The organism is Naasia sp. SYSU D00948, assembly GCF_017916515.1.
GTDB lineage: Bacteria > Actinomycetota > Actinomycetes > Actinomycetales > Microbacteriaceae > Naasia.
In genome coordinates, this window is record NZ_JAFMTA010000001.1 from 2,430,558 (window position 1) to 2,488,228 (window position 57,671).

Genomic DNA, 57,671 nt, shown 5'->3' on the forward strand with positions numbered 1-57,671 from the left:
CGAAGCGTGTCGCCCTCGGAGGTCGCCTCGTCCAGCGGGACGAAGGTCTCCTTGGCGCCGAAAAGCCCCGTGCGCACGGTCACCCAGCTGGGGTGCCCGTCGTTCGCGTCCACGAAGACCTGTCCGACCGTGCCGATCTTGTCGCCATCGGCGTCCACCACGGTGGCGCCGTTCAGTCGGTCGATCTGGTCCGTGCCAATCATGTGGTTCTCCCTCATCGATCGTTCGGTGGGCGGCACGGGTTAGCCACCCGCAGTCGACGCTAGCCACCGACGACGGGGGCGGATTTGGGGCTCGACGTTCCTCGCCCGAGCCCTTACAAAGCCCCCCGTTCCGCCCCGCTCACAGGTTGAGGCTGTTCCGGATGCATGTCGTCCGGCATGTCGCCGGGCGCACTCCGTCAGCGCCCCCTACGGTGCCGGGAACCGATCGGGGGAGGACCGGCATGGCCGACGACAGGATGCGGCGGAGCACTCGTGACTGAGGCGCTGCTGTACGAGCGCAGGGCGGGTACCCGCGCGCCGACCACGCTCGGGCCCACGCTCGAGCTCCTCGTGGGCCTCGCCCAGGACGCGCGGATGCGACCGCACGACCCGGCGGCCGCGGACCGGTTCGCGATGGAGTTCCGAGACCTCATCACGATCCTGCGGCGCGCCGGGGACGAGGACCAGGACCTCATGCCGGACCTCGTGCACGCACTCGTGATCGAGATCGCCCGGCACCGCTCCGGCTGAGCCGCGCCGGCGGCGCCATTCGGAAGGACGACTCGGTCCCGAAGGGCGAGTCAGAGGGGCTCGATGAGCCGCGGTCCGTCGTTCCGCACGGAGTTGACCTCGCGGCTGACCTCGTAGTGCTCGAGCTGGTGGGCGACTCGCACGGACGATTCGTCGAGCAGGTGGACCAGCTCGACGGGGGACAGGCCATCGCCGAGCCAGGCGTCGAAGACGTCGGGCGTGAGGCAGGCGGGCATCCGATCGTGCACCTCGCCCGGAGCGACGTGCGCGTCGCGGGTGATCACCGCCATCGACAGCTTCCAGCGGTGCGGATCGTCCTCGGGCTTCGTGGGATCGGGCCACAGGCCGACCACTCCCGCCATGGCCAGGGCGTGACCCGGGTCGTGGATGAAGTGCGGCTGCTTCCCTGTCGGAGTCACGGTCCACTCGTAGTAGCCGAGGGCGGGCACGATGCAGCGGGACTGGGCGAAGGCCTTGCGCCACATGCCGGAGGACGTCACGGTCTCGATGCGCGCGTTGATCGGCCGCTTCTGCTTGTCGCTCATCCACGGGGTGCGGAATCCCCACGTGACCGGAACGAGCTCGCGCTCCCCATGGCGGTCCCGCACGACCGGCACGTCGTCGGTCGGTGCGACGTTGTAGTCGTCGGGCAGGGGCCCGAAGTCGCCGAGCAGGTCGGGGAGCAGATTCGTGACGGTCTTCGTCACGACGTAGCGGCCGCACATGCGCTCATCCTCCCAGGAGGAGCGGACATCGCCCTCGGCCGGCGCGACGCCCCATCTTGCGCGTGGCGGACAGTCTGCGCCCCCGTGCGTGGGGCGCCGTCTAGTAGTCTTGGGAAGTTGGACTTCTGCAGTTAGGCGGGAATGGGAAAGCTCTACTACGGGGACGATGACCTCGGCATCGACATGGAGGACCGTCTCCTGGCCCATGTGAAGATGGCGATCATCGCCAAGCTCCGCCGCGATGAGAAGTTCACCTTCTCCTGGCAGCACGGGGTCGAGGGCGGCGGGGGTCGGAGCACCATCTGGATCCACCCGTCCATTCCGCTGCGCTTCAAGTTCGACGGCAGCCGTACCCCGGTGCTCAACCGTGCCTGGATCGAGGCCCTGCTCCTCTCCGCGAACAGCACGGGCGGACTCCAGCTGATCCCGGAGCCGGCGCCGGACCAGGTGCCCGCTATCCCCGGCCAGCAGGGATAGCCCCCTCCGCATCCCGTTCCCAGCCTTCGTCGGCGCTACTCGGCTCAGCTTCACGCCGTCCCGAGTCCGCGTTCTCCGAGGTTTCCCGAAGAGCCCCGCCGGCCGGCGGGGCTCTTCGGCGTGTTCTCGGTCGGTTCCCAGGGACGCCTGCCCCGCCCCAGCGCCTTGCGGCGCGCAATGCGGCTTCGGGCACGTGAAAGGACGCCCTCGCGGGGGCGGGAACTATAACCCTCACGTTTCGACTGCGCGACGGGTTGATCCCCTTTGGGGCGTGGTGGGAGCGTCGGTATGCACAAGCGGCGCGCCCTGGGACCGTCCCGGGACGCGTCGGCACTGGAAGGGATGACAATGTCGAACAGTTACCCAGTGAACCCTCCGTCGTCGGGCAACCCCGACGAGACCGTCGTCGTCACCGACACGGTGATCGGAGTGGAGACCGTGGGCACGGCGGGTGAGACGAGTGGGTCGTCCACCAGCAAGACGGACGTGGCCAAGGAACAGGCCGGGCAGGTCGCGAGCGGAGCCGCGGACGCCGGCAAGCACGTGGCCGGGGTGGCCAAGGACGAGGCCAGGAACGTGGCCGCCGAGGCCAAGACGCAGGCACGCCAGGTGGCCTCGGAGACGAAGTACCAGGCCCGCGACCTGCTCAACCAGGCGACGAGCCAGGTGAAGCAGCAGGCGTCGACCCAGCAGCAGAAGGCCGCCACGGGGATCCGCACCCTGGGCGAGCAGCTCAACGGCCTCGCCTCCGGCAACGTGCCGGAGAGCGGTCCCGTCCTCGACCTGGTGAACCAGGCGTCCTCGCGGCTGCAGGGCGTCGCCGACTGGATCGAGGCGCGCGAGCCGGGTGACCTCCTCCAGGAGGTCAAGTACTTCGCCGCACGCCGCCCGGGCACCTTCATCGCCATCGCGGCGGTGGCGGGTGTCGTCGCCGGCCGGCTCACCCGGTCGGTCGTTGGCGCCGTCCAGGACGAGAAGCAGGAGGAGCAGGCGACCTCCTCGGTCGCCGGCGAGACCACCTACACCCCGGTCGACTCGTTCACCACGACGACCCCGGTGAGCGACTACGGCACCGGCTACGCGGGCGAGAACGAGTACGGCACCGGCGCGGGCGGGACGACCGGCGGCTACGGCACCGGGCTCGGCGGCTCGGCCACAGGGGATGTGCGCCCGTGACCGACACCGGATACCCCTCGGAGAGGGCCGGCGCCACCCCGGTGCCGGAGGTCGACACGTCGACCCCCTCGGAGAGAAGGGCCGCCTCCACCTCCTTCGGTGAGCTGTTCGGTCAGGTCACGAAGGACCTGTCCACGCTCATCCGGCAGGAGATCGACCTCGCGAAGGCCGAGCTCAAGCAGTCCGCGACGCGGGCCGGAGCCGGAGCGGGGCTGCTGGCCGCCGCCGGCTACTCCGCTCTCATGGCGGTCTTCTTCCTGTCCTGCGCCCTCTGGTGGGGGCTCGCCGACCTGTTCGGGGACATCGAGGGGAGCATCGCCCTGGCGGCGCTCATCGTCGCCATCATCTGGGGCATCATCGCCGGGATCCTGTACGCCATCGGCCGCAAGCGGCTGAAGGAAGTGCAGGGCATGCCGCGCACCGCAGACACCGTGAAGAAGATTCCCGACGCACTGAAGAGGAATGAGGAGAACCGATGAGTGACGACCTCTACAGGACCGGCGATGCCGGCTCGTACCAGGCCGGCGGCACCAGCGGCACCGGATACACGTCGAGCGACGACCCCGAGGTCATCCGCGCCAACATCGAGGCCACGCGCCAGGAGCTGAGCTCCGACGTCGACGCCCTGGCCGACAAGGTGACGCCGTCGAAGATCGTCGAGCGGCAGACCGACAAGGTCAAGAGCAAGTTCGGCAGCCTCAAGGACCGCGTCATGGGCAGCGCCTCCGGCGCCAAGGACCGGGTCATGGGCAGCGCCTCCGACGCGAAGCACCGCGTCTCCGGCACCGCCTCCGACGTGACGTCCGGAGCGAAGGACGCGCTCGGCAACGCCGCGTCCGCGGTCGGCGACGCGCCTCGCGTCGTCGCCGAGAAGGCGCAGGGCAACCCGCTCGCGGTCGGCCTGATCGCCTTCGGCGTCGGCTGGCTCGTCGCCGGGCTCATCCCCGCGAGCGAGAAGGAGAAGGAGCTCGCCTCGCAGGCGAAGGACGCCGCCCAGCCGCTCGTCGGCAAGGTGACGGACGCCGCCAAGGAGGTCGGGCAGAACCTGAAGGAGCCCGCTCAGCAGGCGGTCCAGTCGGTCAAGGAGACGGCGACGCAGGGTGCGCAGTCCGTCAAGGAGACCGCTCAGGACGCCACGCAGACCGTCAAGGGCGAGGCGCAGTCCTCCGCTCAGGACGTGAAGCAGAACGCCACCAGCGCGACGGACACCGTCCGCAACGCGTAGGCGCGACACCTCGGACTGAGGGGCCGCCGGCATTCGCCAGCGGCCCCTCTTTCCTTTCCCGCAGCACAGCAGAGCACGGCACAAGCAAGAGAGGTCCCCTGCAATGTCCGATGACGTCGGCGCCTCCAAGCGCCTGAAGAACGCGCCCAGCCCGGAGGACCCGCGCAAGCCGGACACCCCGAAGGAGCTCGACAAGGGGACGTGGAAGTACACGCTCCGCCGCACCCTCAACGAATTCACCACCGATCAGTGCACCGACATCGCGGCTGCCCTCGTCTACTACTCGGTCCTCGCGCTCTTCCCCGCGCTCATCGCGCTCATCTCCCTGCTCGCTCTGATCGGTCAGGGACCCGGTGCGGTCGACGCGATGCTCCAGGTCCTCGGCAGCGTCGCTCCGCCGGACGCGCTCGAGGTCATCCGGGGACCGATCGAGAACTTCGTGAACTCCCCGGCGAAGGGCTTCGCCCTGGTCTCCGGCCTCGTCCTCGCGATCTGGTCCGCCTCCGGCTACGTCGGCGCGTTCACTCGTGCGATGAACCGCATCTACGAGATCGACGAGGGCCGGGGGCTGGTCAAGGCCCGGGGCACGCAGCTCCTCGTGACCGTGATCGGGATCGTGCTCGTCGCGATCATCGCCCTGATGCTCGTCATCTCGGGTCCGGTGACCGAGGCGATCGGGAACCTGATCGGGCTCGGCCCGGTCGTGCAGACCGTGTGGGACATCGCGAAGTGGCCCGTGATCGCGTTCATCCTCGTGCTGATGATCGCGATCCTCTACTACGCGACGCCCAACGTGAAGCAGCCGAAGTTCCGCTGGATGAGCATGGGCGCGCTGATCGCGCTGGTCGTGCTGGTCGTCGCGTCGATCCTCTTCGGGCTCTACGTGACCAACTTCTCGAACTACGCGAAGAACTACGGCGCTCTGGCCGGGGTGATCATCTTCCTGCTCTGGCTCTGGATCGCGAACCTGGCGCTCCTGTTCGGCGCGGAGTTCGACGCGGAGGTGGAGCGCAGCCGCCAGCTCGAGGCCGGCATCGAGGCCGAGGGCGACATCCAGCTCCCGCCGCGCGGCGTGAAGAAGAGCGAGAAGAACGCCCGCAAGGAGGAGAAGCTCCTCGCCGAGGCCCGCCGCATCCGCGAGACGAGCAAGCCCGACGACGACGGCGACGGCGGCTCGGGTCCCGGCTCGGGCTCCGGCTCGAGCGGCGAGCAGGGGCGGCACGCCCGCGCCGCCGCCAACGCGAAGCGGCGCTGACGCCGGCGACACCCGTGCGGCTCGGACGGCAGGCGGGACCTGCCGTCCGAGCCGCACGTCGCCGTCCACGCCATGCCGTCGGAACGGCCCGCTTTCGCCCCGGATAGGGCGGCCCGGGCCCCTGCGACCGCGGCTGTCCGAGCGCCGGGGGAGACTGGAGCCGTGTTCCTCGTCGTCTCGCCCGTGCACGGCGGCGTGGTCGCCACACGGGCGGATGAGCGCGGCGAGCCCATCGAGGCGCCTCGCTCGCTGACGGACGAGGGCTACGCCGACCTCGCCGGACGCGAGGCCGCCGGAGTCCGGTGGGTGTGGGAGGACACCGCCGTCTCCTATCCGCCGCTGCTGCGCGCCGGCGTCCGCGTGGAGCGCTGTCAGGATCTGCGGCTGTGCCGCGCCATCCTGCGCCACTCCACCCTCTCCGACGGAACCGCTGTCGCCGCGGCCCCTCGCGACGCGCTCGACGAGGACTCCCCCCTGTCCGGTCCGGACTCGCAGCAGACCCTCTTCGATGTCGGCTCCGTCGCCGAGCACGTCGATCCCGTCGCGGAGCTCCGGGCGCAGCTCGGAGCGGTGGCCGGGAGCGGGCAACCCGGACGGCTCCGGCTCCTCCTCGCCGCGGAGTCCGCCGGGGCCCTCGCGGCCGCCGAGATGCGGCACGCGGGCCTGCCCTGGAGTGCGGAGCGACACGAGGCGCTGCTCGCCGACCTCCTCGGGCCGCGCGTGGCGCCCGGTGTCCGGCCCGCGCGGCTCGAGGAGCTCGCGGGGCGGATCCGGAGCGCGCTGGACGCCCCGACCCTGAACCCGGATTCGCCGCAGGAGCTGCTCGCCGCGCTGCGCTCCGCGGGGCTGATGGTGGAGAGCACCCGGTCGGCCGAGCTGCGCCGGCTCGAGCATCCCGCCATCGAGCCGCTCCTGGAGTACAAGAAGCGGGCTCGCATCCTCAGCGCGAACGGCTGGGTTTGGCTCGACACCTGGGTCACGGGCGGGCGGTTCCGCGCGGACTTCCTGCCGGGCGGTGTCCCGAGCGGCCGGTGGGCCGCTCGCGGAGGCGGCGCGCTCCAGCTCCCCAAGCAGCTCCGGTCCGCCGTCGTCGCCGACCCGGGCTGGAAGCTCGTCGTCGCGGATGCCGCGCAGCTCGAACCGCGGGTGCTGGCCGCGATGGCCGGGGACACCGCGATGGCGGCGGCGGGTCGCGCACGCGACCTCTACGAGGGAATCGTCGAGACGGGCGCCGTTCCCGATCGCAACTCCGCGAAGTACGCCATGCTCGGTGCCATCTACGGTGCGACGGCGGGCCAGGGCGGGCGGCTGATGCCGCGGCTCGCCAAGGCCTTCCCGCTGGCGATCGGCCTCGTCGAGTCAGCTGCCCGCGCGGGCGAGCGCGGCGAGGCGGTGACGACGAGGCTCGGCCGCAGCTCGCCGGCCGCCGGACCGGCATGGCGGGCCGCGCAGTCCCGAGCCTCGGTGCCGGACGCCTCGCCGGCCGAGGAGCGGAGGGCCCGATCGCAGGCGCGCGAGCGGGGACGGTTCTCCCGCAACTTCGTGGTCCAGGGTACGGCCGCCGAATGGGCGCTGTGCTGGCTGGCTGAGCTGCGCCGCCGGCTCCTCGCGCTCGGCGAGGGACGGAACGGGCGCCCGGAGCTCGTGTACTTCCTGCACGACGAGGTGCTCGTGCACTCACCGGGGGACCTCGCCGCAGACGTGGAGGAGGCCATCCGGGGGGCGGCAGCCGCCGCCGGACGACTGCTGTTCGGTGACTTCCCCATCGATTTCCCGCTCGAGGTCGCCATCGTGGACGACTACGGCCAGGCGTGACCCGCCCATACGCTGGGACGGTGACCGCCCCGACCGTCGCCCCGTTCGGAACCTGGACCTCGCCCATCACCGCTCGGGACGTCGCCGCCGGCTCCCACCCCGTCTCAGGCGCCCGCTACGTCGGCGACGAGGTCTGGTGGCTCGAGCTGCGGGGCTCCGAGGGCGGTCGCTACGGCGTGTTCCGGAGCGGCGCGGACGGCGAGCCGGAGGCCGTCCTTCCGGCGCCCTGGAACGCGCGCAGCCGCGTGCACGAGTACGGGGGAGGGGCGTGGACGCCCGCTCCTGGCGGCGCCCTCGCCTTCGTCGAGTTCAGCGACCAGCGCATCCACCTCCTCCGTCCCGGTGCGGCTGACCCTCAGCCCCTGACCCCGTCCGGAACGGGCGACCGGTACGCCGACCTGGGGATCCACGGGGACCATCTCGTCGCCGTGCGGGAGCGCCACGACGGCGGCCGGGTGTCGCGCGACATCGTGCTCGTGCCCCTCGACGGCAGCGGCGCCGGCGACGGGGACGCCGTCGTGTCGGTCGTCGCCGGCAGCGACTTCCTCGCCTATCCCCGCTTCTCGCCGGACGGCACGCGCCTCGCCTGGATCGCGTGGGACCATCCGCGGATGCCGTGGGACGGCACCGAGCTGCGCGTGGGCGAGGTCCGCGACGGCCGGGTGTCCGACTGGCGCTCGCTGGTGGGCGGTCCGGAGGAGTCCGTGCTCCAGCCGGAGTGGGACGGCGAGGACGACCTCCTCGTCATCACGGATCGCACGGGCTGGTGGAACCTGCACCGGGCGAGCCTCGACGGCCGGCTCACCCCGGTGCTGGCGCAGGAGCGCGAGACCGGCGGGCCGCTCTGGAACCTCGGCAAGCCGTGGTACCTGCGGCCCGACGACGACGACCTCGCGCTCGTCACCACTCACGGCTCCGACCGGCTCGAGCTCGTGCCGGCCGGTGGGGGAGCCGCCCGCGTGCTGGACCTTCCGCTCACCACGATCGACCTGCTCGACGCCCGGCCCGGCCGCCTGCTCCTCGACGGCGGCAGCGCGGCCCTCCTGAGCGGCATCCGCGAGCTCGACCTCGCCACCGGGGCACTCACCGACATCCGGCTCGACTACGACGACCTGCCCGCGGCGGACCTCCTGCCCCTCGCCGAGGAGCGGACCTTCCCGGGGCCCCGCGAGGTGCACGCCGTCGTCTACCCGCCGCGCAACCCGGCGTTCGAGGCGCCCGACGGGGAGCTGCCGCCGTACGTCGCCTTCGTCCACGGCGGCCCCACCACGCGCACGACGGCGTCGGTCAATCTCGTCTTCGCGTACTACACGAGCCGGGGCATCGGGGTGATCGACGTGAACTACGGCGGGTCCACCGGGTACGGCCGCGCGTACCGCGAGCGGCTGCGCGGCCAGTGGGGCGTCGTCGACGTCGAGGACGTGGTCACGGCCGTGACCGGGCTGGCCGGCGCGGGCCTCGCCGATCCCCGGCGGCTCGCCATCGAAGGCGGATCCGCGGGAGGGTGGACGGTCCTGTCCGCCCTGACGCGGACGGACGTGTTCGCGTGCGGGGTGTCCCTCTACGGCGTCGCGGACCTGACCGCGCTGGCCGAAGACACGCACGACTTCGAGTCCCGCTACACCGACGGGCTCGTGGGTCCGCTGCCCGAGGCGCAGGCGCTGTACGACGAGCGATCCCCGCTCTCGCACATCGACGGGCTCGACTGCCCGGTCCTGCTGCTGCAGGGTCTCGACGACCCGGTCGTGCCGCCGGCGCAGTCCGAGCGGTTCCGCGACGGGCTGATCGCGAAGGGCATCCCGCACGCGTACCTCGCGTTCGAGGGCGAGTCGCACGGCTTCCGCAAGGTGGAGACCCGAGTGCGCGTGCGCGAGGCGGCCCTGTCCTTCTACGGGCAGGTCTTCGGGTTCGAGCCCGCCGGCGTCCCCGTGCTGGACCTGTGGCGGCCGCAGGCCGAATAACCCCGTGTCGCACGCTGTTGTCCCGGTCGGGACAGGAAGGATGAACGGATGACCCAGACCACCACCGCACCCGCCGCACCCCTCAGCGCGGAGGAGCGCTACGAGCGCTTCCGCCAGCGCCGCGAGGAGGCGGTGGTCCAGCCGCGAGGGTTCCTCGCGCTGATCAACACGCAGTGGGTGGACTCGGAGCAGCCGATCTGGGGCGTCCCCGGCCTGTGGGCTCCGCGGCCGGACGGTCTCCCGGGGCTCAAGCTGACGGCAGCGGCGGAGGACGGGATCACGGTCAACGGGCAGCTCGTCGACGGCGAGGTGCTGCTCTCTCCGCGGAACTCCGAGAAGCCGAGCGAGATCGTGTTCGACGACCACACGACGGGCACCGTCATCAGCGGCGAGGACGGCAGCTGCGCGCTGCGCGTCTGGGATGCCGAGTCGGAGGACATCCAGAACTTCGGCGGCATCGACGCCTTCCCCTACGACCCGTCCTGGGTCGTGCAGGGCACCTTCACGCCGAACCCGGAGGGCACCACCGCCGGCTTCGAGCACCTCAAGGACGACGGCGAGACCCGCGAGAAGGTCATCCCCGGCGAGATCCGCTTCGAGCGCGACGGCCAGGAGTACAGCGTGCTCGCGTTCAAGGAGGGGCGCGCCCTGCAGATCGTCTTCGCCGACGCCACGAGCGGGGACTCCACCTACAGCGTCGGGCGTTTCCTGTTCACCGCTCCGAACCCGGACGGCACGATCACCCTCGACTTCAACACCGCAGTGCTGCCGCCCTGCGCGTTCAGCTACAACTTCAACTGCCCGATGCCGCCGAAGCAGAACCGGTTCCCGTTCAAGGTCGAGGCGGGGGAGAAGAACGTGCTCGCGAAGGACGGCTCGCTCCTGCATTGAGCAGGTTCCGGCCCCGGAATCGCACCCCTCTTACATTGTTGTGATTCCGGCGTGTCCTCCTGCATAATGCAAGAGCCGGGACGCCCCGGCTGTTAATTTCATATCGGTGCAACAGGATTCGTTCACCAGGTCGTAGGGGAAGACGCACCTAGCTGAACGGAGAAGAACCATGGCTGCACCACTCGCTCGGGGTGCGCTCTATGTGCACTCCTCGCCGCGCGCGCTCTGCCCCCACGTCGAGTGGGCGGCCGGTCGCGCTCTCGGGCGTGCCGTCAGCTTCACCTGGATCGAGCAGCCGGTCCTGAAGAACTCCCAGCGGACCGACTTCTACTGGGAGGGGCCTCCCGGCACCGGTGCCGCCATCGCCTCCGCCCTCCGCGGGTGGGAGCATCTGCGGTACGAGGTCAGCGAGGACGCGGGATACGGGACCGACGGCGCCCGCTGGATGCACACCCCCGACCTCGGCATCTTCTTCGCCCAGACGGACACGGCCGGCAACATCGTGATCCCCGAAGACCGCATCCGCTACGCGATGGACGTCGCCGGAGTCAATGCGCTGGAACTGCACAAGGAGCTGCGGCTCGCCCTCGGCCAGGCCTGGGATGACGAGCTCGAGCCCTTCCGGCACGCGGGCGAGAAGAGCCCGGTGATCTGGTTGCATCGAGCCGGCTGAGACTTGTCCGACACGCCGCCGAGAAAGCCGATTCCCAGCCAACTCCGCCGTAATCTGAACGTGTTCGCATCGCGCTCCAACCCGTTCGGGTCGTATGGGTAGCGGCCCTCGAACTTAGCGAAAGCGACACGAAGAGCCCCTGATCGGATGGGTACCATTCAGGGGCTCTTCACTCTTCGAGCCGTCCTTCCGGCAGCCTTCGTGATCAGCGCCGACGCGGCGTCCCGAACCCCGTCAGGGCCGGGGAGTAGTGTCGGCGCGACACGGTTGGAGGGGGCGACGGCGTGACGGGGATCGCGGATGCGGACGACGGCGCCGGCCTCCCGCTCGTGTTCCTGCCGCCCCACCGGACCCTGGATGCGGCGATGCGGGAGAGCGGGTCCTCCCCGGCCTTCGATCGGGTGCTGCGGGCCGCGATCTCCCTGCGCGGCGGAGTGAGCCTGGCCGTCTGGATCGCGGGCGCCCTCGCCGAGCTCGATCTCGTGCGGCGCATCCGCGTGGCCCGGCGCCCCGACGGATCGCTCGCGGCCTTCGTGCTCGCCCCGGCGGCCGAGCCGCCGTCCGGCACGCTGCGCGTCCGGATCGCCGCCTACGCCCGGGTGCTCGCCGCCGCCGGCTACGACGAGGTCCAGTTCGACGTCATCGCCGGCGCGAGCGCGGGAGGACTGAGCGCGATCCTCTACGCCGTGGCTCAGCGCGCGGGGACCGACTTCGACGCCATCCTCCCGGTCTGGCGCGAGGCGGCCGGGCTGCAGCGGCTCCTGCAGCCGCCGGGGATCCGTGGCGTCGAGGCGCCCCTGCGCGGTGACGCCTACTTCTGGAAGACGGCGACGGGAGCCGCGGCCGAGCTGTACCGGCGGGGCGGGGACCGCGGACGCTCCCACCGCGACCTGGTCCCGGTCCGGCTGGGGGTGCACCTCGCGGCCACCGTCATCAACAGCGAGGCCGAGAGCGAGTCCGACGTGCGCGAGGGGCGCGGGCACTTCGTGTTCCATGTCGACGACCGGCGCGGCGCTCCGCTGCCCCACGGCATCCCGAGCGCATGGGCGGACGCCGACCCGGAGCCGCCCGAGGTCGCGCTGCTCCGGCTCGCCTACGCCGCCCGGGCCACGTCGTCCCTCCCCGGAGGGTTCGAGGTGGCCAGGGTCGTGTCTCCGTCGGAGACTCGCCGGGAGACGGTAGCGACCTCCGAGTCCCAAGCTCCGCTCGCGCGGGAGGCCGTCGCCGAGTCGCTGTCGCCGGACGAGGGAGCCGACTCGGTGTTCGCCTCCGGCAGCCTGAGGCCGGACTTCGCCTTCGCGTTCTCGCTGCACCGACCGCCGCGCGACGTCCCGGACGACGCCGGGCCGTACGAGGTGATCGACGGGGGCATCTTCGACAACGTGCCCCTCGACCGCGCGCTGCGGGTGATCCGGGGAACGGTCGGCACCATGTACGGCGATCGCGCCCTCCTCGACCTCGACCCCGAGCCCGAAGCCCGGCACGTCTCGACCGCGGGCGCGCCGCCGCGACAGGCCGTTCAGCTGTGGACGGTGCTCGCCGCCTGGCTGCAGCGGGTGCGCAGGCGGGAGTCGGCGGACGAGGAGCTGGAGGAGGTGCACCGCTTCAACGCGGAGCTCTCGGCGGAGCAGGGCAGGCTCGAGGCGCTGGCGGCCGTCGTCGGCGCGGTCGACCTCCGCACCGGCACGGAACACGATCGCCTGCGCGGCTATCTGCGCAGCGTCGGGGGCACGGACGCGGTCTTCCTCACCGACGCCATCTCGAGGCCGTCCCGGTGGCAGCTGACCAGCACGCTGCCGCGGCGGCGCAAGCTGCGCGCCCTGCCGGCCCAGCTCCTGACGCCGCTGCTTCCCGCACTGATGGCGGCGTATGCGCAGGACGGCGACCTGTCCGAGGCGGAGGGGCGCATCGAGCGGCTCCCGTCCGGGCTGATCGACGCCGCCCACGCCGTCCTGGCGTGGGTGCGCGCGGTCGAGAGCCGCGAAGGTCCTGAGGCAGGAGCCGCGCTCGACGCCCTGCAGAGCATCCGCACCCGCGTCGCCGAGGCGCTCGCGATCGGCCACCGCGCCCGGGACGCGGCGGCCTATCGGGTGCTGCTGCTCACCTCCCGGCACGCCGCGACCGAGCCCGACGAGCCGGTCGACGACGAGCTGGTCGCCCTCTGGGTGCGGGCCTGGGTCGCGCGAGGCCGCGGCGAGGAGGGGCGCGTGCGCCAAGCGCAGGAGGAGGCCGCGCTCGCCGCGCACCATCGCCGCCTGGACGAGGACATCCGGGCGCTCCGCGCCCTGTCCCCGCCCGAGGACGCCGCCGATGAAACGGGCGTGCCGTGGGGCGCCACCGTCTGGCACGCGGTCGACGAGCGCTTCCGCGGACGCGACCTCCGGACGTTCGACGTCATCGCGCTGGTCGCGCCGGCCGGCATGCAGCCTCCCATGTCGCTCGTCGCGACCGGGAGGATCGCGGCCGACGAGCGTCCGCCGGCCACCTACGCCTTCCCGACCGTGGTCGCGGAGGAGCGGCGCCGTGCACTGCAGGACGCGATCGACGGGCGGCCGGACAGCGCGGACGGCCGCCGGCTGCGTCACACGGCGAAGCTCGCGGGACACGGCCTGGGCAATCTCCTGGGGCTAGTGAGCGCGGACTGGCGCATGAACGACTGGTGGTGGGGACGGCTCGACGGCGCGGCCGGGATGGTGCGCTTCCTCGCCTCCCGCTCTCCTGATCCCCTTCCCGGGCGCGAGGTGGAGGAACTGGTCACGGCGGCACAGGGCGGGCTGCGCGCCGAGGCGGGGCCCGAGATCCTCCGGGGCGGCGCCGACGGCCTCGCCAACCTCAGCGCCGAGTATCGGGTGGCCCTCGCCACGCGGGCACTCGGGGCCGCTCTCCGTTCTGCTGTGCCCCGGCGCCGGACCACCGGTGACGGGCCTGCGCGACTGCCGGGCGGACGCTACGCCGCCCTGCTGCTCGAGCTCCTGCTGCGCCCGCTTCTCCTGCTGCTGGCGCTGGCGGCCGTGCCCGTCCGCCTCGTCGTGGGCGCGGGAGCCGTCGCCGGGCTCGGCTGGGCCCTGACACGGGCGCTCGACCCCGACGCCGCGAGGGGGCCCTGGGGTCTCGACGTCGCGCTCGCCCTCCTCGCCGCTCTCGCGACGGCGGCCGCGATCCTCGTCATCACGCGCGGCGGCGTCCGGCGGTGGAAGAGCGTCTCGTCCGGCTCGATACCCAGGCCGGGGGGAGTGTCCGCCGAGGACAGCGAGGCCGCCCGGGCGGCCGCTCGAGGCGTGTCGAACGCGGCGGGCGCGGTCGCGGTGATCGCCGCGGCCTCCCTGGGCTGGAGTGTCGCCGAAGGGCGGCTGCTCGCGTCCGCCGGGTGGCTGGTCGTCGCGGTCCTCGCCGCGGTCTGGGCCGTCCGCACGCGGACCCGCGTGCCCCTGCTGCAGGCTCCACCCGCCCCGGTCGCGGCCGCGGGTGCCGTCGCCGCCTTCGCCGTGCTCGCCGTGGCGGGTCCGGTCCTCGACGCCGTCGTGCGGCTGCCGGACCCCGGGATCGACTGGCTCGGCCTCGCTCAGCTGCTCGTGTTCGCGGCCGTGCTCTCCGTCGCGCTCGTGCTCGGGTGGGAGAACCCGGTCAGGGTGCTGGTCGCGCTCGTCGCGGGGGCCGCGCTCTGGCTCGCGGCGGAGCTCGCGCTCCTCCTGGTCGCGGCCGCTCCGGGCACCGTGGGCGGTCCGGGCTGGCTGCCGCCGGTGGCGTTCCTGGTCGCCTGGTCGAACGTCCTGTGGGGGGCGCTCATGCTGCGCCCCCGCCCGGGGTTCCCCTCGGATGCGCCGCGGCGCACGCCGCGACCGCGCTGGTTCAGCGACGAGGACTGAGCGGAACGGCAACCGCAACGACGAACGGCAACGGTCTCCCGTTGCCGTTCGTCGTCGGTGTTGCCGGTATCAGGCGGTCGCGAAGGCGACGACCGCGTTGTGGCCGCCGAAGCCGAACGAGTTGCTGATCGCGAGCAGATCTCCGTCGCCCAGCGGTCGCGGCTCGCGGACCACGTCGAGCTCGATCTCCGGGTCCATCTCGTTGAGGTTGATGGTCGGCGGGGCCGTCCGCTCGGCGAGAGCCAGCACGGTGAAGATCGCCTCGATTCCGCCGGCCCCGCCCAGCAGGTGCCCTGTCGACGCCTTGGTCGCGGAGACCGCGATCCCATCGAGCCCCTCGCCGAAGACGTGCCGCAGGGCGTGGTACTCCGCGACGTCACCCACCGGCGTGCTCGTCGCGTGGGCATTGACGTGCCGCACGTCCGAGCGGCTGTAGCCGTGGTTCTCGATCGCGGCGATCATGGCGCGGGCGGCCGCGGTGCCCTCCGGGTCCGGCGCCGTGATGTGGTGCGAGTCGCTCGTCACGGCCCCGCCGACGACCTCGGCGTAGATCCGCGCGCCGCGGGCCTTCGCGTGCTCCTCGGTCTCGAGGACGAGGGCGGCCGCCCCCTCGCCGAGCACGAAGCCGTCGCGCGTGACGTCGTACGGCCGGGATGCGGCAGCCGGCTCGTCGTTGCGCTTCGAGAGCGCCTGCATCGACGCGAAGGCCGCCAGGGGGAGCGGGTGGATCGCCGCCTCGGCGCCACCCGTGATGACGACGTCCGCGAACCCCTGCTGGATGTGCTCGTAGGCGTTCGCGAGCGACTCCGTGCTGGAGGCGCAGGCCGACACCACGGTCCGCGCGTAGGCGCGGGCGCCGAGGTGCATCTCGATCGCCGCGGCCGGCGCGTTCGGCATGAGCATCGGGACCGTCATGGGCAGGACCCGGCGCGGGCCCTTCTCGCGGAGGGTGTCCCAGGCGTTCAGCAGCGTCCAGACGCCGCCGATCCCGGTCGCCCAGTCGACCCCGAGCCGCTCGGGCTCGACGTCCTCGATCCCGGAGTCGGCCCACGCCTCGCGGGCGGCGATGAGGGCGAACTGGCTCCCCGGGTCGAGGCGCTTGGCCTCGACCCGTTCGAGCTGGTTCTCGGAGGCCACCTTGGCCTGCGCCGCGAACGTGACGGGGAGCTCGTACTGAGCGACCCAGTCCTGCTCGAGGGACCGCGCACCGGATTCACCGGCGAGCAGCGCGTTCCACGAGTCGCGGGCGGTGCCGCCGAGCGGCGACGTGGCGCCGACCCCGGTGACGACGATCTTCTTCGGCATGGTGGAGCTCCGATTGGTCGGGCTAGGCGCTCAGCCCTGAGCCTTGACGATGTAGGTGACCGCGTCGCCGACGGTCTTGAGGTTCTTGACTTCCTCGTCCGGGATCTTCACGCCGAACTTCTCCTCCGCGTTGACGACGATCGTCATCATCGAGATGGAGTCGATGTCGAGGTCGTCGGTGAAGGACTTGTCCATCTCGACCGTGTCGGTCGCGATGCCCGTCTCGTCGCTGACGAGCTCGGCGAGGCCGGCGAGGACTTCTTCCTGGGACTGAGCCATGTGTGGTTCTCCTTGAGTGTTCGGTGGAAAAGGCGCGTTCGAGCTTATCGGGGAGGGTGTCGCGGCCCGGTCAGGGCAGGACCACGACCTGGGCGCCGTAGGCGAGGCCGGCGCCGAAGCCGATCTGCAGGGCGAGGCCGCCGGAGAGCTCCGGATGCTCCTGCAGGAGGCGGTGGGTGGCGAGCGGGATGGACGCCGCGGACGTGTTCCCGGTGGTCGCGATGTCGCGCGCGATGGCGACCGTGTCGGGCAGGCCGAGCTGCTTCGCGAACTCGTCGATGATCCGCATGTTGGCCTGGTGCGGGATGAAGGCGGCGAGCTGGTCCGGGGTGATCCCGGCCTCCTCGATCGCCCTGCGCGCGACCTTGACCATCTCCCACACCGCCCAGCGGAAGACCGTGGGCCCCTCCTGACGCAGGGTCGGCCAGGCGGCGCTGCCGTCGCGGAACTGGGTGAGGGTCGCGTTCATCCCCACGGCATCCGCCTTCGAGCCGTCGGAGCCCCAGACGGTCTTCGAGATGCCGGGCGTGTCGCTCGGGCCGATCACGGCGGCCCCCGCCCCGTCCCCGAGGAGGAAGGAGATGCTGCGGTCCGTCGGGTCCACGATGTCCGACAGCTTCTCGGCGCCGATGACGAGCGCGTGCGTGCCCGCTCCCGCGCGGATCAGGGCGTCCGCCTGCGCCACGGCGTAGGTGTACCCCGCGCACGCGGCGTTGAGGTCGTAGGCCGCGGCGGGGTTGGCTCCCACCCGATCCGCGAGGACGGCCGAGAGGGACGGCGTCTGCTGGACGTTGCTGATGGTCGCGACGAGCACGAGGTCGACCTGCTCGGGCTGCACGCCCGACGCCTCGATCGCCTCCTGGGCCGCCTCGACGGCGAGGTCGAGCGCGCTGACCGCGGCGGAGGCGCGCGTGCGCGTGACGATCCCGGTGCGCTGGCGGATCCACTCGTCCGAGGAGTTGATCGGACCGACGAGGTCGTCGTTCGGGACGACGAGGTCGCCGCGCGCCGCGCCCATCCCGAGGATGCGGGTGTAGCGCGGGCCGCTCGCCTGCTTCAGCTGGGTCACGAGTCCCTCTCCATCAGCTCGCGCGCGGCGGCGAGATCGGCCGGGGTCTTCACGGCGACGGTCGGGACGCCGCGCAGGGCGCGCTTGGCGAGCCCGGTCAGCGCGCCCGCGGGCGCCAGCTCGATGATGCCGGTCACCCCCTCCGCGGCGAAGGACTCCATGCAGAGGTCCCAGCGGACGGGCGACGAGACCTGCCCGACGAGGAGATCGAGGAACTGGGAGCCGGAGGCGACCCGGGTGCCGTCCTTGTTGGTCCAGATCGCGACCGCGGGATCCTTCGGCGAGAGGGTGCTCGCGACGGCCGCCATCCGGTCCACCGCGGGCGCCATGTACTCGGTGTGGAACGCGCCGGCCACCTGGAGCGCGATGACGCGGGCGCCGGCGGGAGGGTTCTCGGCGAGCGCGGCGAGCGCAGCACGCGGTCCGGCGACGACGATCTGGCCCCCGCCGTTGTAGTTGGCCGGGAAGAGACCGGCCTGCTCCACGGCGTCGAGGACGACCGCCTGGTCGCCGCCGACGACGGCGCTCATGCCGGTCTCGACGGTCGCCGCCGCCTCGGCCATCGCGCGGCCGCGCTCAGCCACCAGGCGGATCGCGTCCTCCGAAGTGAGGATCCCGGCGCCGGCCGCGGCGGTGATCTCGCCGACCGAGTGGCCGGCGATCCCGTCCATGCGGCCCCCGCCGTCGAGGAGCGCCTGCAGCGTCAGGATGCCCGCGGCGACGATGAGCGGCTGCGCGATCCGGGTGTCCCGGATGGTCTCGGCGTCGGACTCGGTGGCGTGCAGCACGAGGTCCACCTCGGCGTGCTCGGACAGCCGGCTCAGCGTCTCCCAGGCCGACGTCTCCTCGAGCCACGGGGAGAGGAACCCGGGGGTCTGCGAGCCCTGTCCGGGCGCGACGACGATGATCACCCGTCCATCCTGCCAATCGGGAGGTCGGCGGTTCGCCAGTGGGGCACGAAGAATCCCTTCGATCGTTGGAGGTGGCGCACTACCGGTCAGCGGCGGCGGGGTGTGGGAGCGGGCTCGGCGATGGCTCCGAGGATGAGCGCGGACTGCAGGATGACCGCCTCCCGCGCGCCGGTGGCGTCGTAGCCGATGACCTCCGAGATGCGCTTCAGGCGGTACCGGACCGTGTTCGGATGCACGAAGAGCTCACGGGCCGTCGCCTCGAGCGAGCGGCCGTTGTCCAGGTAGCACCAGAGCGTGCCGAGCAGCTCGGTCGAGTGCTCGTGCAGCGGCTTGTAGATGCGGGCCACCAGGGTGGAGCGGGCGAGCGGGTCGCCCGCGAGTGCGCGCTCCGGCAGCAGGTCGTCGGCGAGGACCGGACGCGGCGCGTTCCGCCAGGCCCGGGCCACGGCGAACCCGGCCAGGGCGGCGCGAGCGCTGCGGTGGGCCTGCACGAGGTCCGGCACGACGTTGCCGAGCACGAGGTGCCCCGAGCCGAAGCCGGGCTCCAGCTGCCGGGCGATCTCGAGGAAGCTCAGCGGCGCCGCCGGCGCACGTGAATCCTCGGCTTCCTGGGAGGAGGGGAGCGCCCGCCCGATGACGAGCACGAGGCGGGTGCCCTGCACGCCGATGAGGACGTCGGCCTGCACGTGGCGGGCCGTCCGCCGCAGCTGGTCGACGTCGAGCATCGGGGGAGTGGTGCCGACGAGGACGCACACCTCGCCGTGACCGTGCCAGCCGAGCGCGGCGATCCGGCTCGGCAGCTCGTTCTCGGCCTCGCCCGACAGGATCGAGTCGACGACGAGGGCCTCGAGGCGGGCGTCCCAGAGGCCGCGCGCCTCGGCGGCCCGCGCGTACACGTCGGCCGCGGCGAACGCGATCTCCCGCGAGTAGAGCAGGATCGCCTCACGGAGACCGTCGTCACCGCCCTTGACCCGCTCCTCGACGACCTCCACCGTGACGCGGATCAGCTGGAGCGTCTGCTGGAGGCTCACCGACCGGAGCAGCTCGCGGGGTGCCGCGCCGAAGACGTCCGCGGCGATCCACGGGGTCGACTTGGGGTCGTCGTACCAGCTGATGAACGACGTGATGCCGGCCTGCGCGACCAGCCCGACCGCCGATCGGCGGCCGGGCGGCATCTCGCGGTACCAGGGGAGCGTCTCCTCGAGGCGCTTGAGGGTCAGGGTCGCGAGCTCGCCCGACACCGTGCGCAGCCAGGCGAGCGTCTCCGCCTTCGTCCGTGCCACTCGCGCGGCCGGCCTCAGCTCTCGCCGCCAGCCGAGCCGGTCGTGCCCGCGGTCACGTCCAGCAGCCGGTACTTGTCGATGGCCTGGCGCGCGAGCGAGCGGTCGACCGCGCCCTGACCGGCGAGGGCCTCGAGCGTCCGGACGACGAGCGACGGGCCGTCGATGAGGAAGAACCGGCGCGCGGCCGCGCGGGTGTCCGAGAAGCCGAAGCCGTCGGCGCCCAGCGTGAAGTACTGGCCGGGCACGAACTGGCGGATCATGTCGGGCACCATGTGCGAGTAGTCGCTCACGGCCAGGAACGGACCCTGGGCGCCCGACAGCTTCTGCGTCACGTACGCGTGCCGCGGCTCGCCGTCCGGGTTCACGAAGTACGCCCGCTCGGCGTCGAGGCCGTCGCGCCGCAGCTCCGACCAGGAGGTGACGCTCCACACGTCGGCGGAGACGCCCCAGTCCTCGGCGAGCAGCTTCTGCGCCTCCAGAGCCCACGGGACGGCGACGCCGGAGGCGAGCAGCTGCGCCTTCGGGCCCTCGTTCTCCGCCCGCTTCAGCAGGTAGAGGCCCTTGAGCACGCCGTCGACGTCGAGCCCCTCCGGCTCGGCCGGCTGCGGCATCGGCTCGTTGTACACCGTCAGGTAGTACATGACGTTCGGGTCCGGGTGGTTCCCGCCGTACATGCGCTCGAGGCCGCTCTGCACGATGTGCGCGATCTCGTAGCCGTACGCCGGGTCGTACTGGACGACCGCCGGGTTCGTGCTCGCGAGCACCGGGGAGTGGCCGTCCGCGTGCTGGAGGCCCTCACCGGTCAGCGTCGTGCGGCCGGCGGTCGCGCCGATCAGGAATCCGCGCGCCATCTGGTCGCCGGCGGCCCAGAGAGCGTCACCCGTCCGCTGGAAGCCGAACATCGAGTAGAAGACGTAGACCGGGATGAGCGGCTCGCCCTGCGTCGAGTACGAGGTCCCGATCGCCGTGAAGGCGGCGAGGGCGCCGGCCTCGTTGATGCCGACGTGGACGATCTGCCCCTGCGGGCTCTCCTTGTAGGCGAGGAGGAGCTCCCGGTCGACCGACGTGTAGTGCTGGCCGAACGGGTTGTAGATCTTCGCGTTCGGGAAGAACGCGTCCATGCCGAAGGTGCGCGCCTCGTCAGGGATGATCGGGACGATCCTGTTCCCGAAGTTCTTGGTGCGCATCGCCTCCTTGAGGATGCGCACGAAGGCCATCGTGGTGGCGACCGGCTGCTGCCCCGAGCCCTTCTTCACCGCGGCGTACGCGGAGTCCTCGGGCAGGGTGATCTGCGTGTGCTTCGAGCGGCGCTCCGGCAGGTACCCGCCGAGCGCGCGACGGCGCTCGTGCATGTACTGGATCGCCTCGTCGTCCTGCCCCGGGTGGTAGTACGGCGGCTGGTACGGGTTCTCCTCGAGCTGCGCGTCCGAGACCGGGATGCGCATCTCGTCGCGGAAACGCTTGAGGTCGTCGAGGGTCAGCTTCTTCATCTGGTGGGTCGCGTTGCGGCCCTCGAACGTCTTGCCGAGGCCGTAGCCCTTGATCGTCTTCGCGAGGATGACGGTCGGCTGGCCCTTGTGCTCCACGGCCGCCTTGTACGCCGCGTACACCTTCCGGTAGTCGTGGCCGCCGCGCTTGAGCGCCCACACCTGGTCGTCGGTGAAGTCCTTGACGAGCTCCAGCGTGCGCGGGTCGCGCCCGAAGAAGTTCTCGCGGACGAAGGCCCCGTTCTCGGTCTTGTAGGTCTGGTAGTCGCCGTCCGGGGTCCGGTTCATGAGGTCGATCAGGGCGCCCTCGCTGTCGCGGGCGAGCAGGTCGTCCCACTCGCGGCCCCAGATGACCTTGATGACGTTCCAGCCCGCGCCGCGGAAGAAGCTCTCGAGCTCCTGGATGATCTTGCCGTTGCCGCGCACCGGCCCGTCGAGGCGCTGCAGGTTGCAGTTGATGACGAACGTCAGGTTGTCGAGGCCCTCGTTCGCCGCGACCTGGAGCTGGCCGCGGCTCTCGACCTCGTCCATCTCGCCGTCGCCGAGGAACGCCCACACGTGCTGGTCGGAGGCGTCCTTGATGCCGCGGTTGGTCAGGTACCTGTTGTTCTGCGCCTGCCAGATCGCGTTGATCGGCCCGAGGCCCATCGACACGGTCGGGAACTGCCAGAAGTCGGGCATGAGGCGCGGGTGCGGGTACGAGGACAGTCCGCCGCCCGGGTGCGACTTCTCCTGACGGAAGCCGTCGAGCTGGTCCGCGGTGAGCCGTCCCTCGAGGAAGGCGCGCGAGTACATGCCGGGGGAGGCGTGCCCCTGGAAGAACACCTGGTCGCCGCCGCCCGGGTGGTCCTGGCCGCGGAAGAAGTGGTTGAAGCCGACCTCGTACAGCGTGGCCGACGACGCGTAGGTGGAGATGTGGCCGCCCACCGCGATCTCGGGCCGCTGAGCGCGGTGCACCATGATGGCGGCGTTCCAGCGCAGCCACGCGCGGTAGCGGCGCTCGATGGCCTCGTCGCCCGGGAATTGGGACTCGTTCTCCGGGGAGATCGTGTTGATGTAGTCCGTCGTCGGGACCATCGGGACACCGAGGTGCAGCTGCTTCGACCGCTTCAGCAGCCGCAGCATCATCTCCCGGCCGCGTCCGTGGCCGTTGGCGTCGACGAGGGCGTCGAGCGACTCGATCCACTCGGCGGTCTCGCCCGGGTCGGAATCGGTGTTGTTCACCGAGTACGGGTCCTGGTCGTTGACTGTCAACGTCGACCTCTCTTCGAGGAACCGGTCCGGATGCCGGAGCCGGCTGCACCTGTTGTTTCCGGGCCGGATTTGTCGGGTCGCGACAACGGACCGGCCGGTTTCCGAGCCTAGTGTCTCGATCCGGGAGAGACGGACTGCAGGGGCGTGCGGAGCGGCGGTCCCGGCGCTCGCCGGATGAGGCACGATGGCCGGGTGACGATCGCGATCGGGCAGGAGGCGCCCGGGTTCGAGCTGCCGAACCAGCACGGCGAGCCCGTGTCGCTGTCCTCGTTCCGCGGTCGCAGTGCGGTCGCTCTCGTGTTCTTCCCGCTCGCGTTCTCCCGCACGTGCGCCGGCGAGCTGGGGGAGCTGCGGGACAACTCCCGGCTCTTCACCGACGCCGGGGCGGAGGTGCTCGCCATCTCGGTCGACTCGAAGCATGCACTGCGCGCGTGGGGGGACGCCGAGAACTACGAGTTGCAGCTGCTGTCCGACTTCTGGCCGCACGGCGAGGTGGCGCGCCGCTATGGCGTCTTTCGGGAGGCGACGGGTGTGGCGTCACGCACGACCGTGCTGGTAGATCGCGACGGGGTCGTGAGCTCGGCCTTCTCCTCGAGCCCGGCCGAGGCACGCCCCCTCTCCGCGTATCGCAGCGCTCTCGCGCTGCTCGACGAGTCGGGCGGCGGATCCGGAACACGCTCGTGAGACCGGGGTGTGCGGCGGGAACCGCCGCCGAGGCCGGCGCCCGTCAGTCGTGCTCGACCCAGCAGGCCAGCACCGCAGACGCGATCGTGTAGGCCACCTGCTGCGGGCTCCGGCTGCCTTCGGGCCCCAGGCCGTCCGGCAGTGCGGTGGCGTCGACCGTGAGCGTCTTCCCATCGCGCAGGAAGGCGGCGATGCCCTCCGGTGAGGAGAACGACGGCATCCCGAAGCCGGCCATCCCCTCGATCTCGGCGGCACCCGCGGTGCTCTCCCGGAGTGCCCGGAAGTGCTCCTCGCCCTCCGCGGGTTCACTGGCGTCATGGACCGAGAGGACCAAGGGGAGTCCGTCGACCCGGTAGGTGCAGCGGAACATGGGGTCGTCCCAGGACCAGTCGGCATTCGGCAGGCTGGCCAGCCCGAGGATCTCGGCGACGGCTCCCGGCACCTGCCCCTCGCACACCATCAGAGCGGCGTCCGAGGGCCCTCGGACCTTCTCGCCCGCGGAGGGGTGGGCTCCATGCTCGGCTCCATGCTCGGCTCCGGGCATCACGCCGCCGTCCGGCATCACGTGCGACGGACCCTCGTGGGCGGTGGCACCTGCGCAGCCGCCGAGCAGGAGCGAGGTGAGGACGGCGACGACGACAGCTGATCGCCTGCGGTGCATACCTGTCTCCTGTTCCGATCCCGACGGCCTCGGGTCCCGGCAGGGATTCGTTGTCGTCGGAGCGCGCGGACTGGTCCTGATTCCTTCCCTGGGAATCCGCCCAGCAGGCAAGCGCTCGCCTTCGCGCTTCCGAATGCGGGGGAACTACCGTTTCAGAGCCCACGCCCGGGCTCGGAGGAATGCCATTGGAGGCATCGCTCATGAAGACAAAGACTCTGCTGCTCGCTCCCGCCCTCGCCTTCGGACTGGTCGCGCTGTCCGCCGGACCGGCGGTGGCGGCGGACGCTTCCGGCTCCTACGGGACCACCCTCGACGCGATCAACAACAGCGGCGCCAGCGGCGAGGCCTGGGTGCAGGTCCAAGGCACCACCGCGACCGTCACCCTCAACGCGTCGGGCCTCGCGGAGACCTTCGGTGGGAACCCCTACCCGCACGTGCAGCACATCCACGTCGGCGCTCAGGGGGTCTGCCCGGACATGTCCGCCGACTCGAACGGCGACGGCATCATCAGCACGACGGAGGGAGCCCCCTCGTACGGCGGCATCGGAACGACCCTGTCCGTCGGGGATGCGGGCAAGGGCCCGGAGACCGGCACGGACCTCGCCGCCGCGCCCTCCGGCTCGACCATCCAGTACGAGGAGACGTTCGAGCTGAACCAGGAGACTCAGGACGCGCTGGCGGCGGGAACGGCGGTCATCGTCGTGCACGGGCTCGACCCGGCGACGCAGCCTGCCGCAGGCACCTCGGAGAGCGATCTGGTCCCCGAGCTGCCGCTCGCGGCGACGTCCCCGGCTCTCTGCGGCGCGCTCGAGGTCATGCCGGCCGGTGGCGTCGCCACCGGTGTCACCACTGCTGAGCGCGCCGGGGTCTCGGACGCCGGGATGCTCGCCCTCGGCGGCATGCTGGCGGCCGCGGCGGTCGGGGCGGCCTTCGTGGTCCGGCGTCGCCCGACGGCAGACCGGTAGGAAGCGCACGGATCGATGAGATCCTCCTCGGGAACGGGTCGTCACCTCCGCCTGACGGCGGGAGTGGCGGCCCTCCTCCTTCTCGCCGGTTGTGCTGGGGACACCTCCGCGCCCGCGAAGACCCCCGACGCTGCGTCGATCCCTGCCGAGCCGTCGCAGCCGCCGGCGACGCCCGCCCCGGAGCCCGAGCCGGAGGAGGTCCAGCCACCCGAGGTGGCCCTGGCCATGGAACCCTCGGCCCCTGTGCATCTCAGCATCCCCGTGCTGGGGGTCGAGTCGGACCTTCTGCACACGGGGCTGCGCGAGGACGGCACGCTCGACGTGCCGCCGGGGGACGAGGGATCCCCGGCGAGCTGGTACAACGGCTCGCCGGCCCCTGGTTCCGCCGGTCCGGCGATCCTCCTCGGGCACGTCAACTCCCTGAGTGACGCGAGCGGCGTCTTCTACCGCCTCCGCGACCTCGTGCCGGGGGACCGTGTCGCGGTCGCCCGCGCCGACGGCTCCACCGCGACGTTCGAGGTGTACCGCAACGAGAGCTTCGTGAAGGCCGCCTTCCCGACGAAGGACGTCTACTACCCGGTTCCCGGTGCCGAGCTGCGCCTCATCACGTGCGACGGCTACGTCCGGGACGCCCGACGGTACGACGACAATCGCGTCGTCTTCGCGAAGCTCGTGGAGACGACCTAGGCGCGGACCTCGCACTGCATGTCTGCGCCGACCCGTGTGGATAGCATGGACGGGCGCCGCGCGGCGCCGGGGCTCTTAGCTCAGTCGGTTAGAGCGCCACGTTTACACCGTGGATGTCGGGGGTTCGAGTCCCTCAGGGCCCACCGGAAAGGCCCGGTAAGGGCGCGTTTCGCTTATTGGCTGGCAATCCTCGCTCTTCGCGCCATTCCGGCGGTGTCGCCACCGGCGCCACACCTCGTGGAGAACGAATGTCCGCGACGATGCCGCTTGGACATGGCCCTCGCGGGCGGTTCGATGTTGATCAGCCGGGACGCCCGGACAGTGTGAGTGGCGGCCGGTCGGTCTCCTCAGGGAGAGGCACCGGCGCAAAGGTGCTCCGGGTGAACCACGTCGGCAGCGACTGCACCAGCTCCTTCGGCCCGGCGAGCGCGAGATCGCTCGCCCGGACAGCGCCGAGGAGATTGCACCGGGCTGCAGGCGCTCAAGGCGGTGTGGGACCCGGACAATGTGTTCCGCGCGAACGCCAACATCCCGCCACGAGGTGCAGCTCGCTGAGTGCGGAGATGGCGATACGCGTGGGACCGAGGCGCGACTCCGAGCGAACGAAGTGGGAGCTCAAGGTCGTAGACGGAAGAGGCTCCTTTTCTCGCGGTTCCGTCCATGAATGTCCTGTCCCGGCAGCGTTGCCGGTCGCCGCCGCCTTGTCAGGAGAACATGCACTCCGAGCGCCGCCCAGGCGAGACCGGCAGGCAGACCCAGTAAGACACGCTCGTCCTGGATGTTGACGCCGAACGAGGCGGCGGCCGCCAGGATGAACAGTGTCGGCAGCCAGCGAGGGGTGCCGTCCCGCAGCATGCCGATTCCGGCCGTCAGCGTCCCCAGCACCGGCACGATGCGCCCGAGGGTGTCGGAGTCGTGGAGCCACCAGAGCGGCGAACCGTCCGAGGAGCCACGGTTCACCACGAGCCCGAGAGCGAGCAGCGCGGCCCCGAGGCTGAGCAGCACGAAAGAGGCCGTCAGGAAAGGCCTCACGCGACGATCCCGGCTGGGAGCGGACCCGGCGCTCACCGCGAGCAGCAGAACCGACACGAGCAGCACCCACGCGATGTCCTCGCTGTCCCGGTGATGCCGGCCTCCTTGGAAGCAGGCCTCGCCGACGCAGCCCAGGGGCCGCACGGCGAGAAGGATCGTGTGCACCAGCCAGAGCGACCCGCCGAGCACCGCGCTGATGCCGCTGAGCATCGACGAGGACCGGAGGCGGGACCGATTGCGGGAGGGCATGCATCGATGATGGTCGGTTTCGGGTCCTGACCCGATGGCTCACCCCGGCAGGAGCGCACGTCGCCTCATGAGTCCGTGTTCGGAGCGCCGGAGCCCCGCCGGGGATTGCGGGCTAGCGACCGATCGGCTTGTGGGAGCTGAACGCCATCACGAGAGCGACGATCCACAGCACGATCGTCCAGCCTCCCAGCAGATTGATCCAGAAGACCGTCCAGTGGTTCGACTTGCCGCGGAGGGCTGCGACCGCCCACGGCAGCATGTAGCCCGCCGTGAGGATCGCCACGACGACGGCGACGAACGCGCTGACCGGCCGATCACGCTGATCCGTCATGTAGCTGCTCACGGATCCAGCGTACGGGCGGCGGTGCAGTGGAGAACAAGCCCGCCCACAGGACCGGGCGGGACGGTGCGCTGGGTCCTCAGACGCAGGCGTCCTGGACCATCGCAGGGGCGCCGAGCCAGGTGACCGTGGCGCCGTCGTCCGAGTACGCCGCCACGGTGACGATCGAGCCGTCGATCTCCACGCCCTCGATGGGCGTGCCCTGGCACACCATCTGGTCCGGGCCGAGCGGGTATCCGGCGTCGATGACGGCGGCCGAGTCGCCGATGCGCCGGCCCTGGCCGGCCGAGACGCTCAGCTCGCCCGCCGTCGGTCCCTCCGCGAAGACCGCGAAGCTCGGGACCCCGTACGGCGACGTCGCGCTGCCCGCCTGCTCGTCGCCGTAGAAGCGCTCGTCGAGGACGAATCCGCCCCAGGTGTGCAGCACTCCGGGCGGATTGTGGAAGCCGCCCTCGTAGGGCTCGTCCACCGGCGCGCTGCCGATCGCCTCGGTGAGGGTCGCGATGGCGTCCGCCGCCGGGGACGTGTAGTCGAGGACCTCCACGACTTCGCCGCCCGCCCGCAGCTCGATGCCGGTGGGCCGGATCGCGATCTCGTCCACCTCGGCCACCGGGTCCGCGGACTCCGTGGGAGTGGGCTCGGCCGGCGTGGGTTCGGCCGTCGCGCTGGGCGAGGCGGGCCTCGTGGCGCTCGGCGTCGGGTCGTCCGCAGGGGCGCCCCCGCCGCATCCCGTCAGCATCAGCGCGGCCAGCGCGACGATCCCGGTCCTACCCCACGACTTCCCGCGCATGGTGCGCTCCTTCCGACGGCTCCGATGCTGTCAGGGGGAACCGGCGACATGGAGGCGCGGACTCAACCTGCAATCGTTTCGCAACCGACGGTTCACGGAACCCGTGTGGACCTCGTCGGCCTCGCGCTCCGACGGGGTCCGACGCGCTCCCCGGTCCCCAGGACGGGCCCTGAAGGAAGCGGGCTGGCTAGGACGCCGGGGTGCTCCGGGAGGCGATCGCAGCGAGACTCACTTCCTTGGCGAGGGTGATCGCGGCGCTCCGATTCAGTCGGCGTCCGCGCTCCACCGCGCGATCGAACTCACCTGCGGCCGGGCTGCTGCGTATCCGCTCGACCGTGCCGAGCACTGTCTCGTCGTTGACGTTCAGAAGCCCGAGACGGTCCCTGATCGCCCTGACGGCGCCGTAGAGGAGGCCGGCCTTCTCGACGTCGCCGAGTGCCGCGGCGACCCCTACGAAGCATTCGAGCCCGTACGCGACTCCCTGCTCGTGGCCGAGGCGGATCGAGAGGTCGAGCTGCCGCTCCATCAGCGGCGCGGCCTCCGGGACCCGTCCTGCCAGCAGACGCGCCCAGCCGAGATGGTTGAGGGGAAAGGTGATGAAGAAGTCGTCCTGGAACTGCTCGGATCGACGAAGCAGTTCTTCGAACATCTCCGATGCGTAACCGATGTCGCCTTGCGCGAGAGCGATTCGCCCGAGCGGCAGGAGAAGGCCGAAATCGCTGACCCAGGGATCACCAGGGATCGGCCGGCCCTCTTCGGAAAGCAGATTCGACGCTCGGCGGATGATCTCCTTGCCGTGTTCGGCCTGGGTGGGGTTGGAGACCGCGTGTGCGAAGCCCTGGAGCGCGAGCACCCGCGACTGTCGGGTCGCATCGCCGGAAGATGCCAGCAACTGGACGCTCTCATCCAGGTCCCGGATGATCCCATCGGCCGCACCCAGCATGGTGCCGAGGAATGCCCGCAGCCACAGGGCGTCAGCTCGCGCCCGCGGTGAAACCGAATCACCTGCCGCGATGATCTCGTCCAACCAGCTGCGAGCCTCTCCCAGAAGTCCTGCGATCCACCAGTACAGGTAGAGGAGGGTGGCGACGTCACTTGCCAGGTCCCACTCGTGTCGGGCGAGGAGATGCCGCACAGCGGCCCTGAGGTTGTCCCGCTCGTTGGACAGGGTTTCGATGGCTCTCCGCTGTGTGGGCCCGGTGAGCAAGGGTGCGGTCGTGAGCGCCCACCGAGCGTAGTAGTGAGAATGCAGGTCGCGGACTTGCGCAGCATCGCCCTGTGCTTCGAGTTGCTCGGTCGCGTACTCCCGAACGGTGGCGAGGATCTGGAAGTAGGAACCACCGGCGAGATCCTGCTGGCGCACGAGACTCGCATCCACGAGAGCTTCCAGAAGCGTCAGCACGTCCGTGCCCGGTGCTGCCACCGCTTCGGCAGCTTCCAGCGAGAATCGTCCGGCGAAGACACCGAGCCGCCAGAGCATGTCCCGTTCGCCGTCGCTCAGCAGTCGAGTGCTCCATGCGATCGTGTCTCGCACGGCTCTCTGCCGAGCCGGTGCGTCGCGTTGCCCTCCCATGAGGACGGGCAGCTGATGTTGCAGTCGGTCCAGGAGGCTTGGAGGAGCGAGCAAGCGAGCGCGGGCGGCGGCGAGTTCGATTGCGAGAGGCACACCCTCGAGCCTGGTGACGATCTGTTCGACCGCCTCGACGTTCTCCTCGGTGAGCTCCAGGTCGGGCTTCACCGATCGGGCGCGCTCGATGAACAGCTCCACACTCGGAGCGAGCGGCTCGTTCGAGCCCGATGGCCTGGATTCCGGTGTCGGCAGTTCGAGTGGATCCACCGTGTAGCTGTGCTCTCCGGCGATCCGCAACAGCGCTCGGCTCGTTGCGAGGACCTTGAGGTCGGGGGCGGCATTGAGGAGCGTCGACACGATCGGTGCGGCGTCGACGACCTGCTCGAAGTTGTCGAGCACGAGGAGCATCTGCCGCCGGCTGAGCGACAGGAGGAGCTTCTGTTCCAGGGGAGCGTCGCCGGTGTCCGGCACTCCGAGCGCTTGCGCGATCGCCCCCGCCACTTGTGCCGGGTCGTCGATCGGAGCGAGTGGAACGAAGGCGATCTCCGCCGCTTCACGATGCAAGGCGCGAGCCGTCTCGATCGCGAGCCGCGTCTTGCCGATCCCGCCCGGCCCGGTGAGAGTGATGAGCCGGATGTCGGGCCGCTGCAGCAGCTCGACGAGGTGCTGGACGTCGTGTTCGCGGCCGAACAGCCGCGTCAGCGGCGCCGGGAGCCTCTGCCGCTCGGGCGACTCGGATCGGACCTCGTCGGCTGCTGGGGTGGACGCGGCACCCGGGTGCGAACGGCTGTCGTCGAACCGCTCAGCGAGGAGCACCGCGAGATCCGCGATCAGGAGTCGCGTGAGCTCCGTCGAGTCGCCGAACGGCTTGTACGAGGCGGTGTCGTCGGTGCGGATGCGGTCGAGCAGCCTGACCAGGCCCTCTTCGCGCGCCTCCGCGCTCTGCTTGACATAGATCAGCTTCGGCATGTCCGCCGGGACCAGGTTGTACTCGTCCTCCAGTCCGGACACTGCCTCGCCCGGCGCGACCCAGCCGTACTTCTGCCAGTAGATGCCCACGAAGATGTCGCTCTGTTCCAGGTACGCGCGGTACAGGGAACGCGGCGGATGCGGGCGGGCACCGAGCTCGAACATCACGGGAGCCGCTGAGATGCGCTCCACAGCGCGTCGCGCCGCCTTCCGCTCAGCAGCGAGCTCGCTGAGCGTGGAGCTCACGAAGACTCGCAGGCGCTGGTCAGGGGTGCGGATTCGGGCCCGGCGATCCGCCTTCGCCTCGCTCATGGCAGTGCCTGGCACGGATCCCGGCGGGTACCGGGTCCGCAGCACCGCGGGACGAGCATCAGTGCTGTCCTGCCCACCAGGCGGACGCTACGGAGCGGCGCGCGCATCCTGCAGGGCCGGAGGTCCCGATCTCGACGCAGCGCTGCTTCGTCAGCCACGAGGGCCGACCGCGGTCGGACGGGAGGCGTCAGTCCTCCGGGATGTTCCAGACCGTCGGATGCAGCGCCGAGTCCGAGGGCTCCTGCTCCAAGCCGTAGCTGTGCAGCTTGCCCTCGAACTTGTGCAGGTCGACCCGATCCGGGAGCTCCTCCAGGGCCCGGTCGGCGTCCTCATCACGCCCCAACTCACGGAGCCGCTCGACGATCTCCTCCTTGTGGACCTTCATGTCGGCCTCCCTCGTATCGCGCACCATCAACGCTCGGCAGTCGGACGGATGGCAGAGCCGATGGTCCTTCCGCTGGCGGCGGCGACGGGCGCCTCGCATCCCCCGAAGACGGGCTCACGGACAGCGGAGCCGGTGCGCGACGCTCAGAGAGCTAAACGAAGCGCTCAGGAGACGACGCCGGTCCGATAGCGTCGCGCCGTTCCCTCAGACAGGAGCAGAATGCGCGACCGCACCGCCACACGTCCGCCCGCGGGCCCGAGCCGCCGCCCGGAGGACGACGGAGTCCGCTCTGTCGGCATGGCGCCCACCGCCGGCACCGCGCGAGCGGCCGCCTCGACTCACCCGCACCGACGATGAGCGCCCCCGAGCGAGCGATGCCCTTCGTAGTCCACACCGACACCTCGCCCTGGTCCCGCATCGTCGAGGACGCCCGCCACTACCCGTCGCCCCACAACTCGCAGCCCATCAAGCTGCGCCTCCTCGACGAGCGCACCGCCGAGATCTACTACGACCTCGACCTCGGGCTCCCTGCCGAGTCCTTCGGCATCCCCTTCGGCCACGTCTGCGCCGGCGTGTTCCTCGAGGGTCTGCACACCGTCGCCGCGGGCCTCGGATACTCCGTCACCGAGCGGCTCGATGCCGGCGACCTCGACTTCGGCAGCGAGAAGCGCCTGCACTCCCTCGGCATCGTGACCCTCACGCCGCAGCCGGTGACGGAGGAAGCCCGGGAGCGGCACCGTCTCTTCCTGAAGCGCCGCACCTCCCGGCGGCCCTACGACCGCACCCTGGTCCCCGACGAGGTGCTCCGCTCTGCGAGCGCCGTCGCCGCGCAGGGCGGCCAGGTCTTCCGCACGACCGCCGACGCGGGCGTGGTCCGGGAGCTGATCCGCATCAACCAGTCGACGCTCTTCTCCGACCTGCAGAACGACGCGGTGTACGGCGAGATCATGACCTGGCTGCGGTTCAGCCGGGGCGAGGCGCGGAAGCGCGGCGACGGGCTGAGCGCCGAGGCGATGCTCATGCCGGGTCGCGTGCTCAAGTTCGCGATGGGACACCGCGAGCTGTGGCAGGCGCCCGTCATCGGGGCGGCGCTCCGGGGGATCTACCTGAACACGATGCGCGGGGTGCGGCAGCTGGGGTGGCTCGAGGGGCCGTTCGCCGGTCCGGCCGACTACATCGAGGCGGGACGGACCTTTCTCCGGCTCTGGCTGGACCTCACCGCGAACGGCGTGTACCTGCATCCCTTCGGCACCGTGATCACGAACCCCGCGTCGCACCGGGCTTTCGCGCATGCGGTGTCGGCGCAGGAGGGCGATGGCCGGATGGCGTGGATGCTCTTCCGCTTCGGCTACAGCAAGCGTCCTCCCGTCGCCCACCGCCGTCCGGCCGCCGCCATGCTGATCGGAGCGCCGAGGTGAGGCGGGCGCTGCTCTTCGCCTTCATGCGGATCGTCGACGCCGTCGTCAAGCCGCTCACCTACAGCGTCCACACGCACAAGCTGCTGCTGGCTCCCGGTATCGAGCCGTGGCGATGGGCGCTCGGGCGCCTGCGGGGCTGGCACACGTTCGAGCTCGCGGCCCGGCAGGTGCCCGCCTATCGCGCCTTCCTCGCCGAGCGGGGCTTCCCCCGGCGGCTCCGGTTCCGCGGCTCGCTGGCCGCGGCCTTCGCGACCATCCCCGAGATGGACAAGGACTCGTACATCAAGCGCTGGAGCATCCCGGAGCGCAGCTTCGGCGGCCGGTTGCCCCGCCGCGGAGTGGTGGTCGACGAGTCGTCCGGCAGCTCGGGCGTGCCGACGAGCTGGGTGCGCGCTCGCCCTGAGCGGCTCGCGACCCGTCGGCTGCTCCAGGTGGGCTTCGCGCGCACGGCGAGCACCCTCACCAAGCAGCCGTTCGTGCTCAACGCGTTCTCTCTCGGCGCGTGGGCCACCGGGATGAACGTCACGTCCTCGCTGACCGAGGCGACGATGATCAAGTCGATCGGGCCGGACAGGAACAAGATCATCGCGACGATGAAGGAGTTCGGGACCGGCTACACCTACATCATCCTGAGCTACCCGCCCTTCCTGAAGGCGCTGTTCGACGATGACCGGCTCGACTGGTCGCAGTACGACATCGTCGCGGCGTTCGGCGGCGAGGGCATCAGCGAGAACATGCGGAGCCACATCCTCCGCTACGCCCACAGCGCGTACGGGTCCTACGGCGCGAGCGACCTCGAGATCAACCTGGCGATCGAGACCGACTTCACGGTCGCGCTGCGCAGGGCCATCGCGGAGGACCCGGAGCTCGCCGCCCGCGTCAGCAAGCTGGGGGAGTACGGAGTGCTCCCGATGGTGTTCCAGTTCAACCCGTTCGACTACCTCATCGAGACGAACGGGGCCGGCGAGCTCGTCATCACCATCGTCCGCGAGCAGAACATCAACCCGCGCATCCGCTACAACATCCACGATCGCGGCCACGTGATGCGGGTGCGCGACGTGATGCCGATCCTGCGCCGGCTGGGCCACCAGGCGGTGATCGACCAGAAGTTCCTCGACCTGCCCCTCCTGTTCCACTACGGTCGCTCGGACCTCTCGGTGGACTACAACGGCGCGGTGGTCGCGCCGGACGCCCTGCGCGACGTGATCTACGGGGACCCCACGCTCGTCGAGGCCGTCGAGAACCACCGGCTCATCAGCTTCGAGGACGAGCGCGGCGACCGGCAGCTGCACATCGCGCTGCAGCTCACGGAGGCCGCGACGGCGCGGGGGATGCTCGACGAGGAGCGGTTCCGCCGTCTCGTCGTGGCCGAGCTGCGGCGGAGGAACGGCGACTTCCACAACGCAGTGCTCACGGCGCCCGAGGGGACGCTGCCGACGGTCGCCTTCTACGGCTACCGCACCGGACCGTTCGTCCGGGACGGCGCGAAGCTCAAGAACGAGTACGTCTGGCAGCTCGGCGCCGGCGAGACGGCGCGCTGGAACCTCGACCTGACGCACGTGGCGCCCCGGCGGAACGACTAGCGCGGCGGCTCAGTCGCTCCGCGTGAGACCGAGCACCGCCATCGCGGCGGCGAGCAGGATCGCGACGGCGTGCAGGACGGTGCGGTCGTCCGGGCGCCGGAAGGAGTCCCGGACGTTCCTCTCGAGGAGGTACCCGGCGAGGTAGAACAGTCCCAGCGCGCCCACCGCCCGTGGCACCCAGGGACGCGCCCTGCCGAACAGGGAGAGGATTCCGGCGAGGTGGGCCGCGAGCATCGGCCACGGGGCGGCCATCCCCGAGCCGAAGACCCACATGTCCTTCACGACGTCGTCCGGCTTCCGCCGGAGGAAGGGCAGCTCGGCGGGGATGCGGTCGCGGATGCCGCGACGGGCGCCGGTCAGGTGCACGGCCAGTTGCGCGGCTGAGATCACCGCGAGCGGGTTCACCATGGTCATGCGCGCTGAGGCGCCTGGTCGACCGCGTCTGCGGTCCGGATCCGGCGGGATGGCCGGCACGGCGGTGGCCGGAGAAGGCTGCGCTGAAGTCTCACTCCGCGGACGCTAGGCCCGGTCCCTCGGGCGTGGCAGGGCCTGAGGTCCTGCTGGGTCGTCACCACTCGCCGAACATGCGGCGACCCCACGAGACGACCTGGCGGGGATAGGACGCGGGGAGGAGCCGGACGAGCCGGTCCACGGAGTGCGCCTGGGCGATCAGCACCCGCGGCTTCTTCCGCTCCACGGCGCGCAGGATGATCCTCGCCGCGTCCTCCGGGGAGGTCCTGAACAGTCTCCGCTCGTAGACCTCGACCCGCTTGAGGTGCTCCGCTGGGATGGCGGCGCTCCCCGGTCCGTACGCCGACCGGGTGATGTTGGTGCGAACGCCGCCGGGATGGACGACCGTGACGGCGACGGGGAGCCGGGCGGCCAGCATCTCGGTCCGCAGCGCCTCCGTGAAGCCGCGGACGGCGAACTTCGAGGTGATGTACGGCGCGAGGCGCGGCTGGGCCATGAAGCCGTTGAGGCTGGAGACGTTGACCACGTGCCCGTCGCCGGAAGCGATCAGGTGCGGCAGGAACTCCTTGGTGCCGTGCACGACGCCCCACAGGTTGACCGCGAGCACCCGCTCGAACGCCTCGTAGTCCGTCTCGGCGATCGTGAGGGCGCCCCCCGCGATCCCCGCGTTGTTGTACACCTGGTGCACGACGCCGAAGCGCTCCGCGACCTGCGCCGCGAACGCGGCCACCGCGTCCCGTTCGGAGACGTCGAGGGTCACGGGGAGGACCTCGGTGCCCCGTGACCGCAGCAGCTCCGCCGTGTCGTGCAGGCCGCGCTCGTCCCAGTCGGCGATCGCAAGCCGAGCGCCGCGCCCGGCGAGGCCCGATGCGAGGGCGCGACCGATGCCGGAGCCGGCGCCTGTCACCACCGCGACCTTCCTCGTGAAGCTGCTCACGGAGGCTCCTTTCCGCGCTCGCAGGGACTGACCCATCATCCGGCCTCCGCACCGCCATCGGTGGTCAGCACATCCGTCCGCGCTCCGTCAATGGGGCACCGGGATTCGGGCCCGCCGGGGTAGGAATTCGGGACGGCGCTCCCCGCGCCGGCTCCGACTCGAAGGCCAGGATGACCGACCTCACCCCACCACGGACCGACTCCTCCGCTCCCTCGCGGGAGAACGCCGGAGGGGAGGGGGACGCGAGGCTCCGGCGCGGAGTCGGCTCCTTCGGGTCGTTCGCGGCCGGCTTCTCGTTCGTCTCGATCCTCACGACGGTCTTCCAGCTCTTCGGTCTGGGATTCGGCTTCGGAGGGGCGGCGTTCTTCTGGACCTGGCCGCTCGTGTTCGCCGGGCAGCTCCTCGTCTCCCTGTGCTTCGCCGAGCTCGTGGCCCGCTATCCGATCTCCGGCGCGATCTTCCAGTGGTCCAGCCGCCTCGCCGGGACGGACTTCGGCTGGTTCACGGGCTGGGTCATGGTGATCGGGCAGATCCTCACGGTCGCGACCGCCGCGATCGCCCTGCAGACCGTGCTCCCGCACATCTGGCCCGGCTTCCAGATCGTGGGCGGCCCCGGCGCCTCCTCCGATCCCACGAGCGCCACAGGTGCCCAGAACGCGGTGCTGCTCGGCCTCGGCGTCCTCGTGATCACGACGGTGATCAACGCCGTCGGCGTCCGCCTGATGGCGATCTTCAACTCGGTCGGCGTGACCGTCGAGATCCTCGGCGTGATGGCCCTGATCGTCGTGCTGCTGCTCAACGCACAGCGTGGCCCGGAGATCGTGCTCACGAACACCGGCGCGGCGGAGGGGCCCTACCTGCCGCTCTGGCTCGCCTCCTCGCTCGTGGCGGCATACGTGCTCGTGGGACTCGACTCCGCCGGGGAGCTGTCCGAGGAGACCCGCAATCCGCGGCGGACGACGCCGCGGACGATCATCCGGGCGCTGATCGCGTCCGGACTCGGCGGTCTCCTGCTCATGCTCGCCGGGATCCTGGCGGCACCGAGCCTCACGAACGGGTCCCTCGCGCATGGAGGTCTCGCCTGGGTGCTCCTCAACGGCGTCGGCGGCCTCGGAGCCCAGGTCCTGCTGCTGACCGTGGCGATGGCGATCTTCGCCTGCACGCTCGCAGTGCAGGCCTCCGGCACCCGCATGCTCTTCTCCATGGCCCGTGAAGGCACCCTGCCGTTCTCGTCCGCGCTCAGCAGCGTCTCTCCGCGCACCGGAACCCCCGTGTGGTCGGTCGTCGTCGTCGGGGCGGGCGCCGCCATCACGCTCGCGGTGAACTGGAACCAGCAGGCCGTCTTCACCGCCCTCGCCTCGACGGCCGTCGCGATGCTGTACCTGGCCTACCTCGGTGTGACGCTGCCGCTGCTGCTGAAGCGGATGCGGCGGGGCGGTCTCGAGCGGGGCGTGGCGGAGGACGGCCGCCCCCTCTTCTCGCTGGGCCGTCTCGGGGTCCCGCTCACGCTCACCGCGGTGCTGTACCAGATCGGCATGGTGGTGAACCTGCTCTGGCCACGGGCCGAGATCTACGACCTCACCGGGGGCACGTGGTGGCTGCAGTGGAGCGCGCTGCTCTTCCTCGGCCTGATCCTCCTGGTCGGGAGCGGCATCCACTTCCGTACACGACTGCGGCGGCGCGGACCGATCGTGCTCGAGCCCGTCGAGACGTCCGCTCAGCCGGGCGAGATCGCGTGAGGAACCTGCGCCGCTGATCGGCACCCCGGGCGTCAGGCGGGCCGGTCCGCCCCGCGGAGCGCCTCCAGCACCACGTCCGCGACGGCTCCCGGCCGGTTGAACGGCACGAAGTGGTCGGTGTCGAGTTCCCGGACGTCGTCGAAGTGGTCGGCGATCCACCGCCGCTCCTGCTCGCCGACGAGCTCGTCGTCGCGGCCGAGCAGCACGGTGGACGGGATGCGGGTCCACGCCGTCGCGAGCACCGGATCGGTGTAGGAGCGGATGGACGCGGGCCGCCGAGGATGGGTCCGGATGTGCGCCTGCGCCTCGGGCGGGAGGGTCAGCCCCTTCTCCTCGTGCACCCACCACCGGTCGTCGAGGACGAACGTCCCGGCGACCCGATCGACCGTGATGACAGGCTCGGCGTCGAACACCTCCACGCCCCTCGTCTCGAACCGCACCGGGCTCGGCGCACCGCTCACGAACACCAGGCGTACGACGCTGTCCTGGCCGTCCGCGGCCACCCCGATGACCTCGCACCCGTACGACCAACCGGCCACGACGACCGGGGCCGGGAGCGCCGCGATCACGGACCGGACCTCGTCGACGTCCTCGAGCAGGCCGGCGCGGGCGGACCGATGGGAGGGCAGGTCGGGGACCTGGACGACGACCCCCTCGTCCTCCAATCGGCGGCGCGTCCACTGCCAGTCGCCGGGGTTGGACCAGGTGCCGTGCACCAGCACGGCTCCGCCGAGCGGCGGCAGGGACGGTCGGGCCATCCCCGGACGCTATGACGCGCGCGGAACGGCTGCCAAGAGGCGGAAGTCCGTCGCAGGGGCAGGGGTCTCCGTCAGACGCCGGCTCTCACGAGCACGTTGGTCATCAGGCCGCTCAGCACGGGATCGATGACGAGGCTCCCGCCCACCGTGATCGACCCGATCGTGAACATGAACCCGCCGCCGGGGTGGTCGTAGTAGGTCACGTCCGCTCCCGGCCCGATGCCGTCGGATTGGCCGGTCGCGATGATCACGAGGCCGTCCGGGAGGGCCGACATGGGCACCGCCCTGTCGTCGAGGAGGCAGTCCGTCGAGATGCCGATGCTGCCCGGCCCGGAAGCCGTGTCGACCTCCCACGCGCTGGCCTTGCCGTTGCCCCACCCGGTGTTGAACCCGGAGTCGCCGAAGACCAGGCCGTTGACGGCGCCCGTTCCCGCGAACAGGGGATGATCCGCGTCGAGCACCTCCAGCGGCGACCCGGGCACGCTGCACCGCTCGGTGGCGACGCCGAGGAGCGAGCGCTCCGGCCGTCCCCGTGTCCGGAACAGCGCGTCCTCGCGGGGACCGCCCTCGATGCCGTTGCGGAAGATCATGTGGGTCCGAGTGGCGTCGTACTCGCCGATCTCGAACACGCCGTTGCCGCCCAGGTAGACGGCGCTTCCGCCCGCGTCCAGGTAGGCCGCCAGGTTGTCGTACATCTGCTCGGTCCAGTACTCCGGATGCGTCCCGAAGATCAGGCACGGGTACTGGGCCGGGTCGCAGCCGTCGTTGTGGAAGTCGATGTCCGTGTAGACGTCGGGCCGGAACCCCTCGCTCTCGAGCCAGCCGAGGATCCACAGCTCTCCCCGCGTGAGGTGCGCGTCGCCGTTCGGTCCCGCCGCCGGCATGGGGCGCAGGAAGCTCGTGCGGGCGAGCCCGCTGTACTTCGACTGCCCGCCCCAGCCGTTGTAGGCGAGCCAGGTGTTGGCGTTGGCCAGCACGGCGATCCGGGACCGGTCGCCGGGCGCCGGCTTCACGACGAACGTGATCTGGCAGCTGCTTCCGGCGGAGTCGGTGCATGTGGCCGAGTAGATTCCCGGCGTCCAGTCGTCCGGGACCGTGAGGGCGAAGGTCTGGGTCCAGGCGCACCCCGTGCGGCCGGGGTCCGGAGGAACGGGTTGCCGAGTCGCGGTGAAGGACTGGGAGCCCGCGGGGAACCCGTCGACCGCGGCCGAGATCGAGACGTGGCGCTGGAACTCGGCGACCGAGGCGCCCTCGCCGGACATGTGGAAGGAGATGACCTCGCCCGGCGCCGCCGAGAGCGGCCAGCAGTAGCCCTCGATCGGGCGGAGGGAGGACTCGCCGACCCAGAGGCTGCCGTTCCCGGGGGAGTACCCGACGACGTCGTCCCATCGGTCGCCGGTGACGCTGCCGGTCGCGAACTGCCATGCGTCGCTCGAGTTGACGGTCGCCCAGGCCTCCGTGAAGGCCAGGTGGTTGACCTGGTTCTCGCCGACCCAGATGCCGCCGGTGGGAGCGTGGAAGGCCAGGAGATCGGCCTTGTCCCGGCCGGTGAAGTAGCCGGAGTCGATGTGCCAGCCGCCCGCGGGGCTCACCGACCCCCACTGGGAGAGCTCGAAGGAGGAGCCGTGGTTCTCGCCGACCCAGATCGACCCGTCGTCCAAGTTGTAGGCGACCGCGTCGGCGCGGCCGTTGCCGATGAAGTCGCCGGCGGTGACCTCCCAGCTGCCGGGAGGAAGCGTCGCCCAGGCGCCGGCGGAGAAGTCGAACCCGGATCCCGTGTTCCTGCCGACCCACAGGGTGCCGGTGTCGGCGTGGTGGGCGAGGAGGTCGGCCTTCGCGCCCGCCTTGAAGAACCCGGTGCTGATGCGCCAGCCGGCTGCGGGATCCAGCGTGGCCCACCTCTCGAAGGAGAACCGGGAGCCGGTGTTGTGACCGACCCAGACGGTGCCGTTCGCCGGGTTGTACCCGGCCACCCCCTCGAGTCCGTCGCCCGTGAAGTCGCCGATCGCGAACTGCCAGCCGCCCGCGGGGCTGACCGTCGCCCAGCTCCGGGTGAAGGCGAAGCGGCCGCCCTGGTTGGCTCCCACCCACAGGGTGCCGTTGCCGGGGAAGTACCCGAGCACGTCGTCGACAGTCCCGCCGAGGAAGCGCCCGCAGCCGATCACCCACCCCGCCGCCGGGGACACGGACTCGTCCCACTGGCTCAACCGGAACAGTCGCTCAGCCATGACGCCCCTTCCCCGTGCCGCCGCACTGGCCGAGGAGTCTCCCAGCGCAACGTCACCGCGACGTCACGACGCCGTCACCGCGGCGTCACGACGGCGTCACCGCTGCCGCCTTCTGCGCTCGAGGTGCACACGCGGCCCGCCCCACCCCCTCCCGCTCCCGCCCGGCGCGGCTCCATACTGACCGGATGGCGGCGTCGCTGCTGTTCGGTGTGGTCGCGTCCAGTGCGCTCGTCATCGGAGCGCTCATCGGCGTGCGATTCGAGCTGCCCAAGCGCCTTCTCGCGATCCTGCTCTCCTTCGCGGCGGGCGCGCTGATCACGGCGCTGACCTTCGAGCTGTTCGAGGACGCCTACGAGCACGGCGGGATCTGGCGCGCGGCCATCGGCCTCTTCGCCGGGGCGGTCGTGTTCACCGTGCTCAGCGCACTCCTGGACCGGTGGGCCCAGGCCGGCTCCCGTACCGCCCCCGCCGACGAGTACGAGGGGAGCGCGAAGCTCGACACGGACGCCGCTGCCGCCGAGCGGTCGCCCTCCGCGGCGTCGAAGCGCGGCGCTGCCGGCATGGCGCTGCTCGCCGCCGTCACCCTCGACGGCGTCCCCGAGAACGTGGCGCTCGGAGTCGCGCTCGGGGAGGGAACCGGAGGACTCGCGCTGCTCGCCGCGATCTTCGTCTCGAACCTGCCCGAGTCCCTGGTGGGTGCGGCGTCGATGCGCAGTCAGGGGAGGTCGGCCCTCGGCATCATCGGGCTCTGGGTGGCGTGCGGGGTGCTGCTCGCGGTCGCCGTGGTGATCGGAGCCGGGCCGCTGTCCGACACCGACCCGGAGGCGATCTCCCTGCCGCTGGCCTTCGCGGCGGGTGCGGTGATCGCCTCCCTCGCGGACACCCTGATGCCGGAGGCGTACGAGCACGGAGGACCGGCGGTCGCGCTGAGCACCGCCGCGGGCTTCGTGCTGTCGTTCGTGCTCTCGCTGGCGTGATCAGTCCGGGTGCGCAGCCGGGAGGATGACGGGATGAGCACGTCGGGCCGAGCCGATGCGGTTCTGCACCGCGATCCGCCGCGCGTGGCGACGGTCCTCTCGCACGACTCCCCGGTCGTCCGCATCCTCCGCGTGCTGTTCGGGATGATCGGGTTCTCGACGGTGATCATCAACATCTTCATCGTCGCGAACCTGCCCGAAGGGCTGCACCTGCCGAACTACCTCAGCTTCTTCACCAACGAGGTCAACCTGTTCGCGGGCGCCGTCCTCGTCCTCTCGGGTGCGCTGCCGCGGGACCGCCTCCCGCGCTGGTGGGACGGGCTGCGGGGCGCCGCGGCGGTCTACCTCTCGGTGACGTTCGTCGTGTTCGCGCTGCTCCTCGAGAACTCGCCGGCGGCGGGCACCATCACGCCCTGGGTGAACTTCGTCGTGCACCGGCTGATGCCGGTCGTCCTCGTGCTCGACTGGCTGCTGATCCCGGCGTCCTCCCCGGCGCGGTGGTGGCGGCCGCTGGCCTGGATCGCGTACCCGGTGCTGTTCGTCGTGTACTCGCTCCTGCGCGGCTCGGTGGTCGACTGGTACCCGTACCCGTTCCTGGACCCTCGGGGTCCGGAGGGCTACGCGAGCCTCATCGCGAGCGCCGGCGCGGTCTTCGTCGGGTCCCTGGCGGCGGCCCTCCTGTTCGACCAGCTCGGGCGCTTGAGGCGGCGCCTCGCCCCACGGGCGGCCCGCGAGGCGGTGTAGGAGCGGCGGCCCGTCCTCACGCCGCGGGCTGGTGTGCCTGCTCGCTCAGGACCTCGAGGGCGAGGGCGACGGCCGCCTCGGTCGACAGCCGGCACCCCCGATCCCGGTACTCCTCGAACCGCTCCGCCTGCTCTCCCGTCCGGACGTCGCGGCTGAGCAGCATCGCGCTGCCGTCCTCCTGGATGCTCCGCATGCCGATCCGCTCGCGGAGGGCCCCGGCCGCGCCCATCAGGAGGCCCGCACGCTCCACGTCGTGCACCGATCCGGCGACGCCCAGCCCGCCGGCCAGAGCCCAGGCGATGCCCTGCTGGTGCTCGGCTCGCGCGGCGACCTCGATGAGCCGCCGGAAGTGCCGGGCGCCGACCTCGACCGAGCCGTTCAGCAGGTTGGACCAGCCGAGGAACACCAGGGACACCGACAGCACGAGGTCGTCCTCGACCGCCACCGACAGGCGGAGCGCCTCCTCGAAGCGCTCGATCCCGCCCGGGATGTCGCCGCGCTCCAGAAACACCTCGCCCGCCGCGACCATCAGGAAGATCTCGCCCCATGGATTCCCCGCCGCCCGTGTCAGTGCGAGCCCTCGCTCGACGGCCGCGGATGCGCGCGCGAGGTCCGGCGTGGGGAGCATGCAGTATGCGAGGCCGACGAAGCTCAGGCTCAGCGCGGCGTCGAAGGGCTGTCCGGCCCTCTCGAAGAGGTCCGCGCTCTCCTCGAGGTCGGCGATGATCGCGGCCGTCGGCTCCTCCCAGAAGTAGCGGGTGTTCGGGAACGAGAGGGCGACCGCGCGTGCGCGATCCGGCACGGCGGTGCCGGCTTCGCGCACCTCGAGCGCCCAGCTCCGTGCCTCGCCCAGCATGCCGTCGATGATCCAGAACGGCCACACGGACTGGAGGACGGCGGCGGCGTCGTCCCAGCGGCCGCTGTCGAGCAGGTGGCGCTCGGCGACCCGCAGGTTGTCCCGCTCGTTCGCGAGGACCGTCGCTGTGTCGCGCTGACTTGGTCCGAAGAGGCGGGGCCCCACGGTCCCGGTCCAGCGGAGGTAGTGGTCGGCATGACGCCGCCGGACCTCGTCGAGCAGCCCGTGACGCTCCAGCTGCTCGACCGCGTACTCACGGATGGGAACGAGCAGCTGGAAGTAGGTGCGACCATCCCGGTCGAGCTGCCGCACGAGGCTCGCGTCGACGAGCGCCTCCAGCGGGGCGAGTGGGTCCGCCCCCGCGTCGGCGACGGCCTCGGCGGCCTCGAGGGAGAAGCGGCCCGCGAAGACGCCGAGGCGCGCGAGGAGGTCCCGTGCGTCCTCCTCCAGCAGACGCGTGCTCCACTCGATCGTGCTGCGGACCGCCTGCTGCCGCGGCGGGGCATCCCGCTGTCCTCCGACGAGGACGCTCAGCTGATGGTCCATCCGGGCGAGCAGCTCGGCGGGGGAGAGCAGCCGCATCCGTGCCGCCGCCAGCTCGATCGCGAGAGGGAGGCCGTCCGTCCGGGTGACGATGCCCTCGACGGCGCCTCGCGTCGCCGCGCTGAGCTCGAAGTCCGGCTTCACCGATCGGGCGCGCTCGAGGAAGAGCTCGACCGACGACGGAAGCTCGTCCGGCTCGCTCCCGTCCTGATCCGAGGCGGCCGGCAGCATGAGCGGGGCCACCTCGTAGCTGCGCTCGCCGGAGACCCGCAGGAGCGCACGACTGGTCACCAGCATCTTCACGCCCGGCGCCCCTTCGAGCAGCTCGGGCAGCAGCGGTGCGGCGGGGAGGATCTGCTCGAAGTTGTCGAGGACGAGGAGCATCCGCCGGTTCCGCAGGGCGGTGGTCATCCTCTCCTCGAGCGGTGCGTCGCTCCCGGCGAGGATCCCGAGCGCCTGCGCGATGGCGCTCGCCACCTGACCCGAGTCGGCGACGGGGGCGAGCGGGACGAACACCGCGCCGTCCGGGAACTCCGGCGCGACCCGCCGGGCCGTCTCGATCGCGAGCCGGGTCTTCCCGATCCCGCCCGGGCCCCGAAGGGTGACAAGCCGGGCGTCGGGGGAGCGGATCAGAGCCGCAAGCGCCTCCACGTCGCGGTCCCTGCCGACCAGCCGGGTGAGCGGCTCGGGCAGGGACGACCGGATCCCCGCCGGCGGCTCCTCGCGCTCCACGAGGTCCGGAGCATGGTGGGCGGTGGAGCTCCGGCTGTCGTCGAAGCGCTCCGCGAGCAGCACCGCCAGGTCGGCCACGAGGAGGCGGGCGAGCTCACGCGCGTCGCGGAAGTGCTTGTAGGAGGCGGTGCCGTCATCCCGGATCCGGTCCAGCAGCGCGGCCAGGGCCGGGTCCCGGCCGCCCTCGGTCTCCTTGACGTAGATGAGCTTCGGCATGGCGGCCGGCGCGAGGTCGTACTCGTCCTCGAGTCCGGACACGCTCTCGCCCGGCGCGACCCAGCCGTACTTCTGCCAGTAGATGCCGACGAAGACGTCGCTCTGCTCGAGGTAGGCCCGGTAGAGCGAGCGTGGGGGGTGAGGCCGCGCTCCGAGCTCGAACATGACGGGTGCGGCGGACAGGCGCTCGACCGCCTTGCGGGCGGCCTTCCGCTCGGACGCGAGCTCCTGCAGCGTCGAGCTCACGAACACGCGGAGGCGCTGATCCGGCGTCCGGATGCGCGGTCTCGCCGTCGTCTCGGGCGCGCTCATCCGCTGCGCCGGCGCCGCGCCGGGCCGCCGACGGGGCGCGCGCGGACCCCCTTCCCGGATGGTCGCGACGACGGGCCCACGCAGGGGAGGTTAGAGAACCTTCGGCGGCGAGGCCAGGGCCGCAGGTCCGGATCGATTTCGGGTCGGGATCACCCGGGCGAGCGCGGACCTCGCGAGGCGGTGGATGCGCCAGGCGGCGATGCCCGCGGCGAACGACGCGAGCGTCGCGAGGAGCGGCAGGTCGTCCTCGAGCCACGGGTAGACCTGCCAGTGCACCAGGTAGACGAACAGGGACGCGGCCGCGACGACCCGCACAGCGGGGACCAGCAGCCGCGGAAGCGGCACGGTGGGGACCCAGACGACGAGGAGCAGGCCCGTGAGGACCACGGCCTCCCGCCCGGGATCTCCGAAGAAGCCCGGCACCGAGACGCCGGCGAGGGCGGACGCGGCGAGGCGCGTGCGCCAGGTCGCCGACCGGGCGATCACCCAGCCGAGCGCGAGGAGCCACGCGACCGCGGGCAGCGAGTACCGCTCCACCGCTCCCGCCTCGACACCCGTCGTGGCGATGCGCAGCGCGAGCGTCGCGCCGAACGCGGTCACCGCCACCGCGAACGGCCTGCGGCGCTCGAGGCGATGCAGGGCCGGCACGGCCGCCGCCAGGGCGAGTCCCGCGATGGACCAGACCGCGACCTCCAGGAACCAGTACTGCCACTGCACGCTCCACCGGTCGCCGCCGCCCAGCAGGTCGTTCACGAGGAAGACCGTGCTCGGGCCGTACATGCCGGTGACCAGGGCGACGCCGCCGATCCAGAGGACCGCGGGGACGGCGATGTTCGCGCCGGTCCGCAGGAGCGCCCGCACCCGGGCGGAGCGGGGCGCATCGGTGAGCTGGAACCGGCCCAGGTTGAGCCCCAGCAGGGCGAGGAGGAGGTGCGCGCCGCCCTGGACGCCCAGGAGGTTCGCGTGGGTGGCGGTGACGAGCACGATCGCGGCCGCTCGGAGCACGAGCGACGTCTCCAGCCGGGCTGTCCACCGGCGCCGGCGTCGCTCCGGAGCGGGGGAGGGCCGGGTCCGTGCGGCGAGCTCGCGGACGGACATGGCAGGCCAGCCCTGCGGCAGCTCGCCCAGCAGCTCCTCGAGCCGGACCGACACCTCGACGTAGCTCAGCGAGTCTCCACCGAGACTCGTGAAGCTGTCGTCGAGGGTCGCCGACGGCAGCTCGAGCAGCTCCGCGTACAGCCGGCGCAGCGTCTCCGCCGTCACCTCGCCGCCGCTCGCCTGCGGATGCGCGGGGGCGGCCGCGAGCACCAGCTCGGCCAAGGCGGCCCAGTCGTGCTTGCCGCTCGCCGTGCGGGGGAACTCCGGGACGAGGCGTGCCTCGACGGCGTGGGGCGGCAGCCCCAGCCGGCGAGCCGCGGCCGCCTCGGCCGGCTGCACGAGCTCGGCGCTCCGCACGGCGAGCACGAGCCGCTCGTCGATCCCGAGCGCCAGTGCGTCGATGTCCTCCTCGGCGAGGAGGCGCTGCACCCGGTCGAGGTCGACCCGCAGACCGAACACCTTGACGAAGCGGCTGACGCGTCCGACGACCTCGAAGAGGCCGTCGTCGTGGCGGCGCGCGAGGTCGCCCGTGCGGAGGACCGCGGGTCCGGCTTCCGCCGCGAGGTCCGCGGGGCCCTCGGCGTACCCCATCATGACGTTCGGCCCCCGGTAGACGAGCTGGCCGACGCCGTCCTCGCCCGGGTCCTCGACTCGCAGGTCGCCGCCGGGGACGGGAACTCCGATCGTCCCCGCCCGAGCCTCGACGAGGGACGGGGGGAGGTACGCCATGCGCGCGGTGGCCTCGGTCTGCCCGTACATCACCACGAGCTCGAAGCCGCGCCGCCGCCCGAGCCGCGCGTACTCGCGCACCTGCTCGGGCTCCATGCGGCCGCCCGCCTGGGTGATGTACCGCAGGGTCGGGAGGCTGCGCTCCGCGAATGCGGCGGCGTCCAGCAGCTCGAACGTGTAGGGGACGCCCGCGAAGGAGGTGCAGCCGGCCGCCTCGAAGTCGTGCCAGAACTCGGGCTCGATGACCGAGCGGGTCGTGAGGCGGAGCCCTGCCCCCGCGAGGAGGTGGCTGTGGATCACGGACAGGCCGTAGCAGTAGGAGAACGGGAGGGTCGTGATTGCGCGGTCGGCGGGGGTGATGCCGAGGTACTCGGCGATGCTCGCGGCGTTGCTCGCCACGTTCCCCCTCGAGAGGCGCACGAGCTTGGGCGAGCCGGTGGAGCCCGAGGTGCTGAGCAGGAGGGCGAGGTCGGGGTGCAGCTCGTGCGCGCTGCCGTCCCGGCGGTGCTTCGGTGCCGGCACGCCCGCAACCTCCACGACGTCCGGGTCGTAGCGGTCGAGCACCTCCTTCGAGCCGCCCGCCGGCACGAGGAGGACGACGTGCCCCGCCGACAGGGCCGCCAGGTAGGTGACGAGAGGCTCGAGCGCGTTCTCCGCCTCGATCAGCACGAGCCGGCGCCCCTCGCCCAGCTCGCGCGCCCGGTCCTCGAGCCGGCGTCGCAGCTCCGCGTAGGTGAGGGCCTCGTCGTCGGTCACGACGGCGACGGCGTCGGGCGCTCCGCCCAGCAGATCGAGGCCGTGCTCGAGGTGCACGGTGGTGGCGGGCAGGCTCGCGCCCGTGGTCATCGTCACGCCGGCCTCCGCACTTCGGGATTCGGCGCATGAGCCTAGCCCAAGTAAGGTGAGCCTTACCTTCCCTGTCGGGCTGTCGTCCGGCGTCGCACCTTCCGAAAGTCCCTCATGCCCTCTCTCCGGCTTCCCGCCGGCGCTGCCGCGCTGGCCACCGTCCTGCTCGTCTCCGCCTGCGCGCCCGCGTCGGGCGGCGGGGACGACGACACCCTCTCGCTCTACTCGGGACGCGACGAGGAGCTCGTGCAGCCCCTCATCGACCGCTTCGAGGAGGAGAGCGGGATCCAGGTCGAGGTCCGGTACGGCAACACGGCCGAGATGGCCGCGCTCCTGCTCGAGGAGGGGGAGAACACCCCCGCCGACGTGTTCCTGTCGCAGGACGCCGGAGCCCTCGGAGCCCTGAGCGACGCGGGCCTGTTCGAGGTCCTGCCCTCGGAGCTCAGCGGCACCGTGCCCGCCGGCTTCACCTCCACCGACGGCACCTGGATCGGCATCACCGGCCGGGCGCGCGTCATCGCCTACGACGCCCAGACTCTCGCCGAGGACCAGGTCCCCGACAGCGTCGACGCATTCACGAGCCCCGACTGGGCCGGACGCTTCGGCATCGCGCCGGGGAACGCGAGCTTCCAGGCTTTCGTGACGGCCTACCGCGTGCTCCGCGGCGAGGAGGCCGCCGACGCCTGGGTCGCGGGGATCGCCGCCAACGAGCCGCAGATCTTCGACAACAACCGCGCGATCCTCTCCGCCGTCAACGACGGCGCCCTGGACGCGGGCCTGCTCAATCACTACTACTGGTTCGGCATGGCCGAGGAGGTCGGAGCGGACGGCATGCGCGCGCAGCTCAAGTTCCCCGCCGTCGGCGATCCGGGATCGATCGTGAACGTCACCGGCGCCGGGATGCTCGCGGGCGGCAGCGGTGACGACGATGCCCTCACCCTGCTCGAGTTCCTCGTCTCGGAGGAGGCCCAGGAGTACTTCGTGGACGAGGTGCACGAGTACCCGCTCGTGGAGGGTGTGGCCGCACCCGAGGGGCTTCCCGAGCTCCAGTCCCTCGTGAACCCCGACCTGGACCTCGCCGACCTCGCCACCCTGTCGGAGACGCAGGAGCTGCTCGCGAAGCACGGGCTCCTGTAGCCCGTGACGGTCGAGGCGCAGCGGACGGAGGCCGCCGGGCGGACCCGGCGGCCTCCGCTCGCGCTCGCCGCCGCGGGCGCAGGCGTCGCTGTGCTCGCCGTCATCCCGCTCGTCTACCTGGTCGTCCGCTCCCTCGAGGCGTTCGCCGCGATCCCGGAGACCCTGCTGCGGCCCCGGGTCGGCGAGCTCCTGGCCAACTCGGTCGTCCTGGCCCTGGCCGTCGGGGCGGCGTGCCTCGTGCTCGGAACCGCGTCGGGCTGGGTGCTGGCCCGCGTGCGCCTGCCCGTGCGCGCCGCGTGGCTCGTGCTCGCGGCGCTGCCGCTCGCCGTCCCCTCGTACCTCGCCGCGTACGGCTGGCTCGTGGCCGTGCCCCGCCTGTCCGGCTTCTGGCCGAGCTGGATGGTGCTGACGATGGCGTGCACGCCGTACGTGACCCTGCCGGTCGCGGCGGCCCTGCGCTCGTCGTCCGGGGAGCTCGAGTCGGTTGCGCGCAGCCTCGGACGGCATCCGCTGCAGGCGTTCCTGACGGTGACGTGGCCGCGCATCGCGCCGAGCGCGCTCGCCGGGGTGCTCATCGCCCTCCTCTACACGCTCTCCGACTTCGGGGCGGTGTCGATGCTCCGCTTCGAGACGCTCACGTGGGGGATCCACTCGGCGTACTCGTCCGCGTTCGACCGGAGCCAGGCCGCGCTGCTGTCGGTCGTGCTCGTCCTGCTGGCGTTCGCCGTGGTGGTCTCCGAGCGCCGCCTGCGACGCCGCGTCCCGGCGACGCCCTCGCGGTCGGTCCCGGCGTCCTTCCCGGTCCGTCCCTCCCTCGCGCCCCTGCTGTCCGCCCTCGCGATCGTCCCGCTGCTCGGCGTCGTGGTGCCGATGGCGGGACTCCTCGCCCGGCTCCTGCAGGCCGAGACCCTGCGCGAGATCGACCTCGGGCGGTTCGCGGCAGCGACCGCCTCGACCCTGGCCCTCGGGGCCGCCGCCGCGGCGCTCACCGTGCTGCTCGCCCTGCCCGTCGCCGCGCTCGCCGCCCGCTACCGCGGAGCGCTCGTGTCCGTGGTCGAGTCGCTCTCGTTCGTCGGGCAGGCGCTGCCCGGGATCGTGGTCGGGCTCTCGCTCGTCTTCTTCACGCTCGCGGTCGTCCCGGCGCTGTACCAGGGCGTCGCGGCCCTCGTCTTCGCGTACGCGGTGCTGTTCCTGCCGCGCGCGGTCGGGTCCGTCCGCTCCGGGCTCGCGCTCGTCCCGCCGCACCTGCTCGACGTGTCGCGCTCGCTGGGAGCGGGACGGATCGCGAGCTGGGCGCGTGTCACGGTCCCGCTCGCACTGCCGAGCGTCGGCGTCGCGGCCTGTCTCGTGGCGATCTCGGTCGCGAAGGAGCTGCCCGCGACGCTCCTGCTCCGTCCGACGGGCGTGTCCACGCTCGCCACCGAGCTGTGGGGGAGGACCGAGGTCGCCGAGTACGGGGCAGCGGCGCCCTACGCCGCCATGCTCGTCCTCGTCGCGGCGGTGCCCGCCGTGCTGCTGTCGGGAGTCGCCTCGACTCCGAGGGAGGAATCATGACCTGGGTCGACATCGACGGAGCCACCGTCTCGTACTCCCGCACGCCGGTCCTCGATGCCGTGGACCTGCAGGTCGCGCGCGGGGACCTGGTCGCGGTCCTGGGGCCGAGCGGCTGCGGCAAGACGACGATGCTGCGCGCCATCGCCGGTCACCTCCCGCTCCGCGCCGGGCGGATCGCCGTGGGGGACCGCATCCTCTCCGCTCCCGGGCACACCGTGCGGCCGGAGAAGCGGGGCGTCGGGTGGGTGCCGCAGGAGGGGTCCCTCTTCCCGCATCTCAGCGTCCGCGACAACATCGCGTACGGCCTCCGCTCGGGGCAGGGGCGGAAGGAGCGTGTCGAGGAGCTCGCCGAGCTCGTCGGACTGGGCGAGCTCCTCGACCGCGCACCGCATCAGCTCTCGGGCGGCCAGGGGCAGCGGGTCGCGCTCGCCCGCGCCCTCGCCCCGCGGCCGGACCTCCTGCTGCTCGACGAGCCGTTCGCGGCCCTCGACCGCAAGCTGCGGGCGGCGCTGCGCGTCGACGTCGCGGAGCTGCTCCGCACCCAGCGGACCACAGCGCTCCTCGTCACCCACGACCAGGAGGAGGCGCTGAGCCTCGCGGATCGCGTCGCGGTCGTCCGCGAGGGACGCGTGCTGCAGGTCGGCACGCCCCGTGAGGTCTACGAGAACCCGGTCGACAGGTGGACCGCGGACTTCATCGGGGAGACGATCGAGGTGCCCGGGACCCTGTCCGGGGGCCGGCTCGAGACGCCGCTCGGGGTGCTGCGGGCGGCGCACCGCATCGGCGACGGGCAGGTCCGCGTCGTGCTCCGGCCGGAGTGGATCCGCCTGTCCGGCGGGTCCGGCATCCCGGGTCGGGTGCGCTCGATCCAGTACGCCGGACACGATGCGCTGGTCGAGGTGAGCACCGAGAACGGGCTGCAGGTGACAGCTCGAACCGCGGCGCCGTTCTTCCCGGCGCCGGGCGACGACGTCACGGTGTCGGTGCATCGGAGCGCCCTCGTGTACCGCGACTGAGCGCACCGGCGCAGCCGCCGGGGCGTGAGGGTCGCCCTAGCAGAAGCGCCTGTCCCTCTGTCTGGGGGTTCGGTTCGGCCGTGGAGTGCGCTCCGCCTCTGCCAGACTCGCTCGCCATGACGGATACACAGCACCCCGCCCCCACCGAGCCCGCGTACGCCGCGCCTGCTCCGGCCGCTCCGGCACCCGTCGGGCGCACCAACGGCCTCGGCATCGCCGCCCTCGTCGTGGGCATCGTCGCCCTCGTCCTCGGCCTCATCCCGTTCGTCAGCTACTTCGGCGCGTTCCTCGCCTTCGTCGGCCTCGTCCTCGGCGTCATCGGCCTCGTCCTCAAGGGCCGGAAGAAGGGCATCGCGATCGCCGGGACGATCGTGTCCGGCATCGCCCTGATCCTCGCGATCGTGCTCTCGGTGGTCTACACGACGGCGATCGTGTCCTCGGTCAACAAGGCGATCGAGGAGGGCGCCCCCGGTGTCCAGGGGCCCGCGGTCGACGTGCCGGCCGACGAGGAGCCCGCGACGGACGGGGCCGCCGGCGAGCAGACCTCCGAGAACGTCCTCGTGCTCGGTCAGACCATGGTCTGGAACGACGGCATCGAGATGACCGTCAGCGCTCCGGTGGAGTTCACGCCGAGCGAGACCTCGTACGGCTACGAGCCGGGCCAGATCGCGGTCCTGTTCCAGGTGACCATCACGAACAACAGCGCCGAGCAGCTCGAGCCGCTCTCGTTCTCCCTCGTCTCCTCGGGCGGAGCGGACGCCGCGTACATCATCGACACCGCTCAGGGCATCGAGGGCGCTCCCGCGAACACGATCCTGCCGGGCGAGTCGATCACCTGGCAGGAGGCGTACGCCGTCCTCGACCCGGCCGACATCGCCTTCCAGAGCTCGCCAGGCCTCCTCTACGACGAGGCCATCTGGACCAGCCAGTAGCGACTGCAGCAACGGAAGGCCCCGGCCGGGATCGCGTCCCGGCCGGGGCCTTCGTCGTCGTCCGCCTCGTCGTCCGTGTGATCCGTCGATGTGCCACTTGGTGCGGTCAAACGGCCGGAATGCGCGCACCAGGTGGCATCTCGGCGGGAGGTCAGGACGCCGCGGGCAGGTGCTCCTCGATCAGCGACACGACCTCGGGAGCGTCCGGCTGCGTCGTCGGCCGGAAGCGGAAGATCCGGCCGTCAGGCGTGACGAGGAACTTCTCGAAGTTCCAGCTCACGTTGCCCGCCTTGCCGTCCGGGTCCGGCGTCTGCGTGAGGAGGGCGTAGAGCGGGTGCCTGCTCCGGCCGTTGACCTTCACCTTCCCGAACATCGGGAACGTCACGCCCCAGGTGGTCGAGCAGTACTCCTTGATCGCGTCCTCGGAGCCGAGCTCCTGCAGGAACTGGTTGCTGGGGAAGCCCAGCACCGTGAACCCGCGGTCCCCGTAGGTCCGCTGGAGCTCCTCGAGCTTCTCGTACTGCGGCGTGAGTCCGCACCGGGACGCGACGTTGACGATGAGCTTCACCTTGCCGGCGTAGGGGGCGAGCGTGGTCTCCTCGCCGTCGATCGTGAGGACAGGGATGTCGTGGAGTTCCATAGCGCTGCTCACCATCGCATCCCTTGCTGGGGGTTCGGGCTTCCCATCCCGGTCGAAGTGCCACGTGGTGCGCCCATTCCGCGGGTTTGACCGCACCGAGTGGCACTTCGAGGGGATCCGGGAACGGCAACGGCGGCGGGGACCGGGAGGCCCGCCGCCGCCGTCGCTGGGTGTGGAGCTACCGCCTGCCGCTGCCCGTGTTGGTCACGGTGAGGTTGTAGCCCGCGTCGAGGAACGTCAGGTCACCGGTCGGGAGGTTCGAGACCAGCGTCGCGAAGTCCCTGTTCTGCCCGTTCGCGCACTTCGTGTTGAAGCCGCTCTGGGAGATGGCGTCACCCTCGAGGCGGTACACGTAGTTGCCCGCCTCGTCGGTGATCTCGAACGGCGACTGCACGCCCGGGGTGAGGTCGCACGAGGCGACCACCTGCAGCGTCCAGTTGTTGTCCTGCGCACCGGTCGTCTCGAACCACGAGCCGTCCGCCGAGCTCAGGACCGCGTCCGCCCCGTTGACCCGGACGTCGTCCACGAACCAGCCGGTGTCGAGGTACGCCGCGTCGGTCGAGTAGCGGAAGCGGACGTCGGTCGCGCCCTCCGGCAGCTGGGCCGTGTAGTGGACGTACACCGGCTCGTCGACGAAGTACTCGCCGCCGGAGGTGCCGGTGATGCCGTTGCCCTCGGTGTTGTTGCCGTGCGGGTCGTCGTTCGTCGTAACCACGGCGCCCGAGTCGTCGACCACCGGGACCGTGACCCACTCGCCGTCGACGAGCGCCTCCACGAATCCGTAGTCCCAGCCCTCCTCGATGAAGTGCCAGGTCCAGAAGTCGAGCGAGGTGACCTCGCCGGTCACGTCGACGTCCAGGATGTTGTCCGCCTGGCTCTCGTAGCCCGCGTACCAGTGGGTCTCGCCGGTGTGCGGAGCGACGCTCGTGGTGTCCTCGCCGTCGAGCGCGATGGTCACGTTCGGGCCGGGGTTGCGGAAGCGCTCGACCTGAAGGCCGTAGGGCAGCGCGACCGGGGTCTGCGCGTTGTCGCGCTTCGCCCACTTGGACGCCGGCTGCGCGCCGCGGTTGCTGCCGCGGCCGTCCCAGAACTCGTCGTCCGCGATGTCGATCGTCCAGCTCGTGGAGGCCGGGTCGCCGAAGTCGACGGCCTTGATGTCGAAGCGCTCCGACTCCTCGTCGTCCAGGTAGACCGCGACGGCCCAGTCCTGGAACAGCACGTCGACGCTGCGGAGACCGGCACCGGTCTGGGCGTTGAACTCGTCGATCGCCGCCTGGACGCCCTCCATGCCGTCGGCCTGGTTCTCGAAGATCAGCTTGATCAGGAGGTCGCCACCCGCGCCGTCGTACTGGAGGTCGGGCGTGTACGTGCCGTCGCCGTTGCCGCCCGCCTGCTCCCACAGGTACTGGAAGAAGGTGTACGAGGCGCCGTAGTTCTCGAGGCCCCCGCCCCATCTCGTGAGGGACGTCTCCGCGTAGAACACCTGGTGGTAGGTCAGGTGCGAGCCGCCGACGTCGTAGCCGTTGAGGAAGACCGCGAAGTCCGCGAGGCCCTCGTCCACCCAGGAGAGCTCGCCCGGGTCGCTGTAGTTGTGCAGCAGGTGCTCGAGCTCGTGCGCGACGACGCCCTCGTAGAGGGTCGGCTGGTCGTTCTCCGGGTCGCCGTCGTTCCACGGGGAGTCGGCGGGCCCGACACGGTTCGCCCAGTCGAACGCGTCGATGACGATCACGTTCATGCCGGAGGAGTCGATGAACTCCGGAGCGAAGTACCCCGCGGTGTAGGTGGTCTCCTCGCAGTCGTAGTAGTTCGTGTCCTGCACGTTGTAGACGACCATCACGAGCGAGTCGCTCGCGGGCTCGTCCGGGTCGGCCGCATTCATGGGGCCGAAGTGCTCTTCGTCGACAGCGACGACCTGGCTGGCGAGCTCGTCGCCGAGGTAGTTGATCTGCGCCTGGGTCAGGGTGTACTCGGCCGCCTGGTGCGTGGAGCACGGCACGAACTCGTCGCCCGGCGTCGGGTCGAATGCCGGGTCCAGACTCGGCACACCGGACGGCGCGGTGCCGTCGAGCGGGGTGCCGACCGGGACGTAGACGTACACCGGGGTGCCGTCGGGGGTCGCCCCGGCGTAGGCCCTCGTGAAGTCCTGGTCGTACGTTCCGCCCGCCTCGCTGTCGTTGAGGGGAAGAGTCAGCGTCGGCTCTCCGGGAACGTTCTCATGATCGTCAGCACTCGCCGGAGCGGCAGCGACGACGGTGAGCGCCAGGGCCGTGGCGCTCGCGAGCACCGTTCCGAGCGCTCTCCGTGGAATTGGTTGCACAGTGCACCTCCAGGTAGGGGTTCGCCCGGACAGGTGTGAGCCGGACGGAACCGGACCGCGTCGTCCCCGCACCGGGTTCGGAGGGGGGCCAAGCGACAATAACGGACAGCAAACTATGAGCAATAGGGGTACGGGCAAGTCGCCTCTTCGGCCGACTGTCGATCCCGGACGCGTGGGTCATGCGTTCTCGGGGGACAGGGGACCCGACTCTGATCGCGCCGTAAATGCGGCGCTGAGCAGGGACGGAAGCGCGCCGGTCTCGATCCGGTGGGGACGGAAGGAGTCTCGTGGAGGGTGTGCACATCGGCACCTCGGGTTGGAGCTACGCCCACTGGGAGGACGTCCTGTACCCGCCCGGAACCTCCTCCTGGGACCGCCTCGGCCACTACCTGAGGCATTTCCGCACGGTCGAGCTGAACTCCAGCTACTACCGATGGCCCCGCACCGCGTCCTTCGCGAGCTGGCGCCGGCGCCTCCCGCCGGGGTTCCTGCTGTCGGTGAAGGCGCCCCGCGGTCTGACGCACGCCAAGCGGCTGTACGCACCGGAGACGTGGGTCCGGCGCATCGCCGAGTGCTGGCATGAGCTGGGGGACAAGCGCGCCGTGCTCCTGGTGCAGCTGCCGCCCTCCTTCGAGCGGGACGACGCGCGTCTCGACTACTTCCTCGGGCAGCTTCCGCGCTGGATGACCGTCGCCGTCGAGCTCCGTCACCCGAGCTGGCACGTCGACGACGTGTTCGCCCTGCTCGAGCGCCACGGGGCGGCCTACTGCGTCATGAGCGGAGCAGGGCTTCCGTGCATCATGCGCGCGACCTCGTCGACCGTCTACGTCCGCCTGCACGGGCCGGACCACGACCACCTGTACGGCGGGTCCTACTCCGACGAGGACCTCGGATGGTGGGCCGACCGGATCCGCGGATGGCACGGGGCGGGCAAAGAGGTGTTCGTCTACTTCAACAACGACGGCGGGGGCAACGCCGTCCGGAACGCGTGGACGCTCCGCGGGATGCTCGGCGCCTGACCGGCGGGCGGGACGAGCGGACGTAACGGTCGCGGCATAGTGGAGGGGCGACCGCGAGCGAGGAAGGGAACCGGATGGACCTCGGCACCTCCGCGCTCGGGGTCCTCACCGCGGTGATCGGCGCGATGCTGCTCGCCGTGGGCGCCCAGCTGCAGCACCGGGGCTTGGCCGGGGTCCGGGCGGACGACGGCGACGCCCGCCGGGGGGCGCTCTCGCTGCGTCACATCGTGCGGCTGCCGCAGAGCGGCCGCTGGGTGGGGGGAGTGCTGCTCACCGGTGTCGCGATGCTGCTCAACCTGTTGAGCCTCCGGCTCGCGCCGCTGATCGTGGTCCAGCCGCTCGGCGTCATCGCCCTCGTCACGACGGCGCTCCTCAACGCGGCCGCGCACGCGTACACGATCACGACGGCGTCGCTCGGCGCCATCGCACTCTGCGTCGCGGGGATCGGCACGTTCGTCGCGGTGGGAGCGCTGACGGCGCGCAACAGCGTCGTGTCCGACTCGGATCTGGGTCAGATCCTCACGGTGCTCGCGGTCGCCGCCCTCCTGGTCGCGCTCGCCGTGGCGGTTCTCCGCCGCCGGTTCCCGGCGACGGTCAACGTCCTCGCGGCGGGCATCCTCTCGGGCTTCGTCGTGACGCTGGCGAAGACCGTCGTCACGCGCGTGTCCGTGGGGGAGCTGGGATGGCTGACGGTGACGGGCGCGGTCGCCCTGGTCGCGGTCGCCGCGACGAGCGTCTACTTCGTGCAGAGCGCCTACACGTCGGGCCCGGTCGACCTCATCGTGGCCGGCCTCACGATCCTCGACCCCCTCGTCGCGGTCAGTCTCGGCGTGCTCGTCCTGGGCGAGACGGCGACGACGCCGGGATGGGCGGTCGCCGTCCAGTCGGCGAGCGGGGCGGCGGCGATCGTCGGGGTGTTCCTCCTCGCGCGCCATCACCCCCAGGCGATCCGCTGACCCGTCCGCCCCTGCCCGAGGACTCGCACGGTGCTCCGGGACCGCCCCGTCGCCTCTCAGCGCGTGAGCGCGAAGCCCCCCGCCCAGGACGTCTTCTCGGTGACCGCGAGCGCGATCTCGAGGAAGCCGAGCGATTCGAGCTCGCGAGCGCGCTTGAGGGAGCCGACGTCGACGGCGCGAAGGCCGGCGCCCCGGGCGAGCTCCAGCACCGCCGACTTCGCGTCCGGATCGTCGCCCGCCACGAGGACGGTCGTGGGAGCGTCGCCCGTCCTGCCGCTCTCGAGCGTCGCGGCGAACGTCGTGTTGAACGCCTTGACCACCTTGGCGTCGGGCACCTTCGCCGCGATCTGCGCGGCCGCCGAGGAGTCCGGGGGCACGACGAGGCGATCCAGCGAGCTGAGGTCGACGGGGTTCGTGACATCCACGACGACCTTGCCGACGAGCCGGGTCGAGTACACGGTGAGGACGTTGTCGACGCCGGCATAGGGCACGGCGAGGATGACGATGTCGCCCGTGAGGTCGTCGCCGACGACGCCGACGGGGATCCCGGCCGGCGCGCTCGCCTTCCGGTCCGGGCTGTGGGCGATGAGCTGCACCTCGGCCCCCGCCCGCTGGGCGACCCCTGCCAGGGCCGAACCGATCTTCCCCGTCCCGATGATGCTGACGCTCGCCACCCGATGCCTCCTCGCTGGATCCGACACCACCACCGTAGGTGCGGGGCACCGGCCGGGGCATCCCTCGCGGGCGGGGGCGCCGGCGGCGCGCGTCAGCGTGTCGGATTGTGACACCCTCGTCGGTGTGCCGCAGGACCACCGGGTTAACCTGGCCGCGGCGGCGTGTGCCTGTCAGAGCGTCCCGCCACTCCACAGCAGAACTTCCGCAA

At 71.5% G+C, this 57,671-nt stretch carries 49 protein-coding genes and 1 tRNA gene (1 of these 50 only partly in view); 27 read left to right on the top strand and 23 right to left on the bottom strand.

Annotated elements, in window-relative coordinates; genetic code table 11:
• Positions 1–203: the 5' end (the start) of a DUF2382 domain-containing protein gene (locus J3P30_RS11485; protein WP_210481152.1), read on the bottom strand. The gene continues 637 nt to the left of window position 1, outside the view; only the first 203 of its 840 coding nucleotides appear in the window; its start codon is at positions 201–203; the stop codon falls past the left edge of the window.
• Between the two features lie 273 nt (positions 204–476).
• On the opposite strand from J3P30_RS11485, the gene J3P30_RS11490 reads away from it, so the two are divergent.
• Positions 477–734: a hypothetical protein gene (locus tag J3P30_RS11490; protein ID WP_210481153.1), complete on the top strand. Its 258-nt coding sequence runs from the start codon at positions 477–479 to the stop codon at positions 732–734.
• Between the two features lie 50 nt (positions 735–784).
• Here J3P30_RS11490 and J3P30_RS11495 read toward each other — a convergent pair whose 3' ends face one another.
• Positions 785–1,459: an SOS response-associated peptidase gene (locus J3P30_RS11495; RefSeq protein ID WP_210481154.1), complete on the bottom strand. Its 675-nt coding sequence runs from the start codon at positions 1,457–1,459 to the stop codon at positions 785–787.
• 141 nt (positions 1,460–1,600) lie between these two features.
• Here J3P30_RS11495 and J3P30_RS11500 point away from each other — a divergent pair, with 141 nt between their 5' ends.
• The 10 genes from J3P30_RS11500 to J3P30_RS11545 all read left to right on the top strand — a co-directional run bounded on the left by J3P30_RS11500 (position 1,601) and on the right by J3P30_RS11545 (position 14,798).
• Positions 1,601–1,936 (top strand): hypothetical protein, encoded by a 336-nt coding sequence (locus J3P30_RS11500; protein WP_210481155.1) that lies wholly within the window; start codon positions 1,601–1,603, stop codon positions 1,934–1,936.
• Between the two features lie 366 nt (positions 1,937–2,302).
• Positions 2,303–3,112 (top strand): hypothetical protein, encoded by an 810-nt coding sequence (locus J3P30_RS11505; RefSeq protein ID WP_210481156.1) that lies wholly within the window; start codon positions 2,303–2,305, stop codon positions 3,110–3,112.
• Positions 3,113–3,153: 41 nt separating this feature from the next.
• Positions 3,154–3,591 (top strand): phage holin family protein, encoded by a 438-nt coding sequence (locus J3P30_RS11510; RefSeq protein WP_210481981.1) that lies wholly within the window; start codon positions 3,154–3,156, stop codon positions 3,589–3,591.
• Positions 3,588–4,337 carry a DUF3618 domain-containing protein gene (locus J3P30_RS11515; RefSeq protein ID WP_210481157.1) on the top strand — a complete coding sequence of 250 codons (750 nt, stop codon included), beginning with the start codon at positions 3,588–3,590 and terminating at the stop codon, positions 4,335–4,337. Before J3P30_RS11510 ends, J3P30_RS11515 begins: the two co-directional genes overlap by 4 nt.
• Positions 4,338–4,440: 103 nt before the next feature.
• The gene (locus J3P30_RS11520; RefSeq protein WP_210481158.1) at positions 4,441–5,592 is read left to right on the top strand and encodes a YihY/virulence factor BrkB family protein; all 1,152 of its coding nucleotides are present in this window, start codon (positions 4,441–4,443) and stop codon (positions 5,590–5,592) included.
• A gap of 162 nt (positions 5,593–5,754) precedes the next feature.
• Complete coding sequence (locus J3P30_RS11525) at positions 5,755–7,407, top strand: bifunctional 3'-5' exonuclease/DNA polymerase (protein WP_307807481.1); 1,653 nt, start codon at positions 5,755–5,757, stop codon at positions 7,405–7,407.
• A 20-nt stretch (positions 7,408–7,427) separates the two neighbouring features.
• The gene (locus tag J3P30_RS11530; protein WP_210481160.1) at positions 7,428–9,368 is read left to right on the top strand and encodes a prolyl oligopeptidase family serine peptidase; all 1,941 of its coding nucleotides are present in this window, start codon (positions 7,428–7,430) and stop codon (positions 9,366–9,368) included.
• Positions 9,369–9,416: 48 nt separating this feature from the next.
• A complete protein-coding gene (locus J3P30_RS11535) occupies positions 9,417–10,259 on the top strand; it encodes a DUF1684 domain-containing protein (protein WP_210481161.1) in 843 nt (280 codons plus the stop codon).
• Positions 10,260–10,428: 169 nt separating this feature from the next.
• Positions 10,429–10,932, top strand: coding sequence for a DUF3145 domain-containing protein (locus tag J3P30_RS11540; RefSeq protein WP_210481162.1), 504 nt, complete (start codon positions 10,429–10,431; stop codon positions 10,930–10,932).
• Between the two features lie 284 nt (positions 10,933–11,216).
• Entirely contained in the window at positions 11,217–14,798 is a 3,582-nt protein-coding gene (locus J3P30_RS11545; protein ID WP_210481163.1) for a DUF3376 domain-containing protein, read from the top strand.
• A gap of 69 nt (positions 14,799–14,867) precedes the next feature.
• On the opposite strand, the gene J3P30_RS11550 is transcribed toward J3P30_RS11545, so the two are convergent.
• The 6 genes from J3P30_RS11550 to aceE form a co-directional block, all read right to left on the bottom strand.
• Positions 14,868–16,103, bottom strand: a complete 1,236-nt coding sequence (locus J3P30_RS11550; RefSeq protein WP_210481164.1) for a beta-ketoacyl synthase — start codon at positions 16,101–16,103, stop codon at positions 14,868–14,870.
• A gap of 30 nt (positions 16,104–16,133) precedes the next feature.
• On the bottom strand, positions 16,134–16,382 hold the full coding sequence (locus J3P30_RS11555) for an acyl carrier protein (protein ID WP_210481165.1): 249 nt from the start codon (positions 16,380–16,382) through the stop codon (positions 16,134–16,136).
• A gap of 70 nt (positions 16,383–16,452) precedes the next feature.
• Positions 16,453–17,451, bottom strand: a complete 999-nt coding sequence (locus tag J3P30_RS11560; protein WP_307807482.1) for a beta-ketoacyl-ACP synthase III — start codon at positions 17,449–17,451, stop codon at positions 16,453–16,455.
• On the bottom strand, positions 17,448–18,362 hold the full coding sequence (locus J3P30_RS11565) for an ACP S-malonyltransferase (protein WP_210481166.1): 915 nt from the start codon (positions 18,360–18,362) through the stop codon (positions 17,448–17,450). The genes J3P30_RS11560 and J3P30_RS11565 overlap by 4 nt, the downstream gene beginning before the upstream one ends.
• A gap of 86 nt (positions 18,363–18,448) precedes the next feature.
• Complete coding sequence (locus J3P30_RS11570; protein WP_210481167.1) at positions 18,449–19,645, bottom strand: CdaR family transcriptional regulator; 1,197 nt, start codon at positions 19,643–19,645, stop codon at positions 18,449–18,451.
• Positions 19,646–19,659: 14 nt separating this feature from the next.
• A complete protein-coding gene (gene aceE, locus J3P30_RS11575) occupies positions 19,660–22,386 on the bottom strand; it encodes a pyruvate dehydrogenase (acetyl-transferring), homodimeric type (RefSeq protein ID WP_210481168.1) in 2,727 nt (908 codons plus the stop codon).
• 192 nt (positions 22,387–22,578) lie between these two features.
• Here aceE and J3P30_RS11580 point away from each other — a divergent pair, with 192 nt between their 5' ends.
• Entirely contained in the window at positions 22,579–23,070 is a 492-nt protein-coding gene (locus tag J3P30_RS11580; RefSeq protein ID WP_307807483.1) for a peroxiredoxin, read from the top strand.
• Between the two features lie 43 nt (positions 23,071–23,113).
• Here the strand turns inward: J3P30_RS11580 and J3P30_RS11585 are convergent, their stop codons facing one another.
• On the bottom strand, positions 23,114–23,731 hold the full coding sequence (locus J3P30_RS11585) for a hypothetical protein (protein WP_210481170.1): 618 nt from the start codon (positions 23,729–23,731) through the stop codon (positions 23,114–23,116).
• Positions 23,732–23,931: 200 nt separating this feature from the next.
• On the opposite strand from J3P30_RS11585, the gene J3P30_RS11590 reads away from it, so the two are divergent.
• From J3P30_RS11590 to J3P30_RS15715, 4 genes are all read left to right on the top strand, one after another.
• A complete protein-coding gene (locus J3P30_RS11590) occupies positions 23,932–24,696 on the top strand; it encodes a hypothetical protein (protein WP_210481171.1) in 765 nt (254 codons plus the stop codon).
• A gap of 225 nt (positions 24,697–24,921) precedes the next feature.
• Entirely contained in the window at positions 24,922–25,383 is a 462-nt protein-coding gene (locus J3P30_RS15230; RefSeq protein ID WP_282593733.1) for a class F sortase, read from the top strand.
• A 69-nt stretch (positions 25,384–25,452) separates the two neighbouring features.
• Positions 25,453–25,526, top strand: a tRNA-Val gene (locus tag J3P30_RS11600).
• 328 nt (positions 25,527–25,854) lie between these two features.
• Positions 25,855–25,938, top strand: coding sequence for a BBE domain-containing protein (locus J3P30_RS15715; RefSeq protein ID WP_210481983.1), 84 nt, complete (start codon positions 25,855–25,857; stop codon positions 25,936–25,938).
• A gap of 60 nt (positions 25,939–25,998) precedes the next feature.
• Here J3P30_RS15715 and J3P30_RS11610 read toward each other — a convergent pair whose 3' ends face one another.
• The 5 genes from J3P30_RS11610 to J3P30_RS11630 form a co-directional block, all read right to left on the bottom strand.
• Positions 25,999–26,664 carry a hypothetical protein gene (locus J3P30_RS11610; RefSeq protein WP_210481173.1) on the bottom strand — a complete coding sequence of 222 codons (666 nt, stop codon included), beginning with the start codon at positions 26,662–26,664 and terminating at the stop codon, positions 25,999–26,001.
• Positions 26,665–26,776: 112 nt separating this feature from the next.
• The gene (locus tag J3P30_RS11615; protein ID WP_307807484.1) at positions 26,777–27,007 is read right to left on the bottom strand and encodes a superinfection immunity protein; all 231 of its coding nucleotides are present in this window, start codon (positions 27,005–27,007) and stop codon (positions 26,777–26,779) included.
• A gap of 76 nt (positions 27,008–27,083) precedes the next feature.
• Positions 27,084–27,794 (bottom strand): hypothetical protein, encoded by a 711-nt coding sequence (locus J3P30_RS11620; RefSeq protein WP_210481174.1) that lies wholly within the window; start codon positions 27,792–27,794, stop codon positions 27,084–27,086.
• Between the two features lie 187 nt (positions 27,795–27,981).
• A complete protein-coding gene (locus J3P30_RS11625; protein WP_210481175.1) occupies positions 27,982–30,645 on the bottom strand; it encodes a DUF4062 domain-containing protein in 2,664 nt (887 codons plus the stop codon).
• Between the two features lie 187 nt (positions 30,646–30,832).
• Positions 30,833–31,030, bottom strand: a complete 198-nt coding sequence (locus tag J3P30_RS11630) for a hypothetical protein (RefSeq protein WP_210481176.1) — start codon at positions 31,028–31,030, stop codon at positions 30,833–30,835.
• A gap of 374 nt (positions 31,031–31,404) precedes the next feature.
• On the opposite strand from J3P30_RS11630, the gene J3P30_RS11635 reads away from it, so the two are divergent.
• Both J3P30_RS11635 and J3P30_RS11640 read left to right on the top strand, forming a co-directional pair.
• Positions 31,405–32,448, top strand: coding sequence for a hypothetical protein (locus J3P30_RS11635; RefSeq protein WP_210481177.1), 1,044 nt, complete (start codon positions 31,405–31,407; stop codon positions 32,446–32,448).
• Positions 32,445–34,031: a CoF synthetase gene (locus J3P30_RS11640; protein ID WP_307807485.1), complete on the top strand. Its 1,587-nt coding sequence runs from the start codon at positions 32,445–32,447 to the stop codon at positions 34,029–34,031. The genes J3P30_RS11635 and J3P30_RS11640 overlap by 4 nt, the downstream gene beginning before the upstream one ends.
• A 9-nt stretch (positions 34,032–34,040) precedes the next feature.
• On the opposite strand, the gene J3P30_RS11645 is transcribed toward J3P30_RS11640, so the two are convergent.
• Together J3P30_RS11645 and J3P30_RS11650 are read right to left on the bottom strand one after the other, a co-directional pair.
• Positions 34,041–34,445 carry a hypothetical protein gene (locus tag J3P30_RS11645; protein WP_210481178.1) on the bottom strand — a complete coding sequence of 135 codons (405 nt, stop codon included), beginning with the start codon at positions 34,443–34,445 and terminating at the stop codon, positions 34,041–34,043.
• A 154-nt stretch (positions 34,446–34,599) separates the two neighbouring features.
• Entirely contained in the window at positions 34,600–35,439 is an 840-nt protein-coding gene (locus tag J3P30_RS11650; protein WP_210481179.1) for an SDR family oxidoreductase, read from the bottom strand.
• A 170-nt stretch (positions 35,440–35,609) separates the two neighbouring features.
• Between J3P30_RS11650 and J3P30_RS11655 the strand changes: the two genes are divergently transcribed.
• Positions 35,610–37,178: an APC family permease gene (locus J3P30_RS11655; protein ID WP_210481180.1), complete on the top strand. Its 1,569-nt coding sequence runs from the start codon at positions 35,610–35,612 to the stop codon at positions 37,176–37,178.
• A 32-nt stretch (positions 37,179–37,210) separates the two neighbouring features.
• Here J3P30_RS11655 and J3P30_RS11660 read toward each other — a convergent pair whose 3' ends face one another.
• On the bottom strand, positions 37,211–37,936 hold the full coding sequence (locus J3P30_RS11660) for an alpha/beta fold hydrolase (protein ID WP_210481181.1): 726 nt from the start codon (positions 37,934–37,936) through the stop codon (positions 37,211–37,213).
• A gap of 71 nt (positions 37,937–38,007) precedes the next feature.
• Complete coding sequence (locus J3P30_RS11665; RefSeq protein ID WP_210481182.1) at positions 38,008–40,164, bottom strand: N,N-dimethylformamidase beta subunit family domain-containing protein; 2,157 nt, start codon at positions 40,162–40,164, stop codon at positions 38,008–38,010.
• 185 nt (positions 40,165–40,349) lie between these two features.
• Here J3P30_RS11665 and J3P30_RS11670 point away from each other — a divergent pair, with 185 nt between their 5' ends.
• Entirely contained in the window at positions 40,350–41,141 is a 792-nt protein-coding gene (locus tag J3P30_RS11670) for a ZIP family metal transporter (RefSeq protein ID WP_210481183.1), read from the top strand.
• A 33-nt stretch (positions 41,142–41,174) separates the two neighbouring features.
• A complete protein-coding gene (locus tag J3P30_RS11675) occupies positions 41,175–41,885 on the top strand; it encodes a Pr6Pr family membrane protein (protein ID WP_210481184.1) in 711 nt (236 codons plus the stop codon).
• Positions 41,886–41,901: 16 nt separating this feature from the next.
• Here J3P30_RS11675 and J3P30_RS11680 read toward each other — a convergent pair whose 3' ends face one another.
• Together J3P30_RS11680 and J3P30_RS11685 are read right to left on the bottom strand one after the other, a co-directional pair.
• Positions 41,902–44,544, bottom strand: a complete 2,643-nt coding sequence (locus J3P30_RS11680) for a DUF4062 domain-containing protein (RefSeq protein ID WP_210481185.1) — start codon at positions 44,542–44,544, stop codon at positions 41,902–41,904.
• A gap of 90 nt (positions 44,545–44,634) precedes the next feature.
• Entirely contained in the window at positions 44,635–47,217 is a 2,583-nt protein-coding gene (locus J3P30_RS11685) for a non-ribosomal peptide synthetase (RefSeq protein WP_246853313.1), read from the bottom strand.
• Positions 47,218–47,331: 114 nt separating this feature from the next.
• Between J3P30_RS11685 and J3P30_RS11690 the strand changes: the two genes are divergently transcribed.
• The 4 genes from J3P30_RS11690 to J3P30_RS11705 all read left to right on the top strand — a co-directional run bounded on the left by J3P30_RS11690 (position 47,332) and on the right by J3P30_RS11705 (position 51,856).
• On the top strand, positions 47,332–48,354 hold the full coding sequence (locus J3P30_RS11690) for an iron ABC transporter substrate-binding protein (RefSeq protein ID WP_210481187.1): 1,023 nt from the start codon (positions 47,332–47,334) through the stop codon (positions 48,352–48,354).
• Between the two features lie 3 nt (positions 48,355–48,357).
• Positions 48,358–49,908 (top strand): iron ABC transporter permease, encoded by a 1,551-nt coding sequence (locus tag J3P30_RS11695; RefSeq protein WP_210481188.1) that lies wholly within the window; start codon positions 48,358–48,360, stop codon positions 49,906–49,908.
• Positions 49,905–50,924 (top strand): ABC transporter ATP-binding protein, encoded by a 1,020-nt coding sequence (locus tag J3P30_RS11700; RefSeq protein WP_210481189.1) that lies wholly within the window; start codon positions 49,905–49,907, stop codon positions 50,922–50,924. The genes J3P30_RS11695 and J3P30_RS11700 overlap by 4 nt, the downstream gene beginning before the upstream one ends.
• A gap of 116 nt (positions 50,925–51,040) precedes the next feature.
• A complete protein-coding gene (locus J3P30_RS11705; RefSeq protein ID WP_210481190.1) occupies positions 51,041–51,856 on the top strand; it encodes a DUF4190 domain-containing protein in 816 nt (271 codons plus the stop codon).
• A gap of 151 nt (positions 51,857–52,007) precedes the next feature.
• Here the strand turns inward: J3P30_RS11705 and J3P30_RS11710 are convergent, their stop codons facing one another.
• Positions 52,008–52,496: a glutathione peroxidase gene (locus J3P30_RS11710; RefSeq protein WP_210481191.1), complete on the bottom strand. Its 489-nt coding sequence runs from the start codon at positions 52,494–52,496 to the stop codon at positions 52,008–52,010.
• A 178-nt stretch (positions 52,497–52,674) separates the two neighbouring features.
• Positions 52,675–54,780, bottom strand: a complete 2,106-nt coding sequence (locus J3P30_RS11715) for a hypothetical protein (RefSeq protein WP_210481192.1) — start codon at positions 54,778–54,780, stop codon at positions 52,675–52,677.
• Between the two features lie 320 nt (positions 54,781–55,100).
• On the opposite strand from J3P30_RS11715, the gene J3P30_RS11720 reads away from it, so the two are divergent.
• A complete protein-coding gene (locus tag J3P30_RS11720) occupies positions 55,101–55,832 on the top strand; it encodes a DUF72 domain-containing protein (protein WP_210481193.1) in 732 nt (243 codons plus the stop codon).
• A 74-nt stretch (positions 55,833–55,906) separates the two neighbouring features.
• Positions 55,907–56,788, top strand: a complete 882-nt coding sequence (locus J3P30_RS11725; RefSeq protein WP_210481194.1) for a DMT family transporter — start codon at positions 55,907–55,909, stop codon at positions 56,786–56,788.
• A 56-nt stretch (positions 56,789–56,844) separates the two neighbouring features.
• On the opposite strand, the gene J3P30_RS11730 is transcribed toward J3P30_RS11725, so the two are convergent.
• On the bottom strand, positions 56,845–57,462 hold the full coding sequence (locus J3P30_RS11730; RefSeq protein ID WP_210481195.1) for an NADPH-dependent F420 reductase: 618 nt from the start codon (positions 57,460–57,462) through the stop codon (positions 56,845–56,847).
• Between the last annotated feature and the right edge of the window lie 209 nt (positions 57,463–57,671).

What these genes read in the sequence shown, in the direction of transcription:
- J3P30_RS11710 (WP_210481191.1), bottom strand. Translation starts at nt 52,496, where the DNA reads ATGGAACTCCACGACATCCCTGTCCTCACGATCGACGGCGAGGAGACC.
- J3P30_RS11540 (WP_210481162.1), top strand. Translation starts at nt 10,429, where the DNA reads ATGGCTGCACCACTCGCTCGGGGTGCGCTCTATGTGCACTCCTCGCCG.
- J3P30_RS11625 (WP_210481175.1), bottom strand. Translation starts at nt 30,645, where the DNA reads ATGAGCGAGGCGAAGGCGGATCGCCGGGCCCGAATCCGCACCCCTGAC.
- J3P30_RS11550 (WP_210481164.1), bottom strand. Translation starts at nt 16,103, where the DNA reads ATGCCGAAGAAGATCGTCGTCACCGGGGTCGGCGCCACGTCGCCGCTC.
- J3P30_RS15230 (WP_282593733.1), top strand. Translation starts at nt 24,922, where the DNA reads ATGGAACCCTCGGCCCCTGTGCATCTCAGCATCCCCGTGCTGGGGGTC.
- J3P30_RS11670 (WP_210481183.1), top strand. Translation starts at nt 40,350, where the DNA reads ATGGCGGCGTCGCTGCTGTTCGGTGTGGTCGCGTCCAGTGCGCTCGTC.
- J3P30_RS11500 (WP_210481155.1), top strand. Translation starts at nt 1,601, where the DNA reads ATGGGAAAGCTCTACTACGGGGACGATGACCTCGGCATCGACATGGAG.
- J3P30_RS11665 (WP_210481182.1), bottom strand. Translation starts at nt 40,164, where the DNA reads ATGGCTGAGCGACTGTTCCGGTTGAGCCAGTGGGACGAGTCCGTGTCC.
- J3P30_RS11590 (WP_210481171.1), top strand. Translation starts at nt 23,932, where the DNA reads ATGAAGACAAAGACTCTGCTGCTCGCTCCCGCCCTCGCCTTCGGACTG.
- J3P30_RS11555 (WP_210481165.1), bottom strand. Translation starts at nt 16,382, where the DNA reads ATGGCTCAGTCCCAGGAAGAAGTCCTCGCCGGCCTCGCCGAGCTCGTC.
- J3P30_RS11610 (WP_210481173.1), bottom strand. Translation starts at nt 26,664, where the DNA reads ATGCCCTCCCGCAATCGGTCCCGCCTCCGGTCCTCGTCGATGCTCAGC.
- J3P30_RS11680 (WP_210481185.1), bottom strand. Translation starts at nt 44,544, where the DNA reads ATGAGCGCGCCCGAGACGACGGCGAGACCGCGCATCCGGACGCCGGAT.
- J3P30_RS11535 (WP_210481161.1), top strand. Translation starts at nt 9,417, where the DNA reads ATGACCCAGACCACCACCGCACCCGCCGCACCCCTCAGCGCGGAGGAG.
- J3P30_RS11585 (WP_210481170.1), bottom strand. Translation starts at nt 23,731, where the DNA reads ATGCACCGCAGGCGATCAGCTGTCGTCGTCGCCGTCCTCACCTCGCTC.
- J3P30_RS11655 (WP_210481180.1), top strand. Translation starts at nt 35,610, where the DNA reads ATGACCGACCTCACCCCACCACGGACCGACTCCTCCGCTCCCTCGCGG.
- J3P30_RS11635 (WP_210481177.1), top strand. Translation starts at nt 31,405, where the DNA reads ATGCCCTTCGTAGTCCACACCGACACCTCGCCCTGGTCCCGCATCGTC.
- J3P30_RS11725 (WP_210481194.1), top strand. Translation starts at nt 55,907, where the DNA reads ATGGACCTCGGCACCTCCGCGCTCGGGGTCCTCACCGCGGTGATCGGC.
- J3P30_RS11690 (WP_210481187.1), top strand. Translation starts at nt 47,332, where the DNA reads ATGCCCTCTCTCCGGCTTCCCGCCGGCGCTGCCGCGCTGGCCACCGTC.
- J3P30_RS11645 (WP_210481178.1), bottom strand. Translation starts at nt 34,445, where the DNA reads ATGACCATGGTGAACCCGCTCGCGGTGATCTCAGCCGCGCAACTGGCC.
- J3P30_RS11520 (WP_210481158.1), top strand. Translation starts at nt 4,441, where the DNA reads ATGTCCGATGACGTCGGCGCCTCCAAGCGCCTGAAGAACGCGCCCAGC.
- J3P30_RS11660 (WP_210481181.1), bottom strand. Translation starts at nt 37,936, where the DNA reads ATGGCCCGACCGTCCCTGCCGCCGCTCGGCGGAGCCGTGCTGGTGCAC.
- J3P30_RS11675 (WP_210481184.1), top strand. Translation starts at nt 41,175, where the DNA reads ATGAGCACGTCGGGCCGAGCCGATGCGGTTCTGCACCGCGATCCGCCG.
- J3P30_RS11495 (WP_210481154.1), bottom strand. Translation starts at nt 1,459, where the DNA reads ATGTGCGGCCGCTACGTCGTGACGAAGACCGTCACGAATCTGCTCCCC.
- J3P30_RS11630 (WP_210481176.1), bottom strand. Translation starts at nt 31,030, where the DNA reads ATGAAGGTCCACAAGGAGGAGATCGTCGAGCGGCTCCGTGAGTTGGGG.
- J3P30_RS11705 (WP_210481190.1), top strand. Translation starts at nt 51,041, where the DNA reads ATGACGGATACACAGCACCCCGCCCCCACCGAGCCCGCGTACGCCGCG.
- J3P30_RS11620 (WP_210481174.1), bottom strand. Translation starts at nt 27,794, where the DNA reads ATGCGCGGGAAGTCGTGGGGTAGGACCGGGATCGTCGCGCTGGCCGCG.
- J3P30_RS11685 (WP_246853313.1), bottom strand. Translation starts at nt 47,217, where the DNA reads ATGACCACGGGCGCGAGCCTGCCCGCCACCACCGTGCACCTCGAGCAC.
- J3P30_RS11515 (WP_210481157.1), top strand. Translation starts at nt 3,588, where the DNA reads ATGAGTGACGACCTCTACAGGACCGGCGATGCCGGCTCGTACCAGGCC.
- J3P30_RS11700 (WP_210481189.1), top strand. Translation starts at nt 49,905, where the DNA reads ATGACCTGGGTCGACATCGACGGAGCCACCGTCTCGTACTCCCGCACG.